This window comes from Rhodococcus sp. ACPA1 (assembly GCF_002300195.1).
Lineage (GTDB): Bacteria > Actinomycetota > Actinomycetes > Mycobacteriales > Mycobacteriaceae > Rhodococcus_F > Rhodococcus_F opacus.
In genome coordinates, this window is the sequence record NZ_NSDX01000003.1 from 1,145,908 (window position 1) to 1,201,781 (window position 55,874).

General features: G+C 65.9%; 59 protein-coding genes and 1 riboswitch (1 of these 60 running past the window's edge). Of the genes, 41 read left to right on the forward strand and 18 right to left on the reverse strand.

Features of this window, described 5'->3' with window-relative positions; all coding sequences use genetic code 11:
- Nucleotides 1-82 precede the first annotated feature (82 nt).
- On the forward strand, nt 83-1,561 hold the full coding sequence (cycA, locus tag CJ177_RS15830) for a D-serine/D-alanine/glycine transporter (RefSeq protein WP_179443229.1): 1,479 nt from the start codon (nt 83-85) through the stop codon (nt 1,559-1,561).
- A gap of 113 nt (nt 1,562-1,674) precedes the next feature.
- The gene (locus CJ177_RS15835) at nt 1,675-2,463 is read left to right on the forward strand and encodes a M23 family metallopeptidase (protein WP_007296475.1); all 789 of its coding nucleotides are present in this window, start codon (nt 1,675-1,677) and stop codon (nt 2,461-2,463) included.
- Between the two features lie 4 nt (nt 2,464-2,467).
- Here CJ177_RS15835 and CJ177_RS15840 read toward each other — a convergent pair whose 3' ends face one another.
- Complete coding sequence (locus tag CJ177_RS15840) at nt 2,468-2,728, reverse strand: hypothetical protein (RefSeq protein ID WP_005251602.1); 261 nt, start codon at nt 2,726-2,728, stop codon at nt 2,468-2,470.
- Nucleotides 2,729-2,846: 118 nt separating this feature from the next.
- Between CJ177_RS15840 and CJ177_RS15845 the strand changes: the two genes are divergently transcribed.
- Entirely contained in the window at nt 2,847-4,355 is a 1,509-nt protein-coding gene (locus tag CJ177_RS15845) for a glutamate-cysteine ligase family protein (RefSeq protein ID WP_095868091.1), read from the forward strand.
- Nucleotides 4,356-4,373: 18 nt separating this feature from the next.
- Here the strand turns inward: CJ177_RS15845 and CJ177_RS15850 are convergent, their stop codons facing one another.
- On the reverse strand, nt 4,374-5,555 hold the full coding sequence (locus CJ177_RS15850; RefSeq protein WP_005251604.1) for a globin domain-containing protein: 1,182 nt from the start codon (nt 5,553-5,555) through the stop codon (nt 4,374-4,376).
- Nucleotide 5,556: 1 nt separating this feature from the next.
- A complete protein-coding gene (locus CJ177_RS15855; protein WP_005251605.1) occupies nt 5,557-6,033 on the reverse strand; it encodes an Rrf2 family transcriptional regulator in 477 nt (158 codons plus the stop codon).
- A 250-nt stretch (nt 6,034-6,283) separates the two neighbouring features.
- Between CJ177_RS15855 and CJ177_RS15860 the strand changes: the two genes are divergently transcribed.
- The 4 genes from CJ177_RS15860 to CJ177_RS15875 all read left to right on the forward strand — a co-directional run bounded on the left by CJ177_RS15860 (nt 6,284) and on the right by CJ177_RS15875 (nt 10,365).
- The gene (locus CJ177_RS15860; protein WP_005251606.1) at nt 6,284-7,168 is read left to right on the forward strand and encodes a universal stress protein; all 885 of its coding nucleotides are present in this window, start codon (nt 6,284-6,286) and stop codon (nt 7,166-7,168) included.
- 72 nt (nt 7,169-7,240) lie between these two features.
- On the forward strand, nt 7,241-8,281 hold the full coding sequence (locus CJ177_RS15865; protein WP_095868243.1) for an LLM class F420-dependent oxidoreductase: 1,041 nt from the start codon (nt 7,241-7,243) through the stop codon (nt 8,279-8,281).
- Nucleotides 8,282-8,329: 48 nt separating this feature from the next.
- Nucleotides 8,330-9,220: a universal stress protein gene (locus tag CJ177_RS15870; RefSeq protein ID WP_037182576.1), complete on the forward strand. Its 891-nt coding sequence runs from the start codon at nt 8,330-8,332 to the stop codon at nt 9,218-9,220.
- 59 nt (nt 9,221-9,279) lie between these two features.
- Complete coding sequence (locus CJ177_RS15875; RefSeq protein ID WP_095868092.1) at nt 9,280-10,365, forward strand: hypothetical protein; 1,086 nt, start codon at nt 9,280-9,282, stop codon at nt 10,363-10,365.
- On the opposite strand, the gene CJ177_RS15880 is transcribed toward CJ177_RS15875, so the two are convergent.
- Both CJ177_RS15880 and CJ177_RS15885 read right to left on the reverse strand, forming a co-directional pair.
- Complete coding sequence (locus CJ177_RS15880; protein ID WP_095868093.1) at nt 10,362-11,312, reverse strand: acyl-ACP desaturase; 951 nt, start codon at nt 11,310-11,312, stop codon at nt 10,362-10,364. The genes CJ177_RS15875 and CJ177_RS15880 overlap by 4 nt on opposite strands.
- Nucleotides 11,313-11,335: 23 nt before the next feature.
- On the reverse strand, nt 11,336-12,199 hold the full coding sequence (locus CJ177_RS15885; protein WP_037183114.1) for a nitroreductase family protein: 864 nt from the start codon (nt 12,197-12,199) through the stop codon (nt 11,336-11,338).
- Between the two features lie 172 nt (nt 12,200-12,371).
- Between CJ177_RS15885 and CJ177_RS15890 the strand changes: the two genes are divergently transcribed.
- Nucleotides 12,372-13,007: a response regulator transcription factor gene (locus CJ177_RS15890; RefSeq protein ID WP_005251622.1), complete on the forward strand. Its 636-nt coding sequence runs from the start codon at nt 12,372-12,374 to the stop codon at nt 13,005-13,007.
- Nucleotides 13,008-13,015: 8 nt separating this feature from the next.
- On the opposite strand, the gene CJ177_RS15895 is transcribed toward CJ177_RS15890, so the two are convergent.
- Nucleotides 13,016-14,662, reverse strand: a complete 1,647-nt coding sequence (locus CJ177_RS15895; protein WP_095868094.1) for a GAF domain-containing sensor histidine kinase — start codon at nt 14,660-14,662, stop codon at nt 13,016-13,018.
- Nucleotides 14,663-14,779: 117 nt separating this feature from the next.
- Here CJ177_RS15895 and CJ177_RS15900 point away from each other — a divergent pair, with 117 nt between their 5' ends.
- Nucleotides 14,780-15,403 carry a Tat pathway signal protein gene (locus CJ177_RS15900; RefSeq protein WP_095868095.1) on the forward strand — a complete coding sequence of 208 codons (624 nt, stop codon included), beginning with the start codon at nt 14,780-14,782 and terminating at the stop codon, nt 15,401-15,403.
- 12 nt (nt 15,404-15,415) lie between these two features.
- On the opposite strand, the gene CJ177_RS15905 is transcribed toward CJ177_RS15900, so the two are convergent.
- The 4 genes from CJ177_RS15905 to CJ177_RS15925 all read right to left on the reverse strand — a co-directional run bounded on the left by CJ177_RS15905 (nt 15,416) and on the right by CJ177_RS15925 (nt 18,193).
- Nucleotides 15,416-16,141, reverse strand: a complete 726-nt coding sequence (locus tag CJ177_RS15905) for an SRPBCC domain-containing protein (protein ID WP_095868096.1) — start codon at nt 16,139-16,141, stop codon at nt 15,416-15,418.
- Between the two features lie 87 nt (nt 16,142-16,228).
- Nucleotides 16,229-16,555, reverse strand: coding sequence for a cupin domain-containing protein (locus CJ177_RS15910; protein WP_005254209.1), 327 nt, complete (start codon nt 16,553-16,555; stop codon nt 16,229-16,231).
- A gap of 331 nt (nt 16,556-16,886) precedes the next feature.
- Complete coding sequence (locus CJ177_RS15920; protein WP_061044940.1) at nt 16,887-17,393, reverse strand: dihydrofolate reductase; 507 nt, start codon at nt 17,391-17,393, stop codon at nt 16,887-16,889.
- The gene (locus tag CJ177_RS15925; RefSeq protein WP_005251636.1) at nt 17,393-18,193 is read right to left on the reverse strand and encodes a thymidylate synthase; all 801 of its coding nucleotides are present in this window, start codon (nt 18,191-18,193) and stop codon (nt 17,393-17,395) included. The genes CJ177_RS15920 and CJ177_RS15925 overlap by 1 nt, the downstream gene beginning before the upstream one ends.
- Nucleotides 18,194-18,280: 87 nt before the next feature.
- On the opposite strand from CJ177_RS15925, the gene cobF reads away from it, so the two are divergent.
- From cobF to CJ177_RS15950, 5 genes are all read left to right on the forward strand, one after another.
- Nucleotides 18,281-19,021: a precorrin-6A synthase (deacetylating) gene (gene cobF, locus CJ177_RS15930; RefSeq protein ID WP_095868097.1), complete on the forward strand. Its 741-nt coding sequence runs from the start codon at nt 18,281-18,283 to the stop codon at nt 19,019-19,021.
- Nucleotides 19,022-19,076: 55 nt separating this feature from the next.
- Nucleotides 19,077-19,943, forward strand: a complete 867-nt coding sequence (locus CJ177_RS15935) for an Fpg/Nei family DNA glycosylase (protein ID WP_005251638.1) — start codon at nt 19,077-19,079, stop codon at nt 19,941-19,943.
- A 38-nt stretch (nt 19,944-19,981) separates the two neighbouring features.
- Nucleotides 19,982-21,193: a formate-dependent phosphoribosylglycinamide formyltransferase gene (purT, locus tag CJ177_RS15940; RefSeq protein WP_037183117.1), complete on the forward strand. Its 1,212-nt coding sequence runs from the start codon at nt 19,982-19,984 to the stop codon at nt 21,191-21,193.
- Nucleotides 21,190-21,672 (forward strand): DUF456 domain-containing protein, encoded by a 483-nt coding sequence (locus CJ177_RS15945; protein WP_005254202.1) that lies wholly within the window; start codon nt 21,190-21,192, stop codon nt 21,670-21,672. The genes purT and CJ177_RS15945 overlap by 4 nt, the downstream gene beginning before the upstream one ends.
- Nucleotides 21,673-21,770: 98 nt before the next feature.
- Complete coding sequence (locus CJ177_RS15950; RefSeq protein WP_005251641.1) at nt 21,771-22,532, forward strand: hypothetical protein; 762 nt, start codon at nt 21,771-21,773, stop codon at nt 22,530-22,532.
- 15 nt (nt 22,533-22,547) lie between these two features.
- On the opposite strand, the gene CJ177_RS15955 is transcribed toward CJ177_RS15950, so the two are convergent.
- Nucleotides 22,548-23,303, reverse strand: a complete 756-nt coding sequence (locus tag CJ177_RS15955; RefSeq protein WP_005251643.1) for an amidohydrolase — start codon at nt 23,301-23,303, stop codon at nt 22,548-22,550.
- A 106-nt stretch (nt 23,304-23,409) separates the two neighbouring features.
- Here CJ177_RS15955 and CJ177_RS15960 point away from each other — a divergent pair, with 106 nt between their 5' ends.
- Nucleotides 23,410-23,979, forward strand: coding sequence for a TetR/AcrR family transcriptional regulator (locus CJ177_RS15960; protein WP_005251644.1), 570 nt, complete (start codon nt 23,410-23,412; stop codon nt 23,977-23,979).
- A gap of 53 nt (nt 23,980-24,032) precedes the next feature.
- On the opposite strand, the gene CJ177_RS15965 is transcribed toward CJ177_RS15960, so the two are convergent.
- Nucleotides 24,033-25,424 (reverse strand): FAD-dependent oxidoreductase, encoded by a 1,392-nt coding sequence (locus CJ177_RS15965; protein ID WP_005251645.1) that lies wholly within the window; start codon nt 25,422-25,424, stop codon nt 24,033-24,035.
- Between the two features lie 214 nt (nt 25,425-25,638).
- Between CJ177_RS15965 and CJ177_RS15970 the strand changes: the two genes are divergently transcribed.
- The 3 genes from CJ177_RS15970 to CJ177_RS15980 are packed head-to-tail and all read left to right on the forward strand — an operon-like array spanning nt 25,639 to nt 27,779.
- The gene (locus tag CJ177_RS15970; RefSeq protein ID WP_005251646.1) at nt 25,639-26,091 is read left to right on the forward strand and encodes a hypothetical protein; all 453 of its coding nucleotides are present in this window, start codon (nt 25,639-25,641) and stop codon (nt 26,089-26,091) included.
- Between the two features lie 48 nt (nt 26,092-26,139).
- The gene (locus CJ177_RS15975; protein WP_005562410.1) at nt 26,140-26,559 is read left to right on the forward strand and encodes a rhodanese-like domain-containing protein; all 420 of its coding nucleotides are present in this window, start codon (nt 26,140-26,142) and stop codon (nt 26,557-26,559) included.
- Nucleotides 26,556-27,779: an O-succinylhomoserine sulfhydrylase gene (locus tag CJ177_RS15980; RefSeq protein ID WP_005251648.1), complete on the forward strand. Its 1,224-nt coding sequence runs from the start codon at nt 26,556-26,558 to the stop codon at nt 27,777-27,779. The genes CJ177_RS15975 and CJ177_RS15980 overlap by 4 nt, the downstream gene beginning before the upstream one ends.
- Nucleotides 27,780-27,847: 68 nt before the next feature.
- On the opposite strand, the gene CJ177_RS15985 is transcribed toward CJ177_RS15980, so the two are convergent.
- Together CJ177_RS15985 and CJ177_RS15990 are read right to left on the reverse strand one after the other, a co-directional pair.
- Nucleotides 27,848-28,537: a helix-turn-helix domain-containing protein gene (locus tag CJ177_RS15985; protein WP_231914436.1), complete on the reverse strand. Its 690-nt coding sequence runs from the start codon at nt 28,535-28,537 to the stop codon at nt 27,848-27,850.
- Nucleotides 28,538-28,767: 230 nt separating this feature from the next.
- Nucleotides 28,768-29,193 (reverse strand): cupin domain-containing protein, encoded by a 426-nt coding sequence (locus CJ177_RS15990; protein ID WP_061044936.1) that lies wholly within the window; start codon nt 29,191-29,193, stop codon nt 28,768-28,770.
- 610 nt (nt 29,194-29,803) lie between these two features.
- Here CJ177_RS15990 and CJ177_RS15995 point away from each other — a divergent pair.
- The 13 genes from CJ177_RS15995 to CJ177_RS16055 all read left to right on the forward strand — a co-directional run bounded on the left by CJ177_RS15995 (nt 29,804) and on the right by CJ177_RS16055 (nt 43,155).
- Nucleotides 29,804-30,700, forward strand: a complete 897-nt coding sequence (locus CJ177_RS15995) for an intradiol ring-cleavage dioxygenase (RefSeq protein WP_095868098.1) — start codon at nt 29,804-29,806, stop codon at nt 30,698-30,700.
- Nucleotides 30,697-31,797, forward strand: a complete 1,101-nt coding sequence (locus tag CJ177_RS16000) for a maleylacetate reductase (protein ID WP_061044934.1) — start codon at nt 30,697-30,699, stop codon at nt 31,795-31,797. The genes CJ177_RS15995 and CJ177_RS16000 overlap by 4 nt, the downstream gene beginning before the upstream one ends.
- A 26-nt stretch (nt 31,798-31,823) precedes the next feature.
- Entirely contained in the window at nt 31,824-32,270 is a 447-nt protein-coding gene (locus CJ177_RS16005; protein WP_063819670.1) for a nuclear transport factor 2 family protein, read from the forward strand.
- 2 nt (nt 32,271-32,272) lie between these two features.
- Nucleotides 32,273-33,070: an SDR family NAD(P)-dependent oxidoreductase gene (locus CJ177_RS16010; RefSeq protein ID WP_095868099.1), complete on the forward strand. Its 798-nt coding sequence runs from the start codon at nt 32,273-32,275 to the stop codon at nt 33,068-33,070.
- Nucleotides 33,071-33,131: 61 nt separating this feature from the next.
- Nucleotides 33,132-33,959, forward strand: a complete 828-nt coding sequence (locus tag CJ177_RS16015) for an SDR family NAD(P)-dependent oxidoreductase (RefSeq protein WP_061701370.1) — start codon at nt 33,132-33,134, stop codon at nt 33,957-33,959.
- Nucleotides 33,960-33,984: 25 nt separating this feature from the next.
- Entirely contained in the window at nt 33,985-34,869 is an 885-nt protein-coding gene (locus CJ177_RS16020) for an alpha/beta fold hydrolase (RefSeq protein WP_061044931.1), read from the forward strand.
- A gap of 62 nt (nt 34,870-34,931) precedes the next feature.
- Complete coding sequence (locus CJ177_RS16025) at nt 34,932-35,729, forward strand: oxidoreductase (protein WP_095868100.1); 798 nt, start codon at nt 34,932-34,934, stop codon at nt 35,727-35,729.
- A gap of 239 nt (nt 35,730-35,968) precedes the next feature.
- Nucleotides 35,969-36,544 carry a TetR/AcrR family transcriptional regulator gene (locus CJ177_RS16030; protein WP_095868244.1) on the forward strand — a complete coding sequence of 192 codons (576 nt, stop codon included), beginning with the start codon at nt 35,969-35,971 and terminating at the stop codon, nt 36,542-36,544.
- A 504-nt stretch (nt 36,545-37,048) separates the two neighbouring features.
- Nucleotides 37,049-38,221 (forward strand): agarase, encoded by a 1,173-nt coding sequence (locus CJ177_RS16035; protein WP_218835112.1) that lies wholly within the window; start codon nt 37,049-37,051, stop codon nt 38,219-38,221.
- Nucleotides 38,214-39,521, forward strand: coding sequence for a sugar ABC transporter substrate-binding protein (locus CJ177_RS16040; RefSeq protein ID WP_095868101.1), 1,308 nt, complete (start codon nt 38,214-38,216; stop codon nt 39,519-39,521). Before CJ177_RS16035 ends, CJ177_RS16040 begins: the two co-directional genes overlap by 8 nt.
- A 16-nt stretch (nt 39,522-39,537) precedes the next feature.
- On the forward strand, nt 39,538-41,109 hold the full coding sequence (locus CJ177_RS16045) for a sugar ABC transporter ATP-binding protein (protein ID WP_095868102.1): 1,572 nt from the start codon (nt 39,538-39,540) through the stop codon (nt 41,107-41,109).
- 2 nt (nt 41,110-41,111) lie between these two features.
- Complete coding sequence (locus tag CJ177_RS16050; protein WP_082764838.1) at nt 41,112-42,095, forward strand: ABC transporter permease; 984 nt, start codon at nt 41,112-41,114, stop codon at nt 42,093-42,095.
- A gap of 163 nt (nt 42,096-42,258) precedes the next feature.
- Entirely contained in the window at nt 42,259-43,155 is an 897-nt protein-coding gene (locus CJ177_RS16055; RefSeq protein ID WP_218835113.1) for an alpha/beta fold hydrolase, read from the forward strand.
- Between the two features lie 49 nt (nt 43,156-43,204).
- Here the strand turns inward: CJ177_RS16055 and CJ177_RS16060 are convergent, their stop codons facing one another.
- The gene (locus CJ177_RS16060) at nt 43,205-44,374 is read right to left on the reverse strand and encodes an IS30 family transposase (protein WP_095868104.1); all 1,170 of its coding nucleotides are present in this window, start codon (nt 44,372-44,374) and stop codon (nt 43,205-43,207) included.
- Between the two features lie 80 nt (nt 44,375-44,454).
- The gene (locus tag CJ177_RS16065; protein ID WP_005251649.1) at nt 44,455-44,775 is read right to left on the reverse strand and encodes a type VII secretion target; all 321 of its coding nucleotides are present in this window, start codon (nt 44,773-44,775) and stop codon (nt 44,455-44,457) included.
- Nucleotides 44,776-44,867: 92 nt separating this feature from the next.
- Here CJ177_RS16065 and CJ177_RS16070 point away from each other — a divergent pair, with 92 nt between their 5' ends.
- Together CJ177_RS16070 and CJ177_RS16075 are read left to right on the forward strand one after the other, a co-directional pair.
- Nucleotides 44,868-46,532: an alpha/beta hydrolase gene (locus tag CJ177_RS16070; RefSeq protein ID WP_095868105.1), complete on the forward strand. Its 1,665-nt coding sequence runs from the start codon at nt 44,868-44,870 to the stop codon at nt 46,530-46,532.
- A 17-nt stretch (nt 46,533-46,549) separates the two neighbouring features.
- Entirely contained in the window at nt 46,550-47,065 is a 516-nt protein-coding gene (locus CJ177_RS16075; RefSeq protein ID WP_257014555.1) for an LppA family lipoprotein, read from the forward strand.
- A 21-nt stretch (nt 47,066-47,086) separates the two neighbouring features.
- On the opposite strand, the gene CJ177_RS16080 is transcribed toward CJ177_RS16075, so the two are convergent.
- Together CJ177_RS16080 and CJ177_RS16085 are read right to left on the reverse strand one after the other, a co-directional pair.
- Complete coding sequence (locus CJ177_RS16080) at nt 47,087-47,878, reverse strand: HAD-IIA family hydrolase (RefSeq protein WP_005562415.1); 792 nt, start codon at nt 47,876-47,878, stop codon at nt 47,087-47,089.
- A gap of 76 nt (nt 47,879-47,954) precedes the next feature.
- Entirely contained in the window at nt 47,955-48,722 is a 768-nt protein-coding gene (locus CJ177_RS16085) for a sulfite exporter TauE/SafE family protein (RefSeq protein ID WP_005254190.1), read from the reverse strand.
- Between the two features lie 212 nt (nt 48,723-48,934).
- Nucleotides 48,935-49,031: riboswitch (SAM riboswitch) on the forward strand.
- A gap of 7 nt (nt 49,032-49,038) precedes the next feature.
- Between CJ177_RS16085 and CJ177_RS49395 the strand changes: the two genes are divergently transcribed.
- From CJ177_RS49395 to CJ177_RS16120, 8 genes are all read left to right on the forward strand, one after another.
- Entirely contained in the window at nt 49,039-49,113 is a 75-nt protein-coding gene (locus tag CJ177_RS49395; RefSeq protein ID WP_368681154.1) for a putative leader peptide, read from the forward strand.
- 144 nt (nt 49,114-49,257) lie between these two features.
- Complete coding sequence (locus CJ177_RS16090) at nt 49,258-50,238, forward strand: amino acid ABC transporter permease (RefSeq protein ID WP_373560049.1); 981 nt, start codon at nt 49,258-49,260, stop codon at nt 50,236-50,238.
- Nucleotides 50,235-51,017, forward strand: a complete 783-nt coding sequence (locus tag CJ177_RS16095) for an amino acid ABC transporter ATP-binding protein (RefSeq protein ID WP_095868108.1) — start codon at nt 50,235-50,237, stop codon at nt 51,015-51,017. The genes CJ177_RS16090 and CJ177_RS16095 overlap by 4 nt, the downstream gene beginning before the upstream one ends.
- A 37-nt stretch (nt 51,018-51,054) precedes the next feature.
- Nucleotides 51,055-52,026, forward strand: a complete 972-nt coding sequence (locus CJ177_RS16100) for an ABC transporter substrate-binding protein (protein ID WP_025433179.1) — start codon at nt 51,055-51,057, stop codon at nt 52,024-52,026.
- An 11-nt stretch (nt 52,027-52,037) separates the two neighbouring features.
- Nucleotides 52,038-52,580: a GNAT family N-acetyltransferase gene (locus CJ177_RS16105; RefSeq protein WP_005251659.1), complete on the forward strand. Its 543-nt coding sequence runs from the start codon at nt 52,038-52,040 to the stop codon at nt 52,578-52,580.
- The gene (locus tag CJ177_RS16110; RefSeq protein WP_061701378.1) at nt 52,577-53,638 is read left to right on the forward strand and encodes an LLM class flavin-dependent oxidoreductase; all 1,062 of its coding nucleotides are present in this window, start codon (nt 52,577-52,579) and stop codon (nt 53,636-53,638) included. The genes CJ177_RS16105 and CJ177_RS16110 overlap by 4 nt, the downstream gene beginning before the upstream one ends.
- A complete protein-coding gene (locus CJ177_RS16115; protein WP_095868109.1) occupies nt 53,635-54,714 on the forward strand; it encodes an LLM class flavin-dependent oxidoreductase in 1,080 nt (359 codons plus the stop codon). The genes CJ177_RS16110 and CJ177_RS16115 overlap by 4 nt, the downstream gene beginning before the upstream one ends.
- Nucleotides 54,711-55,874 carry the 5' portion of an NtaA/DmoA family FMN-dependent monooxygenase gene (locus CJ177_RS16120; protein ID WP_095868110.1) on the forward strand. 231 nt of this gene lie beyond the right edge of the window, so 1,164 of the gene's 1,395 nt are visible here — the first part of the coding sequence; the start codon lies at nt 54,711-54,713; its stop codon lies off the right edge, out of view. Before CJ177_RS16115 ends, CJ177_RS16120 begins: the two co-directional genes overlap by 4 nt.

The window sequence follows — 55,874 nt, forward strand, 5'->3', positions numbered from 1 at the left end:
TGGTCCGCGGGCGGTCCCGGCGTAACGTGACCCACGCTTTCGGACGGTGACAGCAAGGACTGAGAAGGGTTGCAGGTGTTCCATGGCTGACCGCACTTCCTCGACGGGCTCGATCGGATCGGAACCGGGTGATGGCTCAGGGACGGGACCGGCCGGCGAGCCGCATCTCTCCAGGCAGCTCGCCAACCGGCACATCCAGCTGATCGCGATCGGCGGAGCAATCGGCACGGGCCTGTTCATGGGGTCCGGGAAGACGATCTCACTGGCCGGACCGTCGGTGATCTTCGTCTACATGATCATCGGTTTCATGCTGTTCTTCGTGATGCGGGCGATGGGTGAGCTGCTGCTCTCCAACCTGCATTACAAGTCTTTCTCCGACTTCACCGCCGACCTCCTCGGCCCCTGGGCCGGGTTCTTCACGGGGTGGACGTACTGGTTCTGCTGGATCGTCACCGGCATCGCCGACATCGTCGCGATCTCCGGTTACGTGCAGTACTGGTGGCCCGACCTCCAGCTGTGGATCCCGGCACTGATCGCCATCGCGGCGCTGCTGCTGCTGAACCTGCCGACCGTGCGGGCGTTCGGTGAGACCGAGTTCTGGTTCGCGCTGATCAAGATCATCGCCATCGTCAGCCTCATCGTCGTCGGGCTCGTGATGGTGTTCACGCACTTCACGTCGCCCAACGGGTCCGAGGCCGGCTTCGACAACCTGTGGAACGACGGCGGCATGTTCCCGACCGGGGCGATGGGCTTCGTGGCCGGATTCCAGATCGCGGTCTTCGCGTTCGTCGGTATCGAGCTCGTCGGCACCACGGCGGCCGAGGCGAAGGACCCGGAGAAGAACCTGCCGAAGGCCATCAACTCGATTCCGATCCGCATCCTGCTGTTCTACGTGGTCTCGCTGATCGTGATCATCTCGGTCACACCGTGGCGTGAGGTCGTGCCCGGCGAGAGCCCGTTCACGGCGATGTTCACCCTCGCCGGTCTGGGGATCGCGGCCGGGGTCATCCAGTTCGTGGTGCTGACGTCCGCGGCGTCCTCGGCGAACTCGGGCATCTATTCGACGTCCCGGATGGTCTACGGCCTCGCGCAGGAGGGGGACGCGCCGGCCCGGCTCGGCCGGCTCTCCTCCCGCAAGGTCCCGGCCAATGCGCTGATGTTCTCGTGCGCCTTCCTGCTGTCGGCGATCGCGCTGCTGTTCTCCGGCGACTCCGTCATCGAGGCGTTCACAACTATGACGACAATCTCATCGGTGCTGTTCATGTTCGTGTGGACGATGATCCTGGCGAGCTACATCGTGTACCGGAAGCGTCGCCCCGAACTGCACGAGGCGTCGAAGTTCAAGATGCCCGGCGGTGTGGTGATGTGCTGGGTCGTCCTGGCGTTCTTCGTGTTTCTCATCTGGGCGTTGACCCAGGAGTCGGACACCCTCGAGGCTCTCCTCGTCACCCCGGTATGGTTCGTCGTGCTCGGGATCGCGTGGGCGGTGATCCGCAGGCGTGCCCCGCACCGCGCTCGCTACGCCGCATTCAAGGCCGAGCTCGAGGAGCGCCGAACATAAACGTTCGGTAACGGTGGCGCGGACCTATATCGTTTTGTTACATTCGTCGCCAGACAGAGGAGCCCACCCCGGATGGGGAGAGCTGCAATCCGACGACTGACGAGGTATTTACTGTGGGTTCCCACCACCGGGCGAATGGGTCTTCCATTCGCTTCGAGATCGATCCGGACGCGGCGCGCGGACGCCATCGCAACCAGCAGACCGGAGCGGGTGTGGGCATCAAGGCCGCGACTGTTGCGGCCGCCACCGGAGCGATCGTGGTCGGTGCAGCCCAGCTGGGCGCCGGAAACGCAGCTGCCGCCCCCGTCGACTCCCACGAGACGAGCGGCGCGCAGACCCTGCCGGGCCTGCCGTTCGAGATCCCGGCCGGTGTCCTCCCCGCCGGCTTCGAACTGCCCGCAGACCTCGGTGCCGCCGCCCAGAACCTCGGCGGCCCGGACCTCGGTGCTCAGGCGCAACAGTGGCTGTCCAACGTCAACCCGGTCAAGCCGCACGCGGTCCAGCCGGTGTCGGGCAAGCTGACCTCCAACTTCGGTTCCCGCTGGGGAGCGCACCACGGCGGCATCGACATCGCGGCGCCCATCGGCACCTCGGTGCTCGCGGCGGCCGACGGCCAGGTCATCGACGCCGGCGCGGCGTCCGGTTTCGGACTGTGGGTGCGTCTGCTGCACGACGACGGCACCGTCACCGTCTACGGACACGTCAACGACTACACCGTGAGCGTGGGACAGCGCGTCACCGCCGGGCAGGAAATCGCCCATGTCGGTAACCGCGGCCAGTCCACCGGACCGCACCTGCACTTCGAGGTACACGACGCGAACGGAAACAAGATCGATCCGGGGCGCTGGCTGCAGGATCGCGGCGTGTCCGTCACCTGGGGCGACGCAGGCGCCAACGCCTAAGGGCCTATTCCGGCTCGAGGTCGTCGTCGTTGCGGAACACGAGAGGTCCGCTGTCGAGGGCGATCGCCCAGCGTCGTGAGACGGCCCAGTCGCGGCCGTACGAATCGTTGCTGATGTCCTGGACGCCGGCGAAGTCGTCGACGATGACGCCGGCCTCCAGGGGCCACTTCTTCTCGGCCAGTTCGTGATCGGCCGAATGCCGCGTTTTCACGCGCGTGCCCACGGAGAACTCTGGCTTCTTCTTGGAGTCGGTATCAGGCGTCATCTCAAGTCCTTCCGCTCACCAGCGTCTGGTTCGAGGTTAGCCCGCCATCCCGCATTCGCGCGGGATGAACGGATATGCTCCCCCGTGAGCGCAGTTCGACGCGCAGTTGGGGAGTGGTATGGGTCGCGAAGTGACGTCTCGGACATTCACCCGAGCAGACCGGCGCCTGTTCCGGCAGAAGGTGCTCATGTGCGTCGATGCGCTCGAGCGGATGCTGCGGGAGGGAGCGTTCGTCGACGACGTCGACCCGCCGAGGCCCATGCTGGGCATGGAGATCGAGTTCAATCTCGTCCACGCCGACATGACGCCTGCGATGTCCAACCTCGCCGTCCTCGAGTCGATCGACGACGACGCCGTGTTCCAGACCGAACTCGGTCAGTTCAACGTCGAGATGAACGTCCGGCCGGGGCCCCTGATCGGTGAGGGGACGTTCGAGCTCGAACGCACTCTGCGGGCGTCGCTGCACGTTGCCGACGCGCGGATCCACGGGCACGACGCCCAGCTGGTGATGGTGGGCATGCTGCCGACGCTGCAGCTCGAGCACCTCGGCCGGGAGTGGATCACCGCGAATCCCCGCTACGAGCAGCTCAACGATCAGATCTTCGCCGCGCGCGGGGAGGACATCGAACTCGACCTCGAGGGTGTGCCGCTCGAGGGACGGATCGCCGAACAGCTGAAGGTGGACGCCAATTCGGTGCTCCCGGAAGCCGCGTGCACGTCGCTACAGCTGCACCTGCGCGTCGCGCCGGACGAATTCGCCGCACACTGGAACGCCGCGCAGTGCCTGGCCGGTGCCCAGGTGGCCCTCGCCGCGAATGCGCCGTTCATGGCAGGCAAGGCGCTGTGGCACGAATCCCGTATCCCGATCTTCGAGCAGGCCACCGACACGCGTCCGCTGGAACTGAAGAACCAGGGTGTGCGGCCCCGCGTGTGGTTCGGGGAGCGATGGATCACATCGGTCTTCGACCTGTTCGAGGAGAACTCCCGATACTTCCCGGCGCTGCTGCCGGAGGTCTCCGACGTCGACCCGGCGGCCGAACTCGACGCGGGCCGGGTGCCGGACCTCAGCGAACTGCAGATGCACAACGGCACCATCTACCGGTGGAACCGCCCGGTGTACGACAGCGACGACGGCAAGCCGCACCTGCGGATCGAGAACCGGGTGCTGCCCGCGGGCCCGACCGTGCTCGACACGATGGCGAATGCCGCGTTCTACTACGGCGCGCTGCGCGGGCTCGTCGAATCGGATCGGCCCGTCTGGTCGCAAATGTCGTTCAACGCGGCCGAGGAGAACCTGCATGCCGGCGCGAAGTACGGCACGGACGCCGAATTGTACTGGCCCGGTGTCGGGTTCGCGGGCGCCGACGAGCTCGTCCTGCGGCGGCTGCTGCCGATCGCGGACGAGGGGCTCGCCGCGTTCGGGCTGTCCGCCAAGGCCCGCGACCGCTACCTCAGCGTCATCGAGGGCCGGTGCCTCACCCGGCAGACGGGGGCATCGTGGCAGCGTGCGCAGGTGGTCCGGCACGAGAACGCAGGTCTGAGCCGGCCGGAAGCACTGGCCGCCATGCTGCGTCAGTACGTGGAGAACATGCGTGAGGGCAGCCCCGTCCACACCTGGCCGGTGTGAACGGCGCCGCCGTGGCTCTCACACGGTGGCCGACCAGCTGTCGGGGCCGAACACCTCGTAGTGGATGTTCTCGGCGGGCACGTCCTTCGCGAGGAGCGCCTCCCGCATTCCGAGCATGAACGGCAAAGGACCGCACAGGTAGGCGCGAGTGCCGGGCGCGATCGTGACCTCACCGAGGTCGGCCCGTCCCTCCCGCAGGCTGCCCTCGGGCCGGCGGGCGCCCAGGTCTTCGTACCAGCGGTGCATCACCGCGAACGGCAGGCGTTCGACCAGTTCGGTCAGCTCGGCGCGGTGCGCGTGACTGCTGGCGGACCGGTCGGCGTGGAGTACCGAGATCGGTCGGCTGTCCTCGGTGTCGGCGAGGTGGCTGAGCATCCCGATCATCGGCGTGCACCCGATGCCCGCGGACACGAGCAGCAGCGGCGCGTCGTCGTCCTGCAGGACGAGATCGCCGAACGGCGTCGACACCGCGAGGACGTCGTCTTCGAAGACGTTCTGGTACAGGAAGTTCGACACCTCGCCCGCTCGTTTCACCGAGACCCTCCAGTCGCCGCGCGACGGGGCCGACGACAGGCTGTACTGGCGGATCTGGCGCGCGCCGTCCGGCAGGTGAACCGCCACGGACAGGTACTGCCCCGGAGCGAACGATGGAAGCGGCGAGCCGTCGAGGGAAGTGAGCACGAACGAGACCGTGTCGGCGGACTCGTGGCGGCGCTCGCGGACCCGCACGTCCCGCCACACGTCGCCGACCGCCACTCCCGCCGAGGCGTAGAGCCCGGCTTCCATCGCGATCAGGGTCTCCGCCATCAGCCAGTACACCTCGTCCCAGGCAGCAGCGACCTCGGGAGTGACGGCGTCGCCGAGGACCTCGACGATGGCCGCGAACAGGTGTGTGTGCACGATCGCGTACTGCGCGGGCTCGATCCCCAGTGAGGCGTGCTTGTTCGCGATCCTCGACAGGATGAGGTCGACGCGCGCCTGATCGGGCTCGAGTTGGAGTGCCGCGAACGCGGCGATGGCCCCGGCCAGCGCTTTCTGCTGTTCGCCCTGCTTCTGATTTCCGCGGTTGAACAGGTCTCGTTCAAGTTCGGGGTGCGCGTCGAACAGCTTGCGGTAGAACAGCGTCGTGATGTCCGAGATCGCGGCGCCGACTACCGGCAGGGTGGCGCGGATGACGTCCGTCGAGGTGGGCGAGAGCATGTCATTCTCCGATCGTTCGAGAAATCTGGGAAGTTGTGGGGGCGGTTACTCGGGGGAGGGCGAGCAGCACGGTTCCGGTGGGGGACCGGGTGAGGTCTTCGATCGTGAGGGCGTCCAGCGACTCGAAGAACGCATTCTGCGCGCGTCGCAGCGCCGACCGCAGCAGGCACCCCGATCGCAGCGGGCACGGTTGGGCGCCGTCGCAGTCGACGACCTCCGAATCGCCTTCGAGTCGGCGAGCGAGCCAGCCGACGGAGGCGGTGCGCCCGAGTTCGGTGATGGCCAGACCGCCCGCGCGTCCCCGACGTGCGTCGACGATGCCGAGCTCACCCAGCCGGGTAATCACTTTGGCGGCGTGGGCGTACGACACCGACAGTTCCTCGGCGATCGCCCGGCTCCCCGGTCGTTCGCCGTCCCCGGCGACGGCCAGTCGCATGACCACCCGCAGTCCGAGGTCGGTGAACTGTGTGAGTTGCATGACCTGAACGTACTTTAATTCTCATCCGAGATACCAAATTTGTGACCGACATCGCTCCGGCCGAAATATGATCGGAAGGTGCAGTGGCCCAGCATTATTCGACGTGGATATACGACTCCACCTTCTCATCATCGCGGACGTCGGCCGTTGCGGCTACAGGCGGAGAGCCCGAATTGGTGGGGACTTAAGTCCCTCGTCGAAAGGCGAAGGGCGGCAGACGCGAAGCGGAGTCTGGGGATAGTGTGAAGCCATGAGCACTCGGGACCGCAACAGCGTCGTCGTCGGTGTCGACGGATCGGACACCTCGAAGTCCGCTGTTCGGGTGGCCGCCGAACTGGCCACCGAACGTGGACTGAACCTGAAGATCATCCACGCACTCGACTTCGCTCCGTACGGGTTCGGCGGTCCCTACATGGATTCGGGCGGCGTGTACGAGTGGGTCGAAGCGAGTGGCAAAGCGATTCTCGCCGAGGCGCAGGAGCAGGCGTTCGCGGTCAATCCCATCATCGACGTCCACACCGAACTGTCGATCGGCAGCAGTGCCCAGTGGCTCGTCGACCTGTCCGAGAACGCCCGGATCGTGGTGGTCGGCGCGTCCGGGTCCGGAGCGGCCGCCACCGCACTGCTCGGGAACACGGCGATCAACGTCACCAGCCACGCGCACTGCCCGGTCGTCGTGGTCCGCGGCGAGGCCCACGCCGGCGGGCCCGTCGTGGTCGGCGTCGACGGCAGTCCCACCAGTGAGCGGGCGATCTCGGTGGCCTTCCAGGAGGCGTCGATGCGGAACGCGCCGTTGGTGGCCGTCCACGTCTGGAGCGACCTCGGACCGAAAGCGTTCGAGGACCCGCGGGCCGCGGCCCTGGTGCCGCAGGGGCTCGAGGAGGACGAACACGCCGTCCTCGCCGAGAGCCTCGCCGGCTGGCAGGAGAAGTACCCCGACGTGCGGGTCACCCGGGAGGTCTACATCGACAATCCGCGGGCGCGATTGCTCGAGTGGTCGAAGAAGGCGCAACTGCTGGTGGTGGGCAGCCGGGGGCGCGGAGGTTTCAAGGGGATGCTGCTCGGATCGACCAGTAACAGCCTGGTCGGTGGTGCACATTGCCCGGTAGTCGTCGTGAGGCCTGCACGCCCCTGACGCCATTGCTCGCAGTAGTGTCTGGGTTGTAGCAGGAACAGGTTGCAGGAAACGCCAGGATTGGGGAACGACGTGCGCATAGGTATGGGCTTGAACTACAGCGGCGGTTTCGCCGAGACGGTCGAGGAGGTCGCCGACCTGGAGAAAGCCGGACTCGACATCGCGTTCGTGCCCGAGGCCTACTCGTTCGACGCGGTGAGCCAGATCGGCTACCTCGCCGCCAAGACCACGACACTCGAACTCGCGTCCGGCATCTTCCAGATCTACACCCGCACGCCCAGCCTGACCGCCATGACGGCCGCCGGCCTCGACTTCGTGTCGGACGGACGCTTCGTGATGGGCCTCGGCGCCTCCGGCCCGCAGGTGATCGAGGGCTTTCACGGCGTCAAGTACGACGCCCCGCTCGGGCGCACCCGCGAGGTCGTCGAGATCTGCCGCAAGGTGTGGCGCCGCGAGAAGGTCGAGTTCCAGGGCAAGTACTACCAGATTCCGCTGCCCGCCGAGAAGGGCACCGGGCTGGGCAAGCCGCTGAAGATCATCAACCACCCTGTGCGTGATCGCATCCCGATCGTCATCGCCTCGCTCGGGCCGAAGAACGTGGAGTTGACCGCCGAGATCGCCGAAGGCTGGGAACCCATCTTCTACCACCCGGAGAAAGCGGCGAGCGTGTGGGGCGAGCCCCTGGCCAAGGGCAAGGCGAAGCGTGACCCGAGCCTCGGTGAGCTGCAGGTCTTCGCGTCGCCCGCCCTCGCCATCGGCGACGACGTCGAGCACATGCTCGACTGGGTCCGCCCCGGGCTCGCGCTGTACATCGGCGGCATGGGCGCGAAGGGCAAGAATTTCTACAACGACCTCGCGGTCCGGTACGGCTACGAGAAGGAAGCCGAGAACATCCAGGACCTCTACCTGTCGGGCAAGAAGGACGAGGCCGCCGCCGCGGTGCCGGACGATCTGGTGCGGGCCGTGTCGCTGATCGGTCCGGAGAGCTATGTCGCGGAGCGGGTGGCCGCATTCGCCGAGTCCGGGGTCACCACGCTCACCGTCACCCCGCTCGCCGCGGATCGTGCGGGACGCGTCGCGTTGGTCGAGAAGCTCCGCAAGATCTGCGGGTAGTCCCGCAAACCCAGCAGTGCCCAGCCGGAAGAATCAGGAAAGGTGACCATGACCGGAATCAAACCGATCGTCGTGGGTGTGGACGGATCCGAGTCGGCCTCGGCCGCAGTGGCGTGGGCCGCTCGCGCCGCCGCCGCACTGTCGCTCCCGCTGCACATCGTGACAGTGGTGCACATTCCTGCCTTCTATTACACCGAGCCGTACCTGGCCGAGAGCTTCAAGGAAGAACTCGAGGACACGGCGAAGGCCCGGCTCGGCAGTGCGCGGGTGCACGCCAAGCAGACGGTGGACGAGCCGCTCGACATCACCACCGAACAGCACGAGGGCAAGGTGAGCCAGACACTCATCGAGCTCTCGGCGAACGCGCACATGGTGGTGCTCGGTTCGCGCGGGCACGGTGAGTTCACCGGTCTGCTGGTCGGTTCCACCACCTCCGCGGTCGCCGCGCACGGCCATTGCCCGCTGGTGGTCGTGCGGGGGCGGACCATGGACGGGCAGCCGCCCACCGAGGGGCCGATCGTGGTCGGCGTCGACGGTTCGGAAAGCAGCAAGGCGGCGCTGGAAGTGGCGTTCGAGCAGGCCGCCGCCCGCGGAGCGAGCCTGGTCGCGGTCAATGTGTGGAGCGATGTCAGCGTGCAGCCGTCGCTCGGCGCCAGCCCGGAGGACCCGCTGTGGAGCAGCATCCAAACGGGCGAAGAAGTGGTGCTGTCGGAGCGCCTCGCCGGATACCAGGAACGGTATCCCGACGTGACGGTCGAACGCGTCGTCGCGCGGGACCGTCCGGTGCGGGTGCTCAGCGAATTCGCCGAGAAGGCGCAGCTGATCGTCGTGGGCAGCCGCGGCCGGGGTGGCTTCAAGGGAATGCTGCTGGGCTCCACCAGCAACGCGTTGCTCCACACCGCGGACTGCCCGGTGATGATCGTCAGGCCGGAAAGCTAGCACCCCCGATCACGACGATGGTGCGGTAGCCTTCGCTCGACTTCGCAGAGGAGGCTCGAGTGAAGGCAACCCTCATACTCCGGGGACTGGTCGCCGGCGCAGTGGTTTTCGGCGCGGTGGCCTCGGTCCAGCCGGCTGCGGTGAGTGCCGACACCGGAACGCTCCTGCGCCTGCCTGCGGACGGGGCGGCCGTCGGCGTCGGCACCCTGGAACTGGTGGATCACGATCGCGACGATCCGTGGACGCCGGGCCGTGCGCGATCCATCCCGGTGACGGTGACCTACCCCGCCGGATTCGCCGCGGGCGGAACGCGCTCGCTTCCCGTCGTCCTCTTCTCGCCGGGCTTCTTCGTGCCGCGGACGCTGTACACGCTCGCCGCCGAGGACCTCGCCGGCCGCGGCTACGTCGTGATCGGCATGGACCACACAGGTGAGGCCCTCGCGACGGTGTTTCCGGACGGCCGTGTCGTCCCGTCACAGATCACCGACCCGTACTCCGCCGACACCCAGAAGAAGGCGCTCGACACCCGGGTAGCGGACGCGAGTTTCGTCGTCGACATCGTTGAATCCCTCTCCCGCGGTGACGACCCCGACGGGATCGGCCCGCTGCTGCCGGACGGGCTCCCCGAGGCCGTCGATCCCGACCGGATCGGGATGTTCGGTCATTCGATCGGCGGAGCCACCACCACGCAGGTCCTCCTCGACGACCCACGCGTGGACGCCGGCGTCAATCTCGACGGAGCGCTCCTGTATGCGAACACGGCGAGCCCGATCGTCTCCGAGGATCCCGGCACCCCACTGCTCAGCGTGCTCAACTCGCGTCACGCCGAGAGCCCCGAAGGCCGGGACAGGTTCTGGGGGCAGTATTTCGCGACCCCCCGGTCCTGGAGCAAGGTCTACGCACTCCGGGACACCGGGCACTTCAGCTTCACCGACGCCGAGCACTACGTCCCGCAGGCGATCCCCGATCCCCCCGGAATGGATGTGCCCGCCGGCTTCAGCCTCGGCACGGCTCCCCGCCAGGAGGTGGTCGACACGACGAACGACCTCGTGGCGGGGATGTTCGACCGCTTCCTGAAGGGGGCGCCGGCACCCGAACTCGACGACGCCGCGTCGAGATACCCGCTGGTCTTCGAGGTCCGTTAGCGGGCCGCGACGCGTTCGCCGCGGCGGGCTTCGCGGGCGAGCGCGCGATCCCGCGACTCCTCGAACCGGGCGGCCTTGGCTTCCAGGCTCTGCAGGAACACAGCCAATTCCTCGCGGCAGCGTTCACCGTCCGGTCCGAAATCGTTACGCTCGAACATGTTCCACTTCCGGAGCACGGGTAGGACGACGTCGTCGAGGTGCTGGCGCAGGTCGTAGATGCCGCCCTTCGCGATCAGGACCGCGTTGCGGCGGAAGTTGTGCATGCCCGCGCCGGGCATCTGGAAGTTGGTCACCACCTTGTGGATCGCGGCAATCGCCTGATCGGGTGCGACGTCCAGGGCGGCACCGACGATGTTGCGGTAGAACATCATGTGCAGGTTCTCGTCGGCCGCCACCCGGGCGAGCATCCGGTCCGCGATGGGATCACCGCACGCCTTACCCGTGTTCCGGTGCGACACCCGGGTGGCCAGTTCCTGGAACGTCACGTACGACACCGAATCCAGCATGGACCCGCCGCCGGGATCGAAGCCCTGTGTCATGTGGTCCATCCGAGCCTGCTCGAGCGCCACCGGGTCGACCCCTCGCGTCACGACCAGATAGTCCCGCATCACGATGGAGTGCTTGTTCTCCTCTGCGGTCCACCGGCCCACCCACGTGCCCCAGGCGCCGTCGAGTGAGAAGTGCTGGGCGATCTCGCGGTGGTAGGACGGCAGGTTGTCCTCGGTCAGCAGATTGGTGATCATCGCCGCCCGCGCGGTGTCGCTGAGCTGGGACTGCTCCGGATCCCAGTCCTCGCCACCCAGCGCCGCGAAGTTGCGGCCGTCGTCCCACGGAACGTAGTCGTGGGGATGCCAGTCCTTGGCCATGGCGAGGTGGCGGTTGACGTTGTCTTCAGCGATGTCCTCGAGTTCGTGCAGCAGTTCGCGGTCCGTGAGTACGCGGCTCACAAGGGCACTCCGTTTCTGTTCTGTCAGTATCCGATTCGTAGGATCAGCTGTGGATGGCCCGGCACGTCGAGTCGATGTGCGAGGCGACGCGCCGAATCGTCGACGCGCAGCGGGTGGGAGAGGATGGAGGCGCCCAGCCGGGCGTCGACGGCGGTGAGCCACGCTCGTTCGACCGCGATTCCGGTGCGGACCAGGTCGATCGACTCCTGCGTGTCCGAGACGAACACGAGGACGGTCTCGCTCTCGATCGCCGCGGCGAGTCGTGCCGAATCGGGGACGCCGCGGGTGACGACGGTGCGGATCGTGTCGACCGACTCGTGACCGCCCTGCGGCAGCCAGTGCGACGTCCACGGGAAGAGGTCGCGCTGGTGACCTGGATCCTGCCGAACCCGGTCGGCGGAATAGAGAAGCACGTCGGCGAGCGCGGGTGCCTCGTCCGCGGCGAGCAGCCGAGCGCGGACGCCCTCCGTCTCCGCCGCGGAGACGATGTCGGCAATGGTTGCCGCGGGAACCGGTATGTCGGCGAATGCTTCTCGATGACTCCGGCGACGAGCCATGGCGGAGAACAGCCTCAGTTCGGTGCTCGACGGGGAAGCCGTGCCCACGGCCCGAACGGACGCGACGAGGTCGGGCCTGCGCGGATCGGGCAGCAGGTCGGTCTCGATCTTCCTGCCGAGCGCCCGCAACGCGAGCTCCACGTTCGCGACGCCCGCGCCGCACGAGATCACGCGGTCGGCGCGCGGCGTGTCCGTGAAACCGCGACGCTCGCTGACCTCCGCGCGGCTCCCGTCGAGCCGGAGATCCCACGGCTGGGTGTCGTGGACCGACGGGGCCGAGACGATGGCGCGGGAGACCACCTCGATGTCACTGAGCGACCAGCTGTTCATCGCGACCTCCACTTGTGGTGTCCGGGTGTTCCCCCGCAACCTCAGCCTTCCGCGCACCGCGGCGCCTGCGCTTGGGCCGAAGGTCCCGAATGCATGAGGGAGAGGTCCCGGAAGGGTGGGCACCGGTCACCGGCGCGGTACGGTTCGAGGAGGAGACGGTGGAGGTGCAGACATGACCACGCGGGTGTTCCTGGTCGACGACCACGAGATCGTGCGACGAGGCCTGGTCGATCTACTCGGCAGCGTGCCCGACCTCGAGGTGGTCGGGGAGGCCGCGTCCGTCGGCGAGGCGATGGCACGGATCCCGGGCAGCGGCGCCGACGTCGCCGTGCTCGACGTCCGGTTGCCCGATGGCAACGGCGTCGAACTGTGCCGGGACCTCCGCGCGGCCCTGCCCGAACTGCGGTGCCTGATGCTCACGTCCTACTCCGACGACGAGGCGCTGTTCGACGCCATCATGGCCGGAGCGTCCGGATTCGTCCTCAAACAGATCCTCGGCACCGACCTGGTCGCGGCCGTGCGGACAGTGGGGGCGGGCGGTTCGCTGCTCGACAGCAGGGCGACGTCGGCGCTGATGAACCGGATCAGGTCCGCGCGCCGGGAAGACCCGCTGGCGGAACTGTCCGAGCAGGAACGCGCCGTGTTCGAGTTGATCGGCGAGGGGCTCACCAACCGGGAGATCGCCGAGCGGCTCTTCCTCGCCGAGAAGACGATCAAGAACTATGTGTCGCGGCTGTTGTCCAAACTCGGGATGCAACGACGCACGCAGGCGGCCGTGCTGGCCACCGAACTACGCAACCAGCGCTGAATTCTTCATCACGTCAACGGAACACGCCAGGTGACAACGGTTCCGCCGTCCTCGGCGTCGACGGTGCAGACGCCGCCGCAGTGCTCGGCGCGGCGATCGAGGTTGTCCAGTCCGCTGCGCCGGGCGCCGTCGGCGATCCCGATGCCGTCGTCCGCGACCGTGACGGTGAGGTCGTCCCCGGCGGCCACCGAGATGTCGATGGTGGTGGCCCGCGCGTGCCGCAGCGCATTGCTCAGCGCTTCCCGCAGCACCGCCTCCGCGTGCTGGTGGATGCGGCTGGGCACGAGAGTGTCGATGGCGCCGGAGAACTGTACGTTCGGCGCGATCGGCGATTGGGAGGTGAGGTCGCCGATCACGTCGAGGAGGCGACGGCGCAGACTTGTCGCGGACGCGATGCCGGTGGCCTGCAGATCGAAGATCGTGGTGCGGATCTCGCGCACGGTGCGATCGAGTTGCTCGACCGCGGTGGCCACGATGGAGCGTACGCCGTCCGGGACGTCCCCGACCGCGTGCGTGCTCTGCAGACTCATGCCGGTGGCGAACAGTCGCTGAATGACGTTGTCGTGCAGGTCACGCGCGATCCGGTCTCGGTCGGCGAGCACCGACAGCAGGCGTTGCTTGCTCTGCTGATCGGAGAATTCCACCGCGACGGCAGCCAGGTCGGCCACCGATTCGAGCCGGGCGACCTCGTCCGGATCCCACGCAGTGTTGCCGCGCGCCGTGACCACCAGGACCCCGCCGACGCCCGACGCCGTCGACAACGGCAGCACCGCGGCCCGGCCCGCCTCGGCGGAGAACGGTGCGAGACCGTCGAGCCCCGTCAGCAGTGCGGGAGTGCGGGAGCGCAGCACTTCGGCGAGCGGCTCGGCCTGGGTGGCGGTGCGGAAGCTGTTGCGCAGCGGCCGCACCGTGCTGTCCGCCCCGACCACCGCGCCCTCGCCGAGCGTCACGACGATGAAGACCTCGTCGCCGCTGGACAGTTCGCGTACCTCGGCGGCAAGTGTGTGGAGCGTTTCGTCGAGTGATCCGCCGACCATCAGCCGGGACGTGATCGCCGCGACGGCCGTCAACCACCGCTCCCGCGTCCGCGATTCCTCGAACAGACGCGAATTCTCCACCGCCACGCCTGCCGAGGTCGCGAGCGCACGCAGGATCACCTCGTCCTCGTCGGTGAACTCGGGTCCGCTGAGTTTCTCGGTGAGATAGATGCTTCCGAAAACCTTGCCCCGCATCATGATCGGCATGCCCAGAAAGCTCTTCATCGGTGGATGATTGGGCGGGAAGCCGATCGACCCCGGGTGATCGGCCAGGTTGGCGAGGCGCACCGGGCGAGGGTCGTGGATCAGCAGTCCCAGCAGACCGAGGCCTTCGGGCAGATGGCCCATGTGCGCACGCTCTTCCGGCGTGATGCCCTCGTAGACGAACTCCGACAGGCCCCCGTCGGGGGCGTGGACACCGAGGGCGCCGTACCGGGCGTCGAGCAGGGACGTGGCCGAAGCGACGATGCGCTGCAGGGTGGAATCCAGCTCGAGTCCCGACCCGACCACGAGGACCGCCTCGAACAGGCGCTGCAGACTTCGGCGGGTGGGGACCACGTCGGCGAGCCCCTCCCGAAACTCACTGATCCTCGCCTCGTGCCCACCGTCCGGTCCCATGTCTGCAGCATAGGTCCGGGAGGGGAGTAACGCCGCGAACCGCGGCGTCGATAAGGGCTCGAGTGTTTACTCATTCGAACTAATGCTTACCCATTGACGTGACGAGGGAGAAGAAGAATGAATCGACGGCACTTCGGACGACGGGTCGCGGCAGGTCTGACCGCTGCAGTAGCAGCGACGATGATGTTCACCGGCGTCGTGTCGGCGCAGCCCGCAGATTCCGCTCCCGTCGTCGACCCGGCCACCGCGATCGCGAAGCTGCGCACCGTCGCCGCCGGTAATCCCGAGGCCGAGGCCGCCATCGAGCGACTCGCCGCGTCGCCGACCGACACCGCGGCAACGAACATCGCCCTCCCAGGCCAGATCTTCCAGATCCCCGCGTACTCCGACACCGGGCAGGGCGGTCCGGTCCTCGGACAGCTGTACGGAGCGGGCGTGGCGACCAACATGAGCAACCAGTTCCGCTTCGGATTCTTCGGCGGACCGGGCGTCATCGCGAACGACCAGACCGGCGCCGAACTCGACGTCGTCTACTACAGCTTCGCCACCGGTGCCAGCGGCATCGTGAAGCTGGACCAGAACAACGTCGCGGTTCCGACAGTCGTCTCCACGCCGCCGGTCGCCGGGCTCGGCAGCGGCCTGGTCGTGGCGGCCGTGTACGGCTCGCTGAACCACCAGGTGGGACCGAACGTCGTCAAGAGCACGATCTGGTGGCCCACGCTGGGCACCGTGCTCGCCTGACCGTTCGACACCTCAGGTGGCAGGTTCGGCTCCCGGCCGGGCCTGCCACCACTCTCTCCAGCGCTCTTCGAGTTCGGCCCACTCCTCGTCGTCCAGGTCGTAGGCCGCCAGCAGGATCTGCGCACCGCCGTCGGGGCGTGCCGCGTTGACGGGTTGCTCGCCGAACTGCAACAGGCCCGGGCCGAGGTCGTCGACACTCACCGCGGTCTGGTGTTCGCCCACGAAACACACCACCCCGTGCAGCAGATCGCCCGTCTCGGCGACCACGGTGAAATGATCGCCGACCGTCATGCCCTCGAGCTTGTCGAGGCCGAGCAGGTGCCGCGCCGAATCGCCGTCCGCGACCGGGCCTTCGAGGAACAGCGTGCGACGCTCGTCGAGTCCGTGCCGTTCGATGCCGAATTTGAGGAACTGCAGGAACGTGGTCCAGCCCTCGGTGACGTCGTCGTACCAGTCGTCCGCGGCGGGGTCGCCGCTGCGGGGCGGGCGGGTGATCCGCACCAGCGTGGTGCCCTCGTGCTCGTGGAGGCTGAACTTGTCGGCACCGTTCAGGGCGAGGGTGAAGGCGGCGGCGTCCTCGGTCACGTCGTCGAAGTAGATTTCCCTGATCTCGTCGGCCAGGCCGGCGTAGTCCCAGCCGTGCCAGCGCCGGATCAACTCCGGGTCGCGCAGGGCCGGCCACACCACCGAGGGCGCCGCGGCGACGGACACCTCGATCACGGGCTGGGATTCGGTCATGCGTTCTCCTGCGTCTCCACTGCTGTGCGTGCCGGTACCGACGATACCGGCGAGCGGTGGTGGCTCGCGGCGTCCGCGAACCGACCGTCACATGGCGACGGTGAGCAGGAACGCGACGTCCTCGATCGCCTCGACGCTGTGCCGATCGGTCGGAAGGACCAGCAGATCGCCGGTGGAACCCTTCCACGAGTCCTCGCCGGACACGAGGTTCAGTTTGCCGCTGAGAATGAACAGGGTGGCCTCGCCCGGGCTCTCGTGCTCGGCCATCTTCTGACCCGCGGCCAAGGCGATGACGGTCTGTCGGAGGCTGCGCCGATGCCCGCCGTACACGGTCTGCGAACTGCGGCCGCTGGACGTCCCGCCTGCCAACTTCAGTTGCTGACGGGCAAGGGCGGTCAGTGACTTCTTGTCCATGAGGTGAGTATGAACCACTGCGCGCACCGTCACCCGTCGAATGGGGTAACGGTGCGGCGGCAAAGGGGGTGCCGGTCAGCGCCGGGTGAGGGCCCAGCCCTGGGCCGCGGCGAACGCGCCGACCACCACGGCCTGCCGCAGCACCCCAGACGACGTTCGCGAGGACGACGGCGTCCACCGCGGCCGGCGTGGGACGGTCCGGCACGCTCACCGCCCACACCCCGGGTGTGAAGACGAGCAGGAAGCCGGCTGTCGGGCCGAGGACGTCGTCGAGCACGGTGGCGGCGGCGAGATAGGCGACGCCGTTGGCACCGAAGCCGAATGCCCTCATTTACCTCGCAGGTAATGCCCGTGTGTAGGTGATCCACCGATACCGGGTGCCGTTCTTCGCCGACGTGAGCCACTCACCGGTGTCCTGCGCGTGCCAGGAGTCGTCGATCGGGGGTGCCCAGGCGTCGCCGTCGATGGTGACGTCGATCTCGGAGACCAGCAGTTGCGTGGCGAACGGCATTGCTGCCGTGTAGATCTGCGCGCCGCCGATGACGCAGACGTCCTCGTCGGTGAGCGCGAGCGCGGAGTCGAGCCCGTCGGCGGACTCGGCACCCTCCGCAGTCCAGTCGGGCTGACGGCTGATCACGATGTTGCGCCGCCCGGGCAGGGGCCGGAACCTCGGGGGCAGCGAGTCCCACGTCCTGCGGCCCATGATCACCGGGCGGCCCTGCGTCACCTTCTTGAAATACGCCATGTCCTCGGGGACGTGCCACGGGATCGTGTTGTCGAGGCCGATGACGCCGCCGGCGCCCTGGGCCCAGACCAGCTTGACCTGCCGCGCCGCCACTAGATGGCCACCGGCGCCTTGATGGCGGGGTGGTGCCGGTAGTCGACGATCTCCACGTCCTCGAAGGTGTAGTCGAAGATCGAATCCCGCTTGTTCAGTTTCAGCGTGGGATACGGCAACGGCTCCCGGCTCAACTGCTCGGTGACCTGGTCGACGTGATTGTCGTAGATGTGGCAGTCGCCGCCCGTCCAGATGAAGTCGCCCGGTTCGAGCCCGGCCTGCTGCGCCACCATGTGGGTGAGGAGCGCGTAGCTCGCGATGTTGAACGGCACGCCCAGGAACAGGTCGGCGCTGCGCTGGTACAGCTGGCACGACAGCTTGCCGTCCGCGACGTAGAACTGGAAGAACGCGTGGCACGGTGCCAGCGCCATCTGCGGGATGTCGCCGACGTTCCACGCCGACACGATGATGCGACGCGAGTCCGGGTTCGACTTCAGCGTCTCGATGGTCTGGGTGATCTGGTCGATGTGCTCGCCCGACGGGGTCGGCCAGCTGCGCCACTGCACGCCGTACACCGGGCCCAGTTCACCGTCCGCGTCCGCCCACTCGTCCCAGATCGTGACGCCGTTGTCCTGGAGCCACTTCACGTTGGAATCGCCGCGCAGGAACCACAACAGTTCGTAGACGATCGACTTGAGGTGCACCTTCTTCGTGGTGATCAGCGGAAACCCGTCCGCGAGGTTCCAGCGCATCTGATGACCGAAGACGCTCTTCGTGCCCGTCCCGGTGCGGTCTGCCTTCGGGGTGCCCGTGTCCATGACGAGTCGGAGCAGGTCTTCGTACGGGGTCGGCACAGTCACGGCGTCCAGTTTAGGCGGCCCCGCCGCCCGTGAGTGGTTTGCGGGTCCCTGGACTCCTCGCGCACTCACGGGCGATAGCCTGCGCCCATGCGTGAACTCTTCGTGATCGGCATCGGCGCCGGCGACCCCGACCAGGTGACGGTCCAGGCGATCAAGGCGATGAACAAGGCCGATGTGTTCTTCGTCATCGGCAAGGGCGACGAGAAGCAGGACCTCGTCGATCTCCGCACCACCATCCTCGAGGAGCACGTCACCGGCCCGTACCGCGTCGTGGACATCGTCGATCCGCCCCGCGACCGCACGCCGTCCGACTACGAGGGCGTGGTCGACGACTGGCACGAGCGCCGGGCGGCACTGTTCGAGGCCGAGTTCGCGTCCGAGCCGGGGGTCGGGGCGATCCTCGTGTGGGGTGACCCGTCTCTCTACGACAGCACGCTGCGGATCGTCGAGCGGGTGCTCGCCCGCGGCAACGTGTCGTTCGACTACTCGGTGATCCCGGGCGTCACCAGCGTGCAGTCGCTGGCCGCGCAGCACCGGATCGTGCTCAACCGGATCGGCGAACCCGTGCACATCACGACCGGAAGGCGACTGGCCGAGGGGCTGCCCGACGGTGTCGACAACGCGGTGGTCATGCTCGACGCCCACTGCACGTTCACCCAGGTCCACGGCGACGACGTCCAGATCTGGTGGGGTGCCTACCTCGGCACACCCGACGAGGTGCTGATCTCCGGTCGCCTGCGCGACGTCGAGGACGAGATCCAGCGGGTGCGCGCCGAATTGCGCGAACGCAAGGGCTGGATCATGGACACCTACCTCCTCCGCAGGTGAGTGAGAAAGCGCGGAGGAGCACACTTCGGCGCTCACCTACCGTTAGCCTGGGACCATGCCCGAGCTGCCCGAAGTGGAGGCGTTAGCCGAGTTCCTGCGTGAACACGCCGTGGGAGCGGTCGTCGGCCGAGTGGACGTGGCGGCCCTGAGCGTGCTGAAGACGTTCGACCCCCCGATCACCGACCTGCAGGGCCGCGACGTGACGGGCGCGGCCCGGTTCGGCAAGCACCTCGCACTCGACTGCTCCGGGTTGTGGCTCGTCACCCACCTCTCGCGTGGGGGCTGGTTGCGCTGGACGGACAACCCGTCGGCGGCGCCGCCGAAACCGGGGAAGGGCCCGCTGGCGCTGCGGGTGCACTTCTTCACCCCGGAGGGCGCGACGCCGGCGTTCGACCTGACCGAGGCGGGCACCAAGAAGCGGCTCGCGGTGTGGGTGGTGCACGACCCTCAGGAGGTGGAGGGGATTGCCCGGCTCGGACCCGACGCTCTCGCCGTCACCGAACCAGAGTTCGCGGCGCTGCTGTCCACCACGTCGGCGCGGATCAAGAATGCGCTCGTCGACCAGTCGCTGCTCGCTGGGGTCGGCAACGCGTACTCCGACGAAATCCTGCACACCGCAAAGATTTCCCCGTTCGCCACGTCGCGCACCCTGCCGGAGGACCAGGTGCACGTGCTGTATGACGCGATGCGGTCGGTGCTCAGCGACGCCGTCCAGAGGTCGCTCGGTCAGGACGCGGCGCGGCTGAAGGGGGAGAAGCGATCCGGGATGCGGGTGCACGCCCGGACCGGCCTCCCGTGTCCCGTCTGCGGCGACACCGTCCGGGAAGTGTCGTTCGCGGAGAAGTCTTTTCAGTACTGCGCGACGTGTCAGACCGGAGGCAAGGTGCTCGCCGACCGCCGGATGTCGCGGCTGCTGAAGTAGGCGTCGGCGCGAAACCGTGCCCGCATATAGTTGTGACCATGCGTGAACAGGCACCCGTACGGTTCGGTACACCTCTGACGGCAGGCGCAACGCGCGTGATGCTGCTCGGGTCGGGTGAGCTGGGCAAGGAAGTGATCATCGCCCTGCAGCGGCTGGGGGTCGAGGTGATCGCCGTCGACCGCTACGACAACGCGCCGGGTCACCAGGTGGCGCACCGCGCGCACACGATCGACATGAGCGACCCGGAGGCGCTGTTGCGTCTCGTCGAGCAGGAACGACCCCACTTCGTGGTCCCCGAGATCGAGGCGATCGCCACGGACGCGCTGGCCACGGTCGAGGAGCGCGGCACCGCGGTGGTCATCCCCACCGCACGGGCGACGCAGCTGACCATGAACCGCGAGGGGATCCGGCGCCTCGCGGCGGAGGAGTTGGGGCTGCCGACATCGCCCTACGAGTTCGCCGAATCGCTCGAGGAGGTCCGGGCGGCCACCGAACGCATCGGCTTTCCCTGCGTGATCAAGCCGGTGATGTCGTCGTCCGGCAAGGGGCAGTCCACGGTGCGCGACGCCGGCGACGTCGAGACGGCCTGGGAGTATGCGCTCGCGGGCGGCCGCATCAATCACGGCCGCGTCATCGTGGAAGGGTTCGTCGACTTCGACTACGAGATCACCCAGCTCACCGTCCGGGCGATCGGTGCCGACGGCGACGTGGGCACCTTCTTCTGCGAGCCCATCGGGCACCTGCAGGACTCGGGCGATTACGTGGAGTCGTGGCAGCCGCAACCGATGAGCGACGCGGCACTCGCCCGGTCGCGGGAGGTGGCCGAGAAGGTGACCACGGCGCTGGGCGGCCGCGGGATCTTCGGTGTGGAACTGTTCGTGAAGGGTGACGACGTCTACTTCTCGGAGGTCAGTCCGCGACCGCACGACACGGGGTTGGTCACCCTTCGGACACAACGACTCTCGGAGTTCGAACTGCATGCCCGCGCCATCCTCGGCCTGCCCGTCGACACCACCCTCACGACTCCCGGTGCGTCCGCGGTGATCTACGGCGGCGTCGACGCCGCCGGTATCGGCTTCGAGGGCGTCGCCGACGCGATGGCGGTCCCCGAGACGGACCTGCGACTGTTCGGCAAGCCCGAGAGTTTCGTGCGCAGGCGAATGGGAGTCGCCGTGTCCACGGGACCGGACGTCGAGACCGCGCGCAGCCGTGCGCGGGAGGCGGCGTCCCGCGTCGAGCCCGTCGCGTGAGTCCGGGCGCCGAACTCCTCGTCGGCCTGGCCGTCGTCATCGGGCTCGTCGGAATCGTCATCCCGATCCTGCCCGGCACGATCCTCATCTTCGCCGCAATCCTGGTGTGGGCCATCATGACCGGCGGCGCGACGGCGTGGACGGTGTTCGCGGTCGCAACGGTGTTCCTCGTGATCAGCGGCGTCGTCAAATACACCTGGCCAGGTAAACGGATGCGCACGGCCGGGGTTCCCAATATGTCGCTGATCGTCGGCGGACTGGCCGGGATCGTGGGGTTCTTCGTCGTTCCCGTAGTGGGGTTGTTCCTCGGCTTCATCGCGGGAACGTATGTGGCCGAGCTCTACCGGTTGCGTGCGCACAACCGGGCGTGGGCGTCGACGTGGCACGCCTGCAAGGCAGTCGGACTGTCGATGCTGATCGAACTGCTCGGCGCCCTGATCGCCTCGGGTGTGTGGCTGGCTGCGGTGGTCGCGACGTAGGCCGTTCGAAATCGTCGCCGAGGGGTATCCAGAAGCGTCCTCCACCTGCGATGATGAAATGCGGATGTTGATCTTCCCGGCTAGCGGAGGAATACGCCGTGAACAAGAAGACGACCTGGATCCTGGCGCCCCTCGCTGCCGTGGCCCTCTCCCTGAGCGGCTGCGGCGACGACTCGTCCGACTCGGCGGCGCCGAGCACGACCAGCGCAGCCGCTACGAGCAGCGGCGAAGCGGCGCCCGCGTCGAACATGATGGAGAAGGTTCCGTCACCGTTCGTGATGACCCCACAGATGGAGCCGACCTACGTCGGTTCGGTCGACGGATCCGACGCGTACGTCGCGCTGGCCAGGTCCGGCGACGAGATGATCGCCTTCCTGTGCGACGGAGACCAGATGTGGACATGGATGACCGGCACCATGGACGGCGACAAGGCGTCGCTGTCTTCGCCGGACGGAGCGACACTCACCGCGTCGATGAGTGACGGCACCGTGACGGGGCAGGTCAGCGCGCCGGGCATGCCAGACAAGGCGTTCGTGGCCCACCCGGCCGCTGCCGACGAGGGCATGTTCCGCGCAACCACCAACCACGACGGCGCCGATTACACACTCGGCTGGATCATGACCGCCGACGGCGTCCGGGGGCTCGAACGGCAGGCCAACGGATCGAGCACCGGTGCCATCGCCGTCGACCGGAACGACGACCAGATGGACGATCGGCAGCGTGAGCGGCGGCAGGAACGCCGGGAACAGCTGGACTGCGAGGAAATGAATAACTACAACATGTGGCTGGTGGCGCAGCCGCAGACGCCGCCGGTGGTCGAGATGGCGTCGATGAACAGCATGCAGATGGAAGGCTGTTGACAAGGGGCCTGCGTGCTAACAGGGTCCTTCGGGTGTGTCGCAGCGGTACCAGGCGCGTGCGTTGCCGCCCATGACGGCGTCGAAGTCGTCTCCCACCGCGTCCGCGACGATGTCGATGTCGCTGTCCTGGAACACTCTTCGGGAACGGCTGCCCGGTAGGTCGGTGCCGAACATCAGTGCCTCGGGGTTGACGGCGTGGATCTTGCGCAGCACGTCGCCGACATTCTCGATGGTGGTTCGCCCGAACCCGGTGGCCTTCACCCGGACTCCGCGGTCGACGAGATCGAGTAGGTACGGCAGGCCCCGTGTCGACATCCCCAGGTGGTCGATGCACACGGCGGGCAGCTTGGCGAACACCGGCTCGAGCGACAGCAGCAGTGTGGCGTCCACGTAGAACTCGGCGTGCCAGCCGGCCAGCTCGTACGCGCGAAGGGCCTGCTTGGTGAGCAGTTTCACGTCGGTCGCGCTGCGCCGGAGGTTGAATCGGACGGCCCGGACCCCGGCGCGGTCGAGTTCGAGGATGCTCTCGTCGGTGGCGTCGGTTTCCATCTGGGTGACGCCCACCCAGCTGGGGCCGAGCTCCTCGAGCGCCGCCTTCAGGTAGTTCTGATCGGTGCCCTGGTACGAAGCCGTGACGACGGCGCCGCCGTCCACACCGAAGCCTGCCGTGCGCGCCCGGTAGTCGGCGATGGTGAACGGCTCCGGGAGGTAGCCGTGGTTCTCGACCACCGGGAACCGGGGGTCGATGATGTGAACGTGGGCGTCAAACACGACTTATATCCTGCCTTGTGCGGGGGACACGCTTCGTGGCGGAGCCGTCCGCGAGCGCTGGTACAAGTGTCCTACACATACGTCTCAGACTCTTTAGGGTGAGGTCATGGGAAATCGCGAAGACCTGATCGACGGCGCCACGCGCAGCCTGTACGACAAGGGATACTCGCGGACGACGGCCCGGGACATCGCGTCGGCCTCCGGGGTGAGCCTCGCGGCGATCGGCTATCACTTCGGCACCAAGGAGGCGCTGCTCCATGCCGCCCTGTACCGGGAGATGGAGCGCTGGGGCGACGACCTCGCGACGGCCGCCGGGAAGAAGATCGAACCAGGCATGAGTCCGACGGAACGGTTCGAAGCCATCTGGACCGGTGTCATCGAGTCGTTCACCGCCCACCGTCGGTTGTGGATGCTGCAGTTCGAACTGCTCGGGCACCTGGACTCCCTGCCGGAATTGAGAAAGAACCTGGTGGCGTCGACCGCCGATGCCCGCGACGGACTGGTCGAACTGTTCGGTGACGCGGGCATCGAGCCGGGCCGGGCGCACACACTGGGCGCTCTCTACCAGGCGCTGCTGCTCGGCGTCGCGGAGCAGTGGCTGGTGGATCCCGACCACGCGATGTCCGCCGAGGAACTGCTCACGGCGTTGCGGGCGCTGTCGTCACACCTGGCCTGAGACGACGGAAGGGAACCTCCCGCAGGAGGTTCCCTTCACACCGATTCGGAAGATCAGGCCTTGTCGGGCTCGCTGGCCTTGAGCATGTCCTCGCGCTCGACGACCTTGATCCGCTCACGGCCCTCGGGCTCGCCCAGGCTGCGCTCGTGCGCATCGAGGCGGTACCAGCCCTGCCAGGTGGTGTACGGGACCTGCTTGCCCTCGAGGAAGTCGATGATCGCGTCCTCGCCCGGGTTGGCGGGCTCGGGGAAGCCGGCCCGGTCCTCGAGGAGGTTCGCGACGGTCTCGTTCGCGTCGCCCTTGGTGTGGCCGATCAGGCCGACCGGGCCGCGCTTGATCCAGCCGGTGACGTAGGTGGCGGGCATGAACCGGTCGTTGCCCTCGGCGGAGTCGTCGGCGATGACGCGTCCGGCCTCGTTCGGGACGGTGCCTGCCTGCTCGTCGAACGGAAGCTTCGCGATGTTCTGTGACAGGTAGCCCACCGCGCGGTACACGGCCTGCACGTCCCAATCGTTGAACTTGCCGGTGCCCTTGACGTTGCCGGTGCCGTCGAGCTGGGTGCGCTCGGTGCGCAGGCCGACGACCTTGCCGTCTTCGCCGAGCACCTCGGTGGGCGATTCGAAGAAGTGCAGGAACAGCTTGTGCGGGCGGTTGCCCACGTCGCGGATGGCCCAGTCCTGCAGGGTGTTGGCGACCATGTCGACCTGCTTGGAATTGCGGCGCGCCTGCTCGGAGCCCTCGTCGTAGTCGATGTCCTCGGGATCGACGATGACCTCGATCGTCGGCGAGTGGTCGAGTTCACGCAGCTCGAGCGGGGTGAACTTGGCCTGCGCCGGTCCGCGGCGACCGAACACGTGGACCTCGACGGCCTTGTTGGCCTTGAGTCCCTCGTAGACGTTGGCGGGGATCTCCGTCGGCAGCAGTTCGTCACCGGTCTTGGCGAGGACGCGGGCGATGTCGAGGGCGACGTTACCGACACCGAGGACGGCGACCTTCTCAGCCTCGAGGGGCCAGGTGCGCGGGACGTCGGGGTGGCCGTCGTACCAGGAGACGAAGTCGGCGGCGCCGTAGCTGCCGTCGAGTTCGATGCCCGGGATGTTGAGGGCGCGGTCGGCGTTGGCGCCGGTGGAGAAGATCACCGCGTCGTAGAAGCTGTGCAGGTCTTCGAGGGTGATGTCGCTGCCGTAGTCGATGTTGCCCAGCAGGCGCACCGACGGCTTGTCGAGCACCTTGTGCAGGGCGGTGATGATGCCCTTGATGCGCGGGTGGTCGGGTGCGACGCCGTACCGGATCAGACCGAAGGGGGCAGGCATCCGCTCGAAGAGGTCGATGCTGATCCCGCCGTCAGACGCGGCATCGGATTTCATGAGAGCGTCGGCTGCGTAGATACCGGCGGGGCCGGCACCCACGATCGCAACGCGCAACGGACGTGTCTGATCAGTCATCTGGAGCGAACTACCTTCTGATGGGCGGACAACGAAACCTCAGCTTAAATTAAGCCCAGCCTAATCGGGTGGCCGAGGTGCGGCAGACAGGGCAGAGCCCATTCTCGGGACGCACGCCTGTAGAGGGTAGTCGCCTTCGCGTTGGGGGGTCACAAACACGATTTGTAGGGGCTGCTCTATACACTCGTGGCCACGCCGAGATCGAAGGGAAGTCATGTCCGGTTCGAGCGAATCGCCCCAGCGCGACGCGGGAGGCACCGAAGATCCGGTGGATCCCCGGCGCACCACGGCGGTGCCGTTCATCGCCGCCGTCACCGTCATCGTCGTCATCCTGGTGGCCATCGTCGTGTCCAGCAGGCTCTCGCCCGCCGACGAGAACGTCACGGAAGCGGACCGCATCAACCGTTCGGTCGCCGACTTCATCCAGGCCCACAACCACGACGACGCCGATCTGCAGAAGACGCTGGTCTGCTCGTCGTGGTCCGACGATCGGTCGGTGCTCCGGGACCGGGAAGGCGAGGTCACGCTGAAGGGCGTCGAGTCGTCCGAGGTCAACGGGGATCGTGCCCGGGCGGAGGTCCGGGTCAGCGCCGACGACGGCAAGGGTGAGACGACGGATACATGGCAATTGACGCGGGACGGCGAGACATGGGTCGTCTGCAACTGACCGTTGCCCGGAAGGGCATACCGAACAGGGTTGTGAAAAGCTGACATGGTGAGTTACGCAGGCGACATAACGCCGGAGCATGCCTGGGAGCTGCTCCGCGAGAATCCCGACGCTGTGCTCGTGGATGTGCGGACGGACGCCGAGTGGAAGTACGTCGGAGTCCCCGACACCACCTCGCTCGGGCGGAAGACCGTGCTGATCGAATGGGTCAGCTACCCGACGGGCACTCGTAACGACAACTTCGTGGACCAGCTGAAGGAGGCCGGGATCGCGGGTGGCGAGAACGCCCCGGTGATCTTCCTGTGTCGCTCCGGCCAGCGGTCCATCGGTGCGGCGGAAGCCGCGACAGCGGCGGGCATCGGCCCGTCGTACAACGTGCTCGACGGTTTCGAAGGCGGCCTGGACGCCGAAGGTCATCGTGGGGCGGTCGGCTGGCGGGCTCTGGGCCTGCCGTGGAGGCAGTGGTGAGTGCAATTCCTCAGGGCGGCGCGTTTCAGAAGGCGCTGCCGGACGACATCGGCCAGGGCACGATCAGCGTGCGCGGAGGAACCCTCCGTTCCGGGTTCGAAGAGACGTCCGAAGCGATCTTCCTGAACTCCGGTTTCGTGTTCGAGAGCGCGGGAGCGGCCGAGGCGTCGTTCACCGGCGAGATCGACCACTTCGTCTACTCGCGGTACGGCAACCCGACCGTGAAGATGTTCGAGGAGCGGCTGCGCCTGATCGAGGGCGCAGAAGCGTGCTTCGGCACCGCCAGCGGCATGTCCGCGGTGTTCACCGCACTCGGCGCGCTGCTGAAAGCGGGTGACCGGCTGGTCGCGGCACGCAGCCTGTTCGGTTCCTGCTTCGTGGTGTGCAACGAGATCCTGCCCCGCTGGGGTGTGGAGACGGTGTTCGTCGACGGTGAAGACCTCGACCAGTGGGAGAAGGCCCTGTCCGAGCCGACCACCGCGGTCTTCTTCGAGACGCCGTCGAACCCGATGCAGACGCTCGTCGACGTGCCCCGGGTGGCGGAGCTCGCGCACGCCGCCGGAGCAAAGGTCGTGCTGGACAACGTGTTCGCGACGCCGCTGCTGCAGCACAGCCTGGAGCTGGGTGCCGACATCGTCGTCTACTCCGGCACCAAGCACATCGACGGCCAGGGCCGCGTGCTCGGCGGGGCGATCCTCGGTCCGAAGGACTACATCGAGGGTCCCGTCCAGAACCTCATGCGCCACACCGGGCCGGCGCTGAGCCCGTTCAACGCGTGGACGCTCCTCAAGGGGCTCGAGACGATGCCGATCCGGGTGCGCCACTCCGTGGGCTCCGCATTGGAGATCGCACAGTTCCTCGAGGACCACTCCGCGGTCGACTGGGTCAAGTACCCGTTCCTCGAATCGCACCCCCAGCACGAACTCGCCAAGCGGCAGATGAGCGGCGGCGGCACCGTCGTCACCTTCGCGCTGAACGCATCCGAGGGCGAAGCGAAGAAGCGGGCATTCGAACTCCTCGACGCCCTGCGGCTGGTCAACATCTCCAACAACCTCGGCGACTCCAAGTCGCTCATCACCCACCCGGCCACCACCACCCACCGGGCGATGGGCCCGGAAGGTCGTGCAGCCGTGGGCATCACCGACGGCGTCGTCCGCCTGTCCGTGGGACTCGAAGACACCGCCGACCTGCTGACGGACCTGGAGCAGGCGCTGGCGTAGGCGGCTCCGCCGCCCGTGCGCCTTTCTGGTTGTTCCGGCAACCACAAAGGCGCACGGGTGCGAAGCGCCTACTGTCCGCGGAAGAGCGGTGCGTGGGGCGACGTGCTTCGGGCGGTATCGGTGCTACTGGGCCGCAACGCGCCGTTCATCGCGTTCATATCACTTGATTGACTCGTCGTGTCGAAGACGAACCAGACACCGCGCGCAGCAACATCGCCGGCGTTGTAGAAGAGGTGCGGCCGGCACGAGTTGAAACAGAACGAATCTCCAGTACGGAGTTCATGCTCGTCGAACTCCAGTTTGAGCCGCAGAGTTCCCTCGAGGACGTATGCGAACTCCACTCCCGCATGCCGCATCAGCTTGCCGTCGACAGAACTCGACGCGCCGGGTTCATACGTGACGAAGAGTGGTTCGATGTCGGTGCGCCCGCCGGTCGCCAGTCGCTCCCAGCGAACCCCTTTCTCCATCTCCAGAAGAGGGTTGTCGGTTGCGCGCTGGATACCGGCGGACGCGTCCTGGTTCTGCGCGAGTCTGACCTCTGCGCCGTCCATTCCGGTACCGCCAGTTGCGATCTCGTCGAGTGACACTCCGAGGACTGCGGCCAGTCCGAACAGCGTCTTGACCGAGGGTTGAGTCTTCTGATTCTCGACCTGCGAGAGCAAACTGGTCGAAATGCCGAGCTGCTCCGCTACCTGTCGCAGGGACATCTTCTTCTGCAGCCGCGCCCGTTTGAAGGCAACACCAATTGCTTCGTCCACTCCCGGCCCCGTTCTCGCTGACGCTGTCCACTAACACTTCATGTTCTCGCGAAGCGAGGTTGATGAAGCAGAATCTCGACAATGAGACTACACGAATCGCGCATCAGTGGGATTGGTGCTTCAGTGTAGGTGAATTCTGCACCTATGTGGCGGTCGGCTCGACAGTGCTTGGTAGTAGTCGGCTGCGATCCATCGCCTGCGAAGACGCAGATTTGGTGCAGGACAGGAAATCAGGGCCGTGCTGGCTCAGAGCTCATCTCGGGTTCGACCCGCGGCAACTCGCAGGGGACGAATCGCTCGCCGGGGGCCTGGAAAGACGTCGAGAAACAGAGTGCGCGGATCTCCTCGTCGCCAGTCGGCCAGATGGTGTGCCGGGCATTCCTCGGGATCTTGACGAGGTCACCCGGCTTGACATGGTTGGCCTCGTCTTCGATCTGCATGATCGCCCGGCCCGAGAGAATGTAGTAGAACTCGAAAGTGTCGTGGTAGTGCGGCTGGAGTTGGGCACCGGGCTGCACGGTGAATTCGGAGACGAAGTCGAAGAAGGATGACCCTTCGGTCTCGTCCCGCATGGAGCCCTCAGGGACGATCCAGTAGACGGCACCGGTGTCGTGGACGATTTCCGGCTGGAGTTGGTCGGCGCGTTTGACGAACATGATTCTCCTGTTCTGCGGGGTGATTGTGAAGTGACGGCTGTCGGAATCCGGTGAAGTCCGGGGCGGAGCACAGGGGGCGGTTTCTCGAAACCATCTGCGCTCCTGTCCTGGATCCCTCCCCGAGCGGGGAGGCGCCTGTTCAGTCAGCGGACTGCGAATTCACTGTGACTCAATATTGTGAATCCGATCATGCACTCAGCAGGCTGGGTTGTCAACCATCGTCCGCTACGCCGCCCGACCTGGCGTGGGCACGCTTCACCCACAGTAGCGTCGGCCCCGTGATCTGGGTTTTTCGGGAATATCGGTCGACTGGCGTCGCGCGTCGGGGGTGATGCCGCACAGGGTCGGGAGAGCGGAACAAACCGACCGAGACGGCGGGCTTCGATAAAGGGTGCGTGCCGAGCGGCGAGGACGAAGTTCAGCGCAGTTGACAATCTCTTCACAAATGGCCATGCTCCATGTCACAATATTCAGTGTGAGTGAAACAGCTCCGGCCCGGTCCCGCTGAAGGCAACGGACTGAGGGCGCGGTGCCCACGAGAAATCGACCGCACTGAACGGCCTAGGAGCCGGTTGAAGTGTCGAGAACGTTGACGGAAGGACGGCCGATCATGAGCCGTAGTGGATTGTTCAGTGAGGATCGCTCCGCCGAGGTGGTTGTCGACAGCTTCGGCGATGGCACTGATCCGCGACTGCGCGAAATCCTGGGATCGCTGGTGACTCACCTCCATGCTTTCGTGAAGGAGGTTCAGCTCACCGATGAGGAGTGGAGAACAGGAGTCGACTTCTTGACCGCCACCGGTCAGACCTGCACCGACGTGAGGCAGGAATTCATCCTGCTATCGGATGTGCTGGGCGTGTCGATGCTGGTGGAGACCATCAACCACCGGGCTCTCGACGACGCGACAGAGCAGACCGTGCTCGGTCCGTTTCATATGGTGGAATCCCCGGATCGCGTACTCGGCGCGAACATCGCGCTCGACGGCGGTGGCGAACAATGTCTCGTGACAGGACGGGTAACGGGGCAGGACGGCAAGCCCGTCGCCGACGCGACCGTCGACGTGTGGCAGGCCAATGCGGACGGCTTCTACGATGTCCAGCAACCGGACATCCAACCGCATCGCAACCTCAGGGGACTGTTCCGCACCGACGCGGACGGTCGATTCTGGTTCCGGACGATCGTCCCACGGTTCTATCCGATTCCGGACGACGGACCGGTGGGTACGCTCCTCGAGCGCACCGGCCGTCATCCGAACAGGCCCGCGCACATGCACTTCATCGTCGCCGCCGAGGGGTACCAGCCCGTAACCACTCATCTTTTCGTCGACGACAGTCCCTACATCGACTCCGACGTCGTGTTCGGTGTGAAGGAAAGCCTCGTCCGCCAGTTCGTCGAAATAGACGATCCGGATCGAGCAAAGGAATTGGGGTTCGACAACCCCTTCCGCGCAGTACATTTCGACGTCACGCTCAGTCAGGACGGCGACCGGACGGTGGCGTCGGCATGAGCTTCCAGTCCGAATTCGGCTACACCGCACTTCCGATGCGAGTTCGCTTCGGTATCGATGTGCTCAGCCAACTGCAATCGCATGTCGCCGAGCTGGGAACAGAGCGAGCGATCGTCGTCTGCACGCCCGAGCAACGACCACTGGCGGAGTCGGTCCTCGCCCAACTCGGCGACCGCGGCGCCGGCATCTTCGACGGGGCCGAGATGCACGTCCCGGTGGACGTGGCCGACGCTGCCCTGCAGTTCGCACTCGACCGAGGCGCGGACGGGTGCGTCGTGGTCGGCGGTGGCTCATCAGTCGGTCTGGGCAAAGCGATTGCCCTCCGACACCAGATGCCCATCATTGCGATCCCGACAACGTACGCGGGCTCGGAGATGACACCGGTATGGGGCCTGACTCGCGACGGGCACAAGCAGACCGGCACGAGCCCGTCCGTGCTCCCAGCACTCGTCCTGTACGACCCGGGTCTCACCACCACACTTCCTGCCGGCCTGTCAGCGGCAAGTGCGATGAACGCAATGGCTCACGCGGTCGAAGCCCTCTACGCACCGGACGCGTCGCCCATCATCTCGCTGATGGCCGAGGAAGGTATTCGTGCGTTCGCCGAGGCACTCCCACGAGTGGTCGCAGACCCGGAGAACATCGATCACCGCACCCGAGCCCTCTACGGCGCGTGGCTGTGCGGCGCGAGCCTCGGTGCCACCACCATGTCGCTGCACCACAAGCTCTGCCACGCGATCGGTGGGTCTCTGAACTTGCCCCACGCGCAAACACACGCGATCGTCCTCCCCTATTCGCTGGCCTACAACGAGTCGAGCGCTCCAGCAGCGAAGGCCGCAGTTCAGCGCGCCCTGCGCGTCGACACCTCGGCAGCGGTAGCTCTGTGGGAACTCGCGCAGAAACTTCCCATTCCGCACGCTCTCGAACAGATCGGCATGGACGGCAGCGACATCGACCTCGTCGTCGAGCAGGCGCTGAAGAATCCCTACGCGAATCCGCGTGAGGTGACCGAGGAAGGCCTTCGGGGCCTTCTGCAGGATGCGCTGGCCGGCCGCCGCCCCACCGTTTCCGACCGTCGAACCGAATCGGCACGCTAGTTCTGCCGCCGAGCCAGGAGCTGTACATGTCAAACGCCACAGACACACTCACGATCCGCGAGCTGGAGGACGTGCGATACGACGCGGTGGTCAGCCAGGATTACGACGCGTTCGAATCATTGTGTCATCCCGATCTCGCCTACTCGCACTCGTCCGGCGACACGGACACCCTCGAAAGCTATCTCGAGAAGATACGCAGCGGCTTCTACGTCTATCACGAAATCGAGCATCCCATCGACTTCGTCCGAGTCATCGGCGATGTAGCACTCGTCGTCGGAGAAATGAACGCCCGAATCACAGCTGGCGGCAGACCGAAGAGGCTGCGAAATCGCTGCCTCGCCGTGTGGAAGTACTCGAACTCAGGATGGCAATTGCTGGCCTATCAGCCGACTCCGCTGAGTGCAGACGCCGGCGACACGCACACCCTCGACACGGGGTGGCCCCCATCGAGCAAGAACCGAGAGAGGCGATAAAAATGGATACAGGGCTCAGCGGCAGGATCGTTCTGATCACCGGCGCCGCATCAGGTATCGGAGCCGCGGCCGCGAGAACCTTTGCCGCCGAGGGAGCGCGCCTGGCATTGGTCGACCGCGACGAAGCCGGATTGAAGGCGCTGTCAGACGAACTCGACCAGACCGAGGTCCACTACGCCGTCGCCGACCTCGCGAGTACGAGTGGTGTGGGGAGCGGGTTCGACGAGGTATTACGACCGTTCGCCAACCAGGTCGATGTGCTGTTCAACAACGTGGGAGCCGGCAGTCTCGGTGTCTTCGACACGCTCTCCGATGCCGACTGGATCAACACCATGGAACTGAACTTCATGAGCCAGGTTCGTGCGATCTCGTACGTACTTCCACTGATGCGTGCCGCCGGGCGCGGGGTAATCGTCAACAACGCCTCCGACCTCGGTCGACAGCCGATCATCGGCGGTCCCGACTACGCGGCATCGAAAGCAGCGATCCTGTCTCTCACGACCTCGTTGGCGAAGGCCGAAGGGCCCGACATCAGGGTCAACGCGGTCGCACCCGGCGCGATCATGTCACCGATGTGGGAGCGCGAAGGTGGACTCGCCGACACGTTCGCAGCAGTGCACGGCGTCGACCGAACAGAATCGATCGAGGCCGAGATGAAGTCACGGCACCTCCCGTTGGCGAGGATCGGGACACCCACCGAGGTGGCCAACGTCGTGGTGTTCCTTGCCTCGGACCTGGCTTCCTATGTCACATCGAGTGTTTACGGCGTCGATGGTGGCTCGATCGGCAGCATCCTCTGACACAGAGCTGCGCCGAGGACACAAGTTTCGAATTCGCAATTCACACCAAGGGAGTTCAACAATGTCGCTTGATGCGGCTGCACACGAGTTGAAGCCGTCCGTCACGGCCCGCTTCAACGGTCACACCTCCATCGTCGTCGGTGGATCGAAAGGGATCGGGAAGTCCACCGCGGAGCGCCTCGCGCAGGAGGGATCGAACGTCGTCATCGCCGACATCGACCCGGATGTCACCGAAACGGCGGCCACTCTGGCGGCCGAGTATCCCTCCGTCACCGTGGTCGGCACAGTCGCGGACATCACCTCGCTCGCAGACTGCGAACGGGTCGTATCCGAGACAACCACACAGTTCGGCTCATTCGACAACGTGGTCGTCGCCGCCGGCGTCGTGAACAACCCCGCAGACGTCGTCACGCTGCCCGAGGCCGAATGGAATCGGGTGTTCGCCATCAATGTGACAGGACCATTCCTGTTCGCCAAGGCCGCGTTGCCGGTGCTCAAGGGGCAGGGCCACGGGCGAATCGTGCTGATCGCCTCGTTCTGGGGACGCGTCGGCCAAGCACTGTTCTCGGCCTACTGCGCCTCGAAGGCAGCAATCATCGTCTTGGCGCAATCCCTTGCCGCCGAGGTCGCGGGGGACGGCGTCACCGTGAACACCGTCGCGCCGGGTATGACCAACACCGATCTGCACCGCCAGGCCCTCGCCGAGGAGGCCGCCAAGAGATCGATCACTTTCGAAGAGTTCCGCGATCAGGAGTACGCCCATATCCCGCTGGGTCGTTCGGCGGATCCCGTCGACATCGCCAACGCTGTTCTCTTCCTCACGTCGGACGAAGCACGATATGTCACCGGGGCGTCCATCGACGTCAACGGTGGCGTCTTGTTCCGCTGAAACACTCTCTCCCAAAGGAATCACCATGACATACGAACTGGACCAGCGATTCGCACATCACATGATCGACCTCGACGAGGTCCGATTGCACTACGTCCGCGGAGGCGACGGGCCGCCGCTGGTGCTCCTGCACGGCTGGGGCTCGACGTGGTACATGTGGCGCAAGGTCATGTCCCAGCTGGCCGATCACTACACGGTCATCGTTCCCGATCTGCGTGGCCTGGGCGACTCCGGCGTCCCGGAAAAGCCGCTGACGGGATACGACAAGAAGACCGTGGCTCAGGACATCCACCAGCTCGTGGAGAAGCTCGAGTTGGGCCCTGTTCACGTCGCGGGCCATGACCACGGCGCCGCCGTCGCCTATGCATACGCGGCAACTCACCGCGACGAGGTCCGCAGCCTCGTCTTCTGCGAGATGGCGCTCAAGGGCGTCGCAGGGGACAAGGGCATCGAGTACTTCATGGATCAGCGCGACGAGCTTCGACTGTGGCACTTGTCGTTCCACGCAGCGAGCGACGTGGCCGAAATGTTGATCAGCGGCAAAGAGCGCGAGTACCTCCGGTGGTTCTACCGCATGCAGATGTACAACCTCGACGGCATCACCGACGAGGACATCGACGTCTACGCTCGTAGCTACTCGGGCCCGGGTGGTCTGCGGCTCGAGCTCTACAGGGCGTTCTACCAGGACGGTATCGACAATGCCGAACTGTCGAAGACCAAGCTGACCATCCCGGTTCTCGCCCTCGGTGGCGCGAACAGTATTCGGGATCTGTGTGTCAGCTCCATGGAGGCCGTGGCCGAGAACGTACACGGCGTAGTGGTGCCGAATTGCGGTCACTGGCTCCCGGAAGAGCGACCTGCCGAGTTCCTCGAGTCTGTCCAGCTGTTCCTCAAAGAGGTACCGGCGTAAGTAGTACGGCCGATGGTGCGCCTGATCGCGCACCATCGGGCGCAATTGGAAAAGGAGTATTCATGTCCTCATCGGACAACGGGGGCCGGGACACCGCACCCGAGGTGGTTCCTCACGGCGAATTCGATGGAAAGCGTGTCCTGGTTACCGGTGGCTCACGCGGTATCGGGGCCGCGATCTCCCAGCATCTACGCGATCGCGGTGCACGAGTGGCGACGGTGGCCCGCTCTCGGCCCACGCAGAACCCATCGCTTCCGGACCTGATCACCGGCGACCTCACACAACCCGCCGAGGCGGAGCGCGTGTCATACGCAGTGCTGGACCGGTTGGGCGGAATCGACGTCGTCGTCCACTCGGCCGGCGCGGCGACCCTGTCCGACGGTGGAGTTCTCTCCATGGGCGAGCACGACTGGGAGGTCGCCCTGGAGACGAACCTCATGGCGGCGGTCCGCGTGGACCGAGCGCTCATTCCCGCTATGAAGAGCCAGGGCTCTGGTGCGGTTGTCCACATCAGTTCCATCCAACGCCGATTCGCTCTCGGCGCCTCGGTTCCCTACGCGACGAGCAAAGCGGCGCTGACCGCATACAGCAAGGCGCTCGCAGTCGAGGTGGCGCCGTACGGAGTCCGGGTCAACAGCATCGCGCCGGGGATCGTCGAGACGGAGATGTCGCAAGACTTCGCAAACTCTCTGGATGACGGAAAGGCCGAACTGATGGGCCTCTTCGGCGGAGTTCCCCTGGGTGACGTGGCCAAGACCGCTGAAGTGGCGGAGCTTGTCGGCTTTCTGGTGTCCGATCGGTGCCCGTCCGTCATCGGTGCCGAATACGCAATCGACGGTGGAACGATGCGTAGCGTATGACAGCGTCGAGTCGAGCTCGGGCTGTTTCGGTGTCGGAGGCGTAGCCCGCTTCGACGGCGGATCAACCGGATGGTCGTTGATCCGCCGCCGAACTCGGTTCTGCGGTTCGACACCTTGACCGAGCCCCATTCGAGCATCTAGCCTTCTGCACTAGAACGTACTAGTCGTGTTGTGGCGTCCTTTCTGGAGATACCGATGTCCCTGCTGGGCAGTGAAACCGCATACGTGTGGGTGTTCTGATGGGCGCTCCGCGAGGATACGACGAAGACCGTGCGCTCGAAGGAGCGCTACGGCTGTTCTGGCTCCGTGGCTACGAAGGCGCGTCTCTGGCCGAACTCCTCGGTGCGACAGAATTGAACCGCGCCAGTTTCTATCGCGTGTTCGACAGCAAGGAAGATCTGTTCACGCGCGCGGTCGAACGCTACCAGCAGAAGTATCTTTCCTTCCGTGACGATGCGTTGGCCGAACCCACTCCGCGGAGAATCGTCGAGAAACTGCTCTATGGCCTGGTCGATCTGCATACAGATCTGAGCACACCTCCAGGGTGCCTCGAAACCAATTCCGCACTGTCGTGCTCGCCGGAGTCGAACGACGTTCGGCTCGAACTGATTCGAAGCCGGGATCAGACCCTGTCCTCGCTCGAAGCGCGGTTCGCTGTGACGATGCGCCATGAGCCGCTGCCGCCGAGCATGACGCCGGCGAGGGCCGCCTTCTACATATCGACGGTCGTCCAGGGGATGGCTGTTCAGGCGAAGCACGGCACGAGCAGACGTGAGCTCCGTGACCTTGTCGACTCGATTGTGTCGTCGTGGTGAACGCGTAGGTTCCGTCGTGCTGTCCGGCCATATCGGCGTTCAATCGCATTGTCAGGCTTGAACACTGAAGTGTCTGCGGGCGACAGCGGGTCGGGATTCTCGTCGTCGGAGACCGCGGACAGCGTCTCGTTTTCCTTCATGGATTTCGCTGATGTCAATCTTTCAGCGGATAAAAGTGGAATACGGAATCCTGTTCCGGAATTGGCGAGGGCCTGGAACCGCGGTTCTGATTACTGCGTCTGAATATGCATTCTGAATAGCGATTCTGATCCGATGTTTTCGGGATCCATGCACCTAGAAGGGCTGCTGTCTCTAGTGTTTGGCAATTCTGCGTCCATTCTCGATTAGCCGTTGACAATTCATCTGTGACGTAGCACTCTTGCACGCATCGCAATGTTGGGGATCACCCAATTCTCCCAGAACAGACCTCCCCGAGTGCAAACGTCTCGAGTAATTCTGCGCCTCGTCGAGGTCAGGCAATTGGATCACCAGAAAAGGAACAACATGAGTGCACGTGCGCCCAGGCACCTCAACCCGTGGGGCGGGACCACCGAGATCACCTCGAGGGCTACAGGCTTCTTTCGAGTCGAGAGGATCGACGGCCGATGGCGGTTCATCGACCCCGCGGGGAACGGATTCCTCTCGGCAGGTGTCAATCACGCGGAGGACACAGACCTCAAACACCACTACAACGCACACATCTGGCGGGAGAAGTACGGCGACCGCGAGACCTGGATCCGCGATGGCGTTGTACGCGACCTGACGGAATGGGGCTTCAACACTCTCGGTTGGACGCAGCAGTGGGTCAGCGGTGGTGGGGAGCTGATCACCGACTGGAACAAGACCTTCGACCTGCAGCACTCACAGGGATTCAGCGCGGCAGACTACGAGACTGCGGGGATGCCCTTCGTCCAGAACTTGCGGGTGGCACAGATCGAGGACTGGAACGGCAACCCGATCCATCCGGACGTGTTCTCGTCTGACTGGGAAGACTTCGTCGAGTACCAAGCGCGCCGGGTCTGTTTCGACCAGGCCGACAACGAGAAGTTGCTCGGATACTTCATGGTGGACATCCCGGCGTGGCTACCCCATGCGTCGGGAAGTGACTTCCCGACGTTGCAGGGGCTCGGCCCCCGGGAACGCGACGAGCGGCTGTATCAGGTTGCGCACAAGTACTACGAGACGGTGACTCGTCACATCAAGGCGCAGGACCCGAATCACCTGATTCTGGGCGACAGATACAACGGGAACAAGGGCATTCCGCAGCCGGTCCTCGACGCCGCGCGGCCGTTCATCGACGTCCTGTCGATTCAGTACTTCACAGATGAGCGCCAGAACCACGAAGTCATGCGCAACGACCTTTCGACGTGGTCCGCCGGCATCGACAAGCCCGTTCTCATCGCGGACATCGGTAACTGCGCCCCCACTGCGCTGAACCCCGATCGCACCGCGCTCCCCGATCATACGGCACGCGGTGACGACTATGTTCGGAGTCTCGGCGGCGTACTCGGCGAACCGTGGCTGATCGGCTGGCACTGGTGCGGATACATCGAGAACGACGCCCGTGGCTGGGGACTGAAAAACCATGAGGATGAGCCTTACGGCGATCTCGTCAACCGGGTCCGTGCGTTCAACGGGACCATCTACGACGTAGCGGCAAGGATGTCCGATGCGTAGGGTTTCCGACGAGCAGAAGCTCATCAACGCGGCATCGGGTCTCCGCGATCCTCTTGCCCGCCGGTCGTTTCTGAAGCTCGCGACCCTGGCGGGGGCCGGCATTGCGGCTGCTCCGCTTCTCGCCGCCTGCAATCGAGAGTCGGCCGCCATGAGCGGGACGATCCGGTCGGCCACCGGCGTCGACCTTCAAACCGGGCGCATCTCGCAACAGATCTACGGTCTCACCAACGACTACTGGAACAGCTGGAACGCTGGATACGAGGCGGCCACGAAGGCACTGCAGTGCAACGCTCGCCAGTTCTACCACGACAACGATCCTGCGAAGCAGGTCGGACAACTCCAGACTGTGAAGGCGACCGGTAGTCGGATGCTGATCGGGGCGCCCGCGACCGCAGGGATCGTTCCGGCGATGGCACGGACCGTTCAAGAAAATCAGACCTACTGGGTGCCGTCGTGGGAACTCCAGCCGTGGCTGACTCCGATCGACGTCGGGGACTTCCTGGTCGCTCACGTCACGCCGCCCTCGGAGAAGATCGCGTACGAGGTTGCGACCGAGCTCTTTCGGCAGATCGGGAACGCGGGAAAGGTCGTTCACATCGCCGGTCTGAGGGGCTCGACGCCCGATCTGTACCGGAGTGCGGGGCTGGCTCGCGCCGTCGCCGAAAACCCTGGAATCGAACTTGTCGGCGGACTGTACGGAGAGTGGGATCGCGAGAAGTCGCGATCCGTTATGTTGAACATGGTCACCGCGTATCCGGACATGGTCGCGGTGTTCGCTCAGAGTGACGCACAGGCGAACGGTGTCCTGAGCGTGCTCGAGGAGCGAAACATGCGGCACGTCAAAGTCTCCGGTATCGACGGCAACAAAGAGAACCTGCAGAAGATCATGACCGGGCCCAATATGGCGGTGACCCACATGTCCGTTCCGCCGCACCTGGCGGCCTACTCGGCGGTGGCCGTCTTCGACGCGCTCAATGGATGGAAACCCGCCCTGCCGGAGCGGATGATGTACCAGGAATCCACCTTGATCACCCGTGAGAACGCGGAAGCCGCGTACGACAAGGTCTACCGGGGCCGGCTTCCCTACGACGTCGCAAAGATGAGTCGCACACTGAATCCGAGAGACTGGGACCCCCAGAACTTGATGCTTCCTATCGATCCCGAGCTGCACTGGCGGGGTCTCGACATGGCCGGTCGTTCCCTCAACGGAGCTTACTCGGAGCCCGGTTTCAAGGCCGAGTTCAACCGAGTGGCAGCGGAATACGCGGATCGTTACCGGTCCGGCCCCTTCAAGTCCTAGAGGAGGAATCGTGGAAATGAAACTCAGTCAGACCCCTTCTGATTCGCTCGATACGACGTACGACGCTCCTGGGACTCTTGCTCTCAGAATGACCGGAATCACCAAGCGGTACGGGTCGTTCACGGCAGTGGACAGCGTCGACCTCAGCGTACATCGCAACACAGTTCTGGGACTCGTCGGCGAGAACGGCGCCGGAAAGTCGACGATTCTGTCGATTATCAACGGAACGAACAAACCTGACAGCGGTACGATCGAAATCGCCGGCTCGGTCGTGGGCTACGGGCATCCCCTCGAGGCCGCCGAGCACGGCGTCGCGACTGTCTTTCAGGAGCAGGGTCTCATCCCCTCGCTACCGGTATACGAAAACATGTTCCTCGGGCGGGAGAAGCGATTCATCCACCACGGGATTCTGCGGCGCCGTCGGATGATCGACGAGTCCGCGAAGGTGCTACACGACCTCGGCGTGGAAGTCGATCCCACCGTGGCAACCCAGAACCTGTCCTTCGGGCAGAGGCAGCTGGTGGAGATCGGCAAAGCCTTCGCGACCACCGCCGCGCACGATGCACATCCGATAATCCTCTTGGACGAGCCGACCAGTGCTCTGTCGGCCGTGGAGACGGATCTCCTCTTCGACAGCGTGCGGAGGTGGCGAGATCGCGCCACCTTCGTGCTGGTTTCGCATCGACTGTCGGATCTTCAGGCGCTCTGCGATGACGTTGCGGTACTCCGAGACGGCTCACTGATTGCCCAGCTGCCGATCTCCGAGACAACGGACGATCAGTTGCACGAGTTGATGGTTGGACGTAAGCGAGACATCGAATACTACAAAGAGGCTGCCCAACGGGACGCTCTCGGTCCTGTGGTTCTCGACGTGTCCGGTCTATCCAGCGCGGGACGATTCCAGGATGTGAACTTCCAGCTTCGCGAGGGAGAAATCGTGGGACTGGCCGGTGTGCTCGGCTCCGGTAAATCCGATCTTGCACGTGCCGTGGCGGGTATCCAGAAATCAGACCGGGGATTCATCGATGTCGCGGGCGTGCCCCTACGTAATGGTTCGATTTCCCACGCGATCAGGCAGGGCATTCAGTACGTTCCGGCGGAGCGGACTACCGAAGGTGTCATTCTTTCTCATAGCGTCGAGAAGAACCTGACACTCACGTTGCTCGACAAGCTCAGGTACCGCGGCACCGCAGTCCTGAACCTGCGGAGAAGTCGCGCGATGACACAGCGCTGGATCGACAGGCTACGTATCAAGGCGCCAGGACCGGATGCGTTGATCGGCAGGCTGTCCGGGGGAAATCAGCAAAAAGTGGTATTCGGCCGATGCCTCGAACGTGAGCCTTCGATTCTGGTACTCGATGATCCGTGTCGCGGCCTGGATGTCGGTGCCAAAGAAGAACTGTACGAACTGGTCCGCTCCTTCGCGGAATCAGGTGGGAGCGTAGTCCTCGTGTCGGACAACCTGCCCGAGATCATCGGGCTGTCGAACACGATTCTGGTAATGCGATCGGGTGCAATCACCGCGTCGCTGGAGAGCCCGTCGAGCGCGAAGCCCGACGAGCGAGATATCGTCAAGGAGATGGTCTGATCATGACAAGTGCGACTCTCGAAAGAACCACCCTCGACATTTCGGAAACTTTACGAAAGAACAGCACGCTCGTATACCCTTTCGTTTCGGTCTTTGCGATCATCGCGTACTTCACGATCACCAGCCCTCAGTTCCTGACATTCGACAACGCGACAAATATCGGAAGGCAGGCTGCGGTCCTCCTTCTCGTCGCATTGGCTGGGACGATCGTCATTCTGATCGGATCGATCGATCTGTCGGTCGGTGCAAATGTCACCTTGTCAGGGCTCGTGACCGCAGCAGCGGTCGATCGGATCGGGCTTCTGGGCGCCATCACCGCCGGCGTGCTGGCAGGTGCGGCGATCGGCTTCGCCAACGGCGCCATTTACACGGGACTGAAGGTGCCCTCGTTCCTCGTCACCCTGGGAACCATGTCGGTGTGTGCCGGTGTCGCCGGGCACTTGTCCGGGGGTAGTGCAATCGTCTACTCGAGCACGGCGCTTCCCGAGTTCGTCAATTCGAAGTCGCTCCTGGGTATACCCAATGTGATTTTCATCGTGCTGGCTGTAGCGGCTCTCCTGACCGCCGTTTCGTTCCGGACCAAGTTCGGGCGGTATCTGTATGCGATCGGGGGCGGCGAACCGGTGGCCGTACTGTCCGGAATCAATCTGCGCAGGTACAAGATTCTCGCCTTCGTGCTCGGCGGAGCGTTGTGCGGATTGGGTGGGGTCATCCTCACCGGCCAAGTTCAAGCCGGCTCGCCCAGCGCCGGTGATGCGCTCCTGCTGGATTCCATTGCAGCGGTCGTCATGGGCGGAACAGCCCTCTCGGGAGGACTGGGGGGAGCGCATCGGACAGTTCTGGGCGTCGTCGTCATCGCCCTGCTGTCGAACGGTATGGACCTCACCGGCGTGAACAACTTCACCCAGGAGATCGTGAAAGGGCTCGTAGTGGTTGCGTCGGTCGCACTGACAATCGACAGAAGCCGATACAGCTTCATCAAATAGCGACCCACGCGAACATCCGACTCTCTATTGCCCAACGACCACATGGAGGTTACTCGCTGTCATGTCTGACAGAGCCACTACAACGACCCCGTCGGCTTCGACCCGGTTCGGAACCGCGACCCCACCCTATCCAGTGCCGCAGCACAGCCACATGAGCGTCCAGATGCATGATCTGCAGCACGGCCTCGTCCCCGTCGCCGAGGGAGTGCGACTGCACTATGTCGTCGCGGGCGAGGGTGACCCAGTCCTGCTGATACCGGGCTGGCCGCAGAGCTGGTATGCGTGGCGCTACATCATTCCCCTTCTCGTCGAGGCTGGGCGTCGCGTCTACGCCATCGACCCACGCGGATTCGGCGACAGCGATATGCCCAGTGAGGGATATGGTTTGGACAACGTTGCCGAGGACGTACACGTCTTGATCGAGCAACTCGGACTCGCGGGCCCGGACGGCCTCGACATCGTCAGCCACGACACGGGAAGCTGGATCGCACATGCGCACGCCGCGGCGTATCCGCAGGATGTACGCACTCTGGTCCTCTCGGACGCTCATATCCCCTGGGTGTCACCTCTGCCCGAGCGCGGCTATCCCGACGACAGTCTGAACGCACGTCAGTGGCACTTCTACTTCAACCGAGTCGAGGGACTGTCGGAGGCGCTCATCCACGGCCGGGAACGAGAATTCCTCAGCTGGTTCTTCGGCCCGTCCAAGCTTGCGCGCACATGGGTTATCGATTCGGAAGCATTCGAGGAGTACCTCCGTGTCTTCTCCAAGCCCGGAGCGGTTCGGGCGGGACTGAACTACTACCGCGAGGTATTCAGCCCGCGAGGCCGTGCCGCAAGCGAAGCTCGCAAACAGAAGCAACTCGGCATGCCCATGCTGACACTCGGCGGTTCCTACGCTGACGCCGACAACCTGTTCCATACGATGCGCCAGTTCAGTACCAACGTCCGCGACCGCGTATTCGAGGGCATCGGACACCACCTGCCGGAGGAGTGTCCCGAAGAGATGGCCGCAGAGATCGTGGCCTTCTGGGCCGCCGCCGAGGCGGAGCTCGGATAGGCGGCTCCGCCGCCCGTGCGCCTTTCTGGTTGTTCCGGCAATGGCGTTTTCAAGCGGCCGTCGCAACAACGAGTTTCCCGAGACGCTCGGCTGGACTGTCCCAGTCGAGCGTCATACGGGGACGACGATTGAGTTTATCGGCCACCACGTCGAGGTAGACCTCGTCGAACCCGTCCAACGCGATACCCTTGGGGAAGTACTGGCGCAGCAAGCCGTTGGTGTTCTCGTTCGTCCCGCGCTGCCACGGCGAACGCGGATCACAGAAATACACCGGCACCCCCGTCTCGACAGTGAACCGGGCGTGCTGACTCATCTCCGCACCCTGATCCCAGGTGATCGACTTGGCAAGGTGCTCGGGAAGCTCGGTGATCTTGCGGGTCATCGCCGACCGCACCTGCTCGGCGGAATGCCCATCCGGCAGGTGCAACAGCATCACGAACCGGGTCGACCGCTCCACCAACGTCCCGATCGCCGACTTGTTGTTCGCCCCGATGATCAGATCGCCCTCCCAGTGCCCGGGCACCGCCCGGTCCTCGACCTCGGCGGGACGCTCGGAAATCATCACCATGTCCGGGAACTTCCCCCGCCGCTCACCGACCGTGCTTCGGTGTTTACGCAGGTAGCGGCCGGTCCGCAGATGGGCGGTCAGCTCCCGCGTCAACGCTCCCCGGGACTGGACGAACAACGCCTGATAGATCGATTCGTGTGACACCCACATCTCCGGCCGGCTCGGATACTCCCGCCTGAGCTTGTGCGAGATCTGCTGCGGTGACAAGTCCTCACCCAGCCACCCCTGCACCTGCTCCCTCAACTCGGCGTGGGCGGCGAGCTTGGCGGTCTTGGGGCGCCGGGCGCGGGCCTCGGCGTCCCGCTGGGCCCGTGAGGCCAGATACTTCCCGCGATAGGACAACGCCCGCCGCAGTTCCCGGCTGATCGTGGACGGGCTGCGGCCCAGTGCGTGGGCGATCGCCCGGATCGTCCACCCGTCCCGGCGGTATTCGTCGATCTGCTCCCGCTCGGACAGCGACAGATACCGCCCCGACGGGGGAACAGGTCGGCGGGGACGCACCCCACCGACCTGCACCAGCCACCGCCGCATCTGGGTCAGCGAGACCTGCACCTCACACGCCGCGCTGACTGTGTCCTGCCCCGCCCGCAAACATTCCCAGAACTGCTCCCGCACTCGCCGCTCGATCGGCGGCCGCCCCTTGAACACCATCCACAACACCCTTCCTTACCAGGGATGTTGCGTCGACCGACTGAATACGCCAATCACAAAGGCGCACGGGCGCGAAGCGCCTAGAGATCGAGGCTCGTCGCCGGCGCGACCTCGTCGAGGTGCCCGGCGGTGGCCTTGTCCTGAGCGTCGTACCGGCGCGCGCACTCGACGAGGTTCGTCGACATCTCGGCAACAGACTGCTGCAACAACTCCCGTCGATCGTCCAGGTAGGACGTGAACCGGCCGAACGCGGCACCGGTCGCATCCGGCCACGCCGTACTCGAGTCGGCGAGGGCCGCGTCGGTGGTGTTCAGCTGTGAGCACGCCTCGTCGAACAGGATGTCGAGCTGACTGGCCGCTGCGCGTAGGGCCGCTGTGTCGACGTGGGTGGAATCGCTCATTTTCGATCCTTCGTGTCGGTCGAGACGAGATCGGACTCCGCTGATGCGATCGATCCGTTAGGGTACGGGCATTATGCATCCTGGGGGGGATCGTGAATCTGAGGGACATTGCCCGGTGGGACACCAGTGCGCTGCAGGCCGTGCAACGGTCGCTGTCCGCCCGACTGGCCACGATCGGTTTCGTGCAGGACCGTCTCGCCGACATCGGCCGGTTGCCGACGTGGCAGGCGGACGCCGCCGACGCCGCGCGTCGACGCTTCCGGATCGCCGCGGATGATCTGACCGGCGAGGTCGCGGCGATCACTGTCGTCGAGCGGTTGATCCGTGAGATGGTCGACGCGGTCACGCACCTGCAGGCCGAGCTCGACGGCCTCCGCGAAGCGGCTGCCGCCCACGGAATGGCCCTGTCCGACAACGGGGACATCATCGATGCGCCCGGACCGACTGTCGACGCTGCGGCAGCGCGGCGTGACGAACTTCGTGCCGCCGCCCGGGCGTTGATCCTGCAGGCGGAGGACCTCGTCGCCGACGCGGCCGCTGTCCTGACGCGGGCCGCGGACGGCGCGACCGAACCCGGTGAGACGGATCGCCCGGGCACCGGACTGTCCGCCCCGGCGCCGCCGCCGGACGGCTCCCCGCTCGACAACCGCGAGTACTGGGACGCCCTGCCGGCAGCCCAGCGCCGCGAGGTGATCGAGCAGCATCCCGAGTGGGTGGGTGATTGCGACGGAATCCCGTCCGCGGTGCGGCACGAGGCGAACGTCGGCCGGTTCGACGACGAGCGGTCGCGGTGGGAGGAGGAACGGGCCCGGATCCGGGAAAGGCTGGACCGCAACAGGTTCGGCGGAGCCTTCACCGACGACGATGCGGCGCTGTGGTATGCCGAGCAGAAGCTGCGGGACCTGGGCGATCTGGAGAAACTCGTGCGCGATCACCCGGACGGCAGGCTGATGCTGCTCGACCTGCAGTCGGGGGAGCGGACGATGGCCGCGTTCGCGCTCGGCGACCCGGACACCGCCGACCACATCTCCGTCACCACACCGGGCATCGACACGACGGTCGCCTCGCTGCGCGGGATGACCGACGAGGCGGCGGCGCTGAAGGCCGAGACCGAACGGCAATTGGACCTGGCCGGCCGCACCGGTGAGACGGTGTCGACGATCGCGTGGCTGGGGTATCAGCCTCCGGCCACCACCGGTCCGGGCAATTACGACGTGCCGTTCCTCGACCAGAATCTCGGGCGCGGATGGCTCGTCGATTCCTGGCAGTCCGACCGCGCGACGGCGGGCGCCCCGAAACTCGCGTCATTCTATGACGGCCTCGACGTCGCCTCGCAGAAACCCGACCCGCACATCACTGCCCTCGGTCATTCGTACGGTTCGTACACTCAGGGCCTGGCGTTGCAGGATCCGGGACCGGGACAGCCCGTCGACGACGCCGTGTTCTACGGCTCGCCCGGGTTCGACGCGAACGACGAATCGGACCTCGGGTTGGCGCCCGGCCACGGATTCGTGATGCGCGCGCACGACGACCCCATCGCCGTGGTCGACGGGTTCGGCCGGCTCGGACCCGACCCGGTGCAGGCCGACCTCGAACAACTGTCGGTGCGTGAGGCGACCACCCCCGACGGCGTGCGGCGGGAAGACGCCGACGGGCACAGCGAGTACCCACGGCCGAGTGGCAACGGAGAGCTGCGGACGTCCGGCTACAACATGGCGGTGATCGTCGCGGGCATGCCGGAACTGGCGATCAGGTGACGGATGGCGGGTGGGCAGTGAAGGCGGTCGCCGTGATCGGTGCGGCGATCCTGACGAGCGGATGTGGTGGCGTGACGGACAACCCGTACAACTTCAGCGACGAGGAGATCGCGGCGGCGGCAGCGAGCCTGAGCGACCGGCCGACACTCGCGGTCACCGAGCGGCAGGTCACCGATGCGCTGGTGCGGATCAGCGAGGCCGTCGCTGCGATTGCACCGGATGTCCGGTGGCAGTGGCATCGCGAACGCAGCCAGGGCGGCGGATGCCCGGGCCCGTATGCGTACACGGAGGGGCTTTCCGTCACCACGCAGGCATTGCTGTCCGACACCCCGATCGACGACGCGGACTGGCCCGCCGTGCTGGCCGCGGCCCGTGCGATCGCCACCGACGCCGGAATGGACCGACTCGACGTGCACGCCGACCGACCCGGACGCCACGACGTGACGTTCGCCGGTGGAGACGGGAACCGGATCACGTTCGGGACGTACAGGGCAGCGACCATCAGGGGTATCACCGGCTGCCGTCACCCGTGAGTACTTGTCAACGTCCCGCGGTTAAGAAGTACTCACGGGCGGCGGAGCCGCATCGCCGAACGGATCCGACGTGCGGCCGACCAGATCGGCGACCGATTTGAGCACCGCGGTGGGGCGGTAGGGGAACAGTTCCACCGAATCCCGCGTCGAAATTCCGGTGAGGACGAGGATGGTCTGCAGCCCGGCCTCGAGCCCGCAGACGATGTCGGTGTCCATGCGGTCGCCGATCATCAGCGTGTTCGCGGAGTGCGCGCCGATTGCCCGCAGCGCCGAGCGCATCATCAGCGCATTCGGCTTGCCCACGTAGTACGGGTCGCGACCGGTGGCCCTGCTGATCAGTGCCGCAACGGATCCCGTGGCCGGAAGGGACCCCTCTCGGGACGGGCCGGTGGGGTCGGGGTTGGTGGCGATGAAGCGAGCGCCCCTCTCCACCAGACGAATTGCGGTGGTGATCGCTTCGAAGGAGTAGGTGCGGGTCTCGCCGAGGACCACGTAGTCGGGGTCGTTCTCGGTGAGGACGTACCCGATGTCGTGCAGTGCGGTGGTGAGCCCGGATTCGCCGACGACGTACGCGCTGCCGCCGGGGCGCTGGTTCGCCAGGAACGTCGCGGTGGCCAGGGCGGACGTCCAGATCGATTCCTCGGGAATGTCCAGGCCGGTGCGGAGCAGACGGGCGCGGAGATCGCGCGGAGTCCTGATCGAATTGTTGGTCAGGACGATGAACGGGGTACCGGATTCCCGGAGTTCTGCCAGGAACAGGTCGGCCCCGGGGACCAGGTGCTCTTCGTGGACGAGAACGCCGTCCATGTCCATGAGATAGGTCCAGCCCGGGTGCTCTACGTCGTTGCTCACCGACTCAGTATGAGGGAGGGGGAGGGTGCATGCGCGACTATGCGAGCAGGCGGAACAGACCGATGAGGCCGACGACGACGATGGTTCCCCGCAACGCGGTGGGCGACAGCCTGCGGCCGTAGCGGGCCCCGAGGACGCCTCCGAGCAGCGAACCCACCGCGATGAGGCCGGCGGCCGCCCAGCTGATCCGCTCGAAGGCCACGAGCGTGTACGCGGTCGCGGCGACGACGTTGACGATGAGCGAGAGCAGGTTCTTCGCGCCGTTCATCCGTTGCAGGCTCTCCGGCAGGATCGCGCCCATCACACCCATCAGCAGGATGCCCTGCGCAGCGGTGAAGTATCCGCCGTACACGCCCACGGCGAACGTCCCGACGGTCAGCAGGGTGAGGCGCGCCGGGCTCAGGCCGGCCTCGTGGCTGCCGCGCTGCTTTGCCCAGGCCTGGATCTTCGGCTGCAGCACCACCAGGATCAGGGCGAGGATCAGCAGCACCGGGACGACGAGTTCGAACACAGTTTCGGGCAGGTGCAGCAGTAGCCACGAGCCGAGAATCGCACCGCACAGTGACGCCGGTATCTGCCACCGCAGTCGCGGTCCCTGCCCGGCCAGTTCCCGCCGGTAACCCCAAGTGCCGGATACGCCACCGGCGACCAGGCCGATCGCGTTCGACATCGTGGCGGTCACCGGAGGGAACCCGAATGCCACCAGGGTGGGGAAGGTGATGAGCGTGCCGCTGCCGACGATGGCGTTGATCGCGCCCGCGCCTACGCCGGCTACCAGGATCGCGATGACTTCGAGTGGTGTCACCGAGGCGACGTTACAAGGGCGTCGGAAGGCCCGGCAGCCGGGTCGCTCCGCCGCGGAAATACAGGGCTGCACGCACAATCCAACCGCATGATTCGCTGCCTGTCAGTACTTCTGCGCACGGTGATTCTTGTGTCCGCTCGACGCCATTTCCCCTGTGTTGCAGGGAAATACCTCGTGTTGACGGGCTTCGGGAATGCGGCTAGTGTTCGCTTCAACCATCCAGAGCGACCGAGAGACCTGGCTCGTTGACGTCGCAGCAACCCTTCCGAATTCTTCGGGTGCGGGTGCTACCGCCGGGATCGATGGAAGGCAGCACATGAACTACCTTGCGCGCCCTGCGTGGCGCAGACGGCACATCGACCTGTGCCGGACCACCTCCTGCCACTGTTGACGAGGTCTGACAGCACGCTCACCGGGCATTTCGCCCGGTGAGCGACTGACGCGCGCCCGCATCCCGCGGAAGACGCGCCCTCCTCCCGTCCCGTTCCAGGTGAAAGGCCGCCTCCGTGATGACTGTCGTAAGTGGTGAGGGAGCGTGAGCGCCCCCGTTCGGGCGCGTTCGGCCGCGCCCCTCGATTCAGTGCCCTCCGGCGACGCGGACGCCGCGCTGGAAGTGGCACGGACGTTGCATCCGTGGCGGTGGATCGTCAGCGCCGCCGTGCTGGTACTGCTCGCCCAGTTCGTCCACGGCCTCGCCACCAACCCGGGATGGGACTGGGCCACGTTCGCCAAGTACTTCACCGCCGGCTCCGTGCTGCAGGCGCTGTGGATGACGGTGAAGCTGACGCTGTGGGGGACGGTCCTCGGATTCGCCCTCGGCGTGGTGCTTGCGGTCAGCCGCTTGTCGCACAACCCGGTCCTGCAGGTGATCGCCTGGGTGTACATCTGGGCTTTCCGGTCGATTCCGCTGATCGTGCAGCTCTTGTTCTGGTTCAACATCACGTACCTGTATCAGACTCTGTCGCTGGGCATTCCGTTCGGACCGGGGTTCTTCACGTTCGAGGTCAACGGCGTCATCAGCGGTTTCACCGCCGCCGTCATCGGGCTTGCCCTGCACCAGGCCGCGTACTCCGCCGAGATCATCCGCTCCGGCATCATCTCGGTCGACCACGGGCAGATCGAGGCGGCGCAGTCGCTGGGTATCCCGCGCCGACGCCAGTTCTTCAAGATCGTTCTGCCCCAGGCGATGCGCGGCATCCTGCCGAACGCCGCGAACGAGGTGATCAGCCTGTTCAAGGGCACCTCGATCGTGTCGACGATGGCGATCGCGGAACTGTTCTACCAGGTTCAGGTGATCTTCGGCCGCAACGGCCGCGTCGTACCGCTGCTGATGGTCGCGACGATCTGGTACATCATCCTGACCACGCTGTTGTCGATCGGCCAGTACTACGTCGAGCGGCACTACGCGCGCGGATCGGCTCGGGCACTGCCGCCGACTCCGTGGCAGAAGCTCACCCGGAAGTTCGCCGAGATCCGTGACGCCGGTGTCTCCGTACCGAGAGGTGCCACGAAATGACGGTCGAAGCCACTCCGGCGGAGTTCGCGGTGGAAGTTCGCGGAGTCCACAAGTCCTTCGGCGCACTCGAAGTCCTGCAGGGTGTGGACCTGCTGGTCCGCAAGGGCGAGGTGACGGTGATCCTGGGGCCTTCGGGTTCCGGCAAGTCCACGCTGCTGCGCACGCTCAACCACCTGGAGAAGGTCGACCGGGGCACCATCCGCATCGACGGCGACCTCATCGGCTACCGGCGCAAGGGCAACAAACTCCACGAACTGCGTGAACGCGAGATCCTGAAGCAGCGTTCCCGGATCGGATTCGTGTTCCAGAACTTCAATCTGTTCCCCCACCTCACGGTGCTGGAGAACGTGATCGAGGCGCCGGTGTCGGCGCAGGGCCGCGACCGCGCCGAGGTCGAGGCCGAGGCGATCGCGTTGCTGGAACGGGTCGGCGTGCGCGACAAGGCCCACGAGTACCCGCGACAACTGTCCGGCGGCCAGCAACAGCGGGTCGCGATCGCCCGGGCCCTCGCACTGCGCCCGGCGGTGATCCTGTTCGACGAACCCACGTCGGCCCTCGACCTCGAACTGGTCGGTGAGGTCCTCGCCGTGATCAAACAACTGGCACGGGACGGCGCGACCCTCGTGATCGTCACCCACGAGGTGGGCTTTGCACGGGAGGTCGCCGACACGGCGGTCTTCATGGACGCCGGCGTCGTCGTGGAACAGGGCCCGCCCTCGCAGGTCATCGACAACCCGCAGCACGACCGCACCACAGCATTCCTCTCCCGAGTTCTCTGATTCTCCACACCTCGGTGTGGATCCCCGAAAGGCACACATGTCCACCGCACGGTTCCGTTCGAAGATTCTGGCCTCGGCCCTCACCACCGTCGCGCTGCTCGCCGCCGCGTGCGGGGGCGGCGACGTCGAGGACGAGGGATCGGGGCCGACCTCGGCCGCCGGATACAACCTCACCGCAGACCAGAATCGCATCACCACCGACGAGGTCGAGTCGATCGCCGCGAAGGTTCCCCAGCAGATCCGCGACCGCGGCACGCTCATCGTGACAGGCAGTGCCGGTTCCGCCCCGCCCCTGCGTTTCTACGCCGACGACGACAAGACGCTCATCGGCTCGGAGACCGACTTCGCGTACCTGATCGGCGACGTTCTCGGGTTGAAGGTCGACCTCCAGGCCGCGGATTGGGCGCAGAACTTCGTTCGCATCGACTCGGGGGAGGCCGACGCGTTCATCTCGAACGTCACCGTCACCGAGGAGCGGAAGGAGAAGTACGACTTCTCGACGTACCGCCTCGACACGGTCGCGTTCGAGACGAAGAAGGACAGCGGCATCCAGATCAAGGAGCCCAAGGACGTCGCGGGCCTGAAGATCGCGGTCTCCTCGGGCACCAATCAGGAAGCGCTGCTGGTGAAGTGGAGTGAGCAGAACGTCGCGGCGGGGCTCGAACCCACCGACATCACCTATTACCAGAACGTCACCGACTACTACCTTCCCCTCGCGTCGGGCCGGATCGACGCCTACTTCGGGCCCAACCCGTCCTCGTCGTTCCACGTGGCGCAGGCAGGGGAGAGCGAGATCGCCGGAACGTTCTCGGGGGCAGGCGACGCCCTCCAGGGTGAGATCGCCGTGCTCACCAAGAAGGACAACGGACTGGTGACTGCCGTCAACGAGGCCATCAATCACATCATCGAGAACGGCACGTATGCGCAGGTTCTCGACCGCTGGAACATCGCGAGCGAGGCCGTCGGCACGTCGGTCGTCAACCCGCCCGGACTCCCGAAGACCAGCTGACAGGAGGACCAGTGACCGAGAGGACCGAATCCGTGCAGACCGTGTTCGTCGACCAGGCGGATCCACTGGCCGCGCCGCTGCTCGAAGAACTGGCGATCGAGTACAGCACTCGGTACGGGCGCACCCGCGACGAGATCTACGACGATCTCAGCACGTATCCGGCGGAGGAGTTCGCCGCACCGGGTGGCGCGTTGCTCGTCGTGGTCGAGGAGGGGGCGTCCGTGGCGGGCGGGGCCTTCCGCCGCTACGACGACACGACTGCCGAACTCAAACGGATCTGGACCTCGTCGGCGCACCGCCGCCGCGGCCTCGGACGAATCGTGCTGCGGGAGCTCGAGGCCGAGATCGTCCGGGCCGGTTTTTCCCGCATCTTCCTCACCACGGGGCCGCGGCAGCCCGAGGCGGTGGCCCTGTATCTGGCCGCGGGGTACACGGCACTGTTCGACCGCACCCTCCCACCGCAGGACGTCGGAATCCACGGATTCGAGAAGATCCTGCACACCGCTACCACTCTGCCTTCCGCCTGTGCCGCAAAGGAGTACGAGTCCGTATGAAGTTTCTGCTGATGAGCCTGATCACTCACCAACCGGATCCGGTGACCGGGGAGAAGATCGGCACTGCGGCGAGGCTGCAGGAGGTCGTGGAGTCCGCCGTCCTCGCCGAGCAACTGGGGTACGACGGGTTCGCGGTGGGCGAGCGCCACGAACATCCCTTCCTGTCCTCGTCCCCACCCGTGGTGCTCAGCGCCATCGCGGCGCGCACCAGCACGCTGCAGTTGTGGACGGCGGTCACCACGCTGAGCCTGCTCGACCCGGTCCGTGCGTTCGAGGACTACTCGACGCTGGACAACCTGTCGGGCGGCCGGCTGCAGCTCATCATCGGCAAGGGCAACGGCACCGCGCAGGCGGAGTTGTTCCACGTCACCTCGGACGATCAGTGGGACCGCAACCGCGAGGGCTACGAACTGTTCCGGCAGTTGTGGCAGAGCGAGGACGTCACCTGGGAAGGCACGTTCCGGCCGTCTCTCGAGCACGCTGTCGCACTGCCGCGCCCGCTGCAGCGGCGGATCCGGATCTGGCACGGCAGCGCGACGAGCAAGGAATCGGTGGATCTCGCGGCCCGCTACGGTGATCCGATCTTCTCCGCGAACGTCACGTACCCCATCGACTCGTACGCCGAACTCGTCCGCCACTACCGCGAACGGTGGGCCCACTACGGTCACGATCCCGCCGACGCCCTCGTCGGCGCCGGAACTGCCGGGTTCTACGTGACGCCGAACTCACAGGATGCGCTCGACGTGTGGCGGCCGATTCACGCCGCCCGCCTCGACTTCGCCCGCAGGGCAGGACTTCCGGTGGTGTTCGAAACCGTCGAGGACTTCGTCGAACGCAGCTCCGCACTGATCGGCAGCCCGCAGCAGGTGATCGACAAGGTGCAGCGCTACCACGAGCAGTTCGGGCACGAGGTGATCCACCTGAGCGCCGACCGCGTCGGCAGCGACAAGCAGCACCGCGAAAGCCTGGAGCTGTTCCAGGCCGAGGTGGCACCCGCGCTGCGCGAGACCATTCCGAGCCGCCCCCTCACGGCCGGCACCGAGGAGGAAAACGCATGAGCCTGGTTCTGGGCATCGAACTCGACGGCGAGGGTGCGCATCCCGAAGCCTGGCGACGAGCCGCGCACACACCGGACCGGTTGCTGACCGGGCGAACGGTGGCGGACCGGGTCGCGGCAGCGGAGAACGCCGGTTTCACGTTCGCCTCCTTCGACGATTCGCTCCTGCCGCCCGGCGCGGACGGGGGACCCGTGGGCCGGATCGACGCGGTGAACCGCGCAGCGTTCGTCGCCGCGACCACCAGCACGATCGGTCTCGTACCGGTCGTCGGCACCACATACGCCGAGCCGTTCCACACGTCCTCCCAGCTCGCGACGCTCGACTACGCGTCGCGCGGTCGCGGCGGCTGGATCGCAGCACGCGACACCGACCCGCGGGTCGCGAGCGCCCTCGGCCGGGCCGAGGTCACCGCACCCGCCGACCTTGCGCGGGAGGAACGGGACGCGATCACCGTGGTCCGGGACCTGTGGGATTCGTGGGAGGACGACGCGGTGATCCGCGACCACACCACCGGGCGTTTCGTCGACCGCGACCGATTGCACTACATCGACTTCCAGGGCGAGACCTACTCGGTGAAGGGTCCGGCCATCGTGCCACGACCGCCGCAGGGGCAACTGGTGGTGTTCGGCCCCGAGGGGAACACCGATCCCTCCCTGGTCGACGTGGTGCTGGTGTCCGGACCGACACTCGAGGACACCACCGCGGCCGCCGGGCGCGCGAAGGCAGGCGGCACACCGCTGGTGTTCGCCGAACTGGATGTGGCACTCGGCTCGTCCCCGCCCGCCCCGCCGAGCGGACGGCTGTCGTTCGCCGGCGATGCCACCGGGCTGCTGGAACTGCTGCGCGCACTGGATGCGCACGTCGACGGTGTGCGCCTGCATCCCGCCGTCGTCGACGAGGATCTTCCGGTGCTCGCGCGGTCCGTGGTCCCGGCACTCCTGCGCGCCCGCATCGCCCACCGCCCCGTCCCCGGTTCGACCCTGCGCAGCACGCTGGGCCTCGACCGTCCCGTCACCCGATTCCAGGCCGAGCGCCTCGAAGACTCTTCTCTCGCTGAAAGGTTGTGGAGAACATGACCGACTACTCGTACGCCAGGCCCGGCGCCCAGGTGCACTTCGGTGTCTTCTTCCAGGGCGTCAATCACACGACGATCTGGTCGGATCCGTCGAGCGGATCGCAGATCGACTTCGAAACGTTCCGGCGGGTGGCACTGACCGCCGAGAGGGGCCTGTTCGACGCCTTCTTCCTCGGTGAGGGCCTGCGTCTGCGGGAACAGGAAGGCAAGATCCTCGATCTCGACATCGTGGGCAGGCCGGACGCGATCACCCAGCTCGCGGCGCTGGCCGGCATCACCCGGCACATCGGGTTGGTGGCCACCCAGAACACCACCTACAACGAGCCGGCCGACCTCGCCCGGCGGCTGTCCGGGCTGGACCTGCTGTCCGGTGGCCGTGCCGGTTGGAACGCCGTCACCACGGACAACGCCTGGACCGGGGAGAACTTCCGGCGCGGCGGCTTCCTCGATCACGCGGACAGATACGAGCGGGCCGGGCAGTTCCTCGACACCGCCCGGACGATCTGGGATGCGTGGGCCGACGGCGCGGTCGCGACGAGTACCGACGCGCCGTCGTGGTCGACGCCGGACGGTGTGCCGGAGGTGTCCCGGCGCACGTCGCAGTTCGACGTCAGGATCACCCCCACGCTGCCGCGCAGCGCGCAGGGGCATCCCGTCATCTTCCAGGCCGGCGACTCACCGGCGGGCCGGGACTTCGCGGCCGCGCACACCGACGTGATCTTCTCCCGGCACGGAACGCATTTCGACGAGGCGCTCGCGTTCGCCGACGACATCCGGGCCAGACTGCGCCGTGCCGGGCGCCCCGAGGACGACGTCAAGATTCTGCCGGGCACGCAGATCGTGCTCGCGGAGAACGACTCCGAGGTCGAGGAGAAGGTCCGTTGGGTCCTCGAAGGCCAGTACACCGGGCAGACGGCATTGTCTCTGGTGGGTCAGGTGTGGGGCCGTGATCTGTCCGATCGCGACCCGGACGGGCCACTGCCCGAATTCGATCCGGTGCCCGCGCCGATCTCCGTCACCCGCGGGGCGGCGCGCGACGGGAAGGATCCGCTCGCGATCGCGCGGGAATGGCGGGCACTGGCGGAGGCGCAGAACCTCTCGCTGCGGCAGGTCGCGATCGCGACCACCCAGCGGTCCGGTTTCGCCGGCACCCCCGGTCAG

Bases quoted from the DNA above. Each gene is read 5' to 3' on its own strand.
- CJ177_RS16060 (WP_095868104.1), bottom strand. From the start codon at position 44,374: ATGGTGTTCAAGGGGCGGCCGCCGATCGAGCGGCGAGTGCGGGAGCAG.
- CJ177_RS16015 (WP_061701370.1), top strand. From the start codon at position 33,132: ATGTCGCTTGATGCGGCTGCACACGAGTTGAAGCCGTCCGTCACGGCC.
- CJ177_RS15910 (WP_005254209.1), bottom strand. From the start codon at position 16,555: ATGGACAAGAAGTCACTGACCGCCCTTGCCCGTCAGCAACTGAAGTTG.
- CJ177_RS15895 (WP_095868094.1), bottom strand. From the start codon at position 14,662: ATGGGACCGGACGGTGGGCACGAGGCGAGGATCAGTGAGTTTCGGGAG.
- CJ177_RS16045 (WP_095868102.1), top strand. From the start codon at position 39,538: ATGAAACTCAGTCAGACCCCTTCTGATTCGCTCGATACGACGTACGAC.
- CJ177_RS16005 (WP_063819670.1), top strand. From the start codon at position 31,824: ATGTCAAACGCCACAGACACACTCACGATCCGCGAGCTGGAGGACGTG.
- CJ177_RS15870 (WP_037182576.1), top strand. From the start codon at position 8,330: ATGACCGGAATCAAACCGATCGTCGTGGGTGTGGACGGATCCGAGTCG.
- CJ177_RS15860 (WP_005251606.1), top strand. From the start codon at position 6,284: ATGAGCACTCGGGACCGCAACAGCGTCGTCGTCGGTGTCGACGGATCG.
- CJ177_RS15840 (WP_005251602.1), bottom strand. From the start codon at position 2,728: ATGACGCCTGATACCGACTCCAAGAAGAAGCCAGAGTTCTCCGTGGGC.
- CJ177_RS15990 (WP_061044936.1), bottom strand. From the start codon at position 29,193: ATGTTCGTCAAACGCGCCGACCAACTCCAGCCGGAAATCGTCCACGAC.
- CJ177_RS16100 (WP_025433179.1), top strand. From the start codon at position 51,055: ATGTCCACCGCACGGTTCCGTTCGAAGATTCTGGCCTCGGCCCTCACC.
- CJ177_RS16115 (WP_095868109.1), top strand. From the start codon at position 53,635: ATGAGCCTGGTTCTGGGCATCGAACTCGACGGCGAGGGTGCGCATCCC.
- CJ177_RS15855 (WP_005251605.1), bottom strand. From the start codon at position 6,033: ATGCAACTCACACAGTTCACCGACCTCGGACTGCGGGTGGTCATGCGA.
- CJ177_RS15845 (WP_095868091.1), top strand. From the start codon at position 2,847: ATGGGTCGCGAAGTGACGTCTCGGACATTCACCCGAGCAGACCGGCGC.
- CJ177_RS16080 (WP_005562415.1), bottom strand. From the start codon at position 47,878: ATGGACATGGACGGCGTTCTCGTCCACGAAGAGCACCTGGTCCCCGGG.
- CJ177_RS16020 (WP_061044931.1), top strand. From the start codon at position 33,985: ATGACATACGAACTGGACCAGCGATTCGCACATCACATGATCGACCTC.
- CJ177_RS16065 (WP_005251649.1), bottom strand. From the start codon at position 44,775: ATGAGCGATTCCACCCACGTCGACACAGCGGCCCTACGCGCAGCGGCC.
- CJ177_RS16035 (WP_218835112.1), top strand. From the start codon at position 37,049: ATGAGTGCACGTGCGCCCAGGCACCTCAACCCGTGGGGCGGGACCACC.
- CJ177_RS15965 (WP_005251645.1), bottom strand. From the start codon at position 25,424: ATGACTGATCAGACACGTCCGTTGCGCGTTGCGATCGTGGGTGCCGGC.
- CJ177_RS15905 (WP_095868096.1), bottom strand. From the start codon at position 16,141: ATGACCGAATCCCAGCCCGTGATCGAGGTGTCCGTCGCCGCGGCGCCC.
- CJ177_RS16030 (WP_095868244.1), top strand. From the start codon at position 35,969: ATGGGCGCTCCGCGAGGATACGACGAAGACCGTGCGCTCGAAGGAGCG.
- CJ177_RS15970 (WP_005251646.1), top strand. From the start codon at position 25,639: ATGTCCGGTTCGAGCGAATCGCCCCAGCGCGACGCGGGAGGCACCGAA.
- CJ177_RS15850 (WP_005251604.1), bottom strand. From the start codon at position 5,555: ATGCTCTCGCCCACCTCGACGGACGTCATCCGCGCCACCCTGCCGGTA.
- CJ177_RS16095 (WP_095868108.1), top strand. From the start codon at position 50,235: ATGACGGTCGAAGCCACTCCGGCGGAGTTCGCGGTGGAAGTTCGCGGA.
- cobF (WP_095868097.1), top strand. From the start codon at position 18,281: ATGCGTGAACTCTTCGTGATCGGCATCGGCGCCGGCGACCCCGACCAG.
- CJ177_RS15890 (WP_005251622.1), top strand. From the start codon at position 12,372: ATGACCACGCGGGTGTTCCTGGTCGACGACCACGAGATCGTGCGACGA.
- purT (WP_037183117.1), top strand. From the start codon at position 19,982: ATGCGTGAACAGGCACCCGTACGGTTCGGTACACCTCTGACGGCAGGC.
- CJ177_RS15885 (WP_037183114.1), bottom strand. From the start codon at position 12,199: ATGAACAGCTGGTCGCTCAGTGACATCGAGGTGGTCTCCCGCGCCATC.
- CJ177_RS16110 (WP_061701378.1), top strand. From the start codon at position 52,577: ATGAAGTTTCTGCTGATGAGCCTGATCACTCACCAACCGGATCCGGTG.
- CJ177_RS15900 (WP_095868095.1), top strand. From the start codon at position 14,780: ATGAATCGACGGCACTTCGGACGACGGGTCGCGGCAGGTCTGACCGCT.
- CJ177_RS16010 (WP_095868099.1), top strand. From the start codon at position 32,273: ATGGATACAGGGCTCAGCGGCAGGATCGTTCTGATCACCGGCGCCGCA.
- CJ177_RS15935 (WP_005251638.1), top strand. From the start codon at position 19,077: ATGCCCGAGCTGCCCGAAGTGGAGGCGTTAGCCGAGTTCCTGCGTGAA.
- CJ177_RS15960 (WP_005251644.1), top strand. From the start codon at position 23,410: ATGGGAAATCGCGAAGACCTGATCGACGGCGCCACGCGCAGCCTGTAC.
- CJ177_RS16040 (WP_095868101.1), top strand. From the start codon at position 38,214: ATGCGTAGGGTTTCCGACGAGCAGAAGCTCATCAACGCGGCATCGGGT.
- CJ177_RS15995 (WP_095868098.1), top strand. From the start codon at position 29,804: ATGAGCCGTAGTGGATTGTTCAGTGAGGATCGCTCCGCCGAGGTGGTT.
- cycA (WP_179443229.1), top strand. From the start codon at position 83: ATGGCTGACCGCACTTCCTCGACGGGCTCGATCGGATCGGAACCGGGT.
- CJ177_RS16055 (WP_218835113.1), top strand. From the start codon at position 42,259: ATGCATGATCTGCAGCACGGCCTCGTCCCCGTCGCCGAGGGAGTGCGA.
- CJ177_RS16025 (WP_095868100.1), top strand. From the start codon at position 34,932: ATGTCCTCATCGGACAACGGGGGCCGGGACACCGCACCCGAGGTGGTT.
- CJ177_RS16050 (WP_082764838.1), top strand. From the start codon at position 41,112: ATGACAAGTGCGACTCTCGAAAGAACCACCCTCGACATTTCGGAAACT.
- CJ177_RS16000 (WP_061044934.1), top strand. From the start codon at position 30,697: ATGAGCTTCCAGTCCGAATTCGGCTACACCGCACTTCCGATGCGAGTT.